Origin of the sequence: Pseudoalteromonas sp. S2721, assembly GCF_005887425.1 — a bacterium.
Lineage (GTDB): Bacteria > Pseudomonadota > Gammaproteobacteria > Enterobacterales > Alteromonadaceae > Pseudoalteromonas > Pseudoalteromonas simplex.
On the sequence record NZ_PNCZ01000030.1, the window covers coordinates 1 to 53078 of the forward strand.

Below are 53078 nucleotides of genomic sequence, written 5' to 3' on the forward strand. Positions count from 1 at the left end.
GAATTCAATGCCTTTTTTATTGCCAGTTGCTATTAAGGTTTTACAATGCCCCGGAGTGCTTCACATTTAAATAGGTGTTAAGCACATGCGGCAGTAACTGCTCTGGGTTACAGTCTATGGCTATCACCCCCTGCTTTTTTAGCTTCGCCATATTGGCTTTATGTGAATTTAGTAGTGCTAATGCTGCACAGTAACTGGTTGCATCTTCGTACTTTTCAATAGGCTCATCGAGCACTTCATTTACAGCACGGTTATTAATATTAATAAGTGCCACTAAGTGGTGTTTTTGTAATAGCTTAATTGCAGGCATTAACTCATCAATGCTTTGCTCATCAAGGGTGGTAACTAATAACACTAAAGAACGCTTACTGCGTTTAGCAATTAATTGGTTCACAGCCACTAAGTAGTCACTGCTGCTCTTATCTGGGTATAGATCATAAAAGTGATTCATTACCCGTGATACATTCTGTGCGCCTTTAACATCGGGTAACCAGCGCAGGTTTTGGTTAAAGCTTTGCATGCTAAACCAGTCACCTTGCTTTAAAACTGTATGCGACAGCAGTAACAATGCATTTAAAGCATGATCAAAGTGGCTACCTTCATTGGCTTCGATGGCCATTTTTTTAGAGGCATCGAGCATCACTATAACATGTTGGTTTTGCTCTTCTTGATACTCTCGAGAAATGAGTTTTCGACGCTTACTAGTCGCCTGCCAGTCTATTTGTCTAACACTATCACCTTGGCGGTATTCGCGTAACTGCTGAAACTCAATACCATCACCGCGCTTTTTAGTGAGTTTTAACCCTGAAATAGGCTTATTCACTACGCCATTTAAATGCTGCTTTGAAGTCACACGGCTAAAATCGGGATACACTTTTAGTTGAATCGCTTGCGCAGCTAGCCAGTTTGTTTGCCAAAGGCCAAATGGCGACCCAACCCTAAGTTCAATGGCACTGATCTGCGCATCGCCTCGCTTGTGAGCGCGTAATGTAAAGCTCTGCTTTGCTTGTTGCATTGCATCTATAAACACCGTTTGCTGTGGCTTTTGCAGCTCAATTGCATTGCTCAAATGAACACTGACATCTAGCATGGTCGCATGCTTCGCTTTGTTTTTAATCACTATCTGCAAGGGTTGGCGTCGATACAAAGCCATGTTGAGGTTCGTTTGTGCGCTTACTTCAAGTAAAGGCTCTGACTTTGCCGCCATATAATCGAAAAATGCGACCAATAAAGGCACTAGGAGCAAGGCCGTTAACACTAAGCTGTCAACCGATGCAATGGCACAGACAAACAACAATAACAGCAACAAAGCTGTTAATTGTACTAAGCGTTTTGCAGGTCTATGCTTGATGCGATTCATGAGCGCGGCGCTTCAACACTGGCTAAAATGGCATTGATCACTTCATCAAATGACACCCCTTCCAGCTCCAGATCAGCCGATAAAATTAATCGGTGCCTTAAAATATTCACTGACACTGACTTCACGTCATCTGGGGTTACAAAGTCACGACCATTCATTAATGCCATTACTTTTGCGGCTTTAATAATATTAATTGAGGCACGTAACCCTGCACCGTGCAACACGCCCTGCCAAGTTCGTGAACTACGCACGATATCAACGGCATAATTAAGTATTTGTTCGTCGACTAAGATATCAGCACAAAGCTGTTTAATTTCCGCAATACGCTTAGCATCTAATACTGCTGGCAGCTGCTCTACTTTGGTTTCATTAGACACAATTTGTGTATTCAGTTTTAAAAGCTCAACTTCCGATTCATGAGAAGGAAAACCAAGCTCAACTTTCATCATAAAGCGGTCTAATTCAGCCTCTGGCAGCGGATACGTCCCCTCTTGATCTAATGGGTTTTGAGTCGCTAATACCATAAACGGTGAATCAATAGATAATGACTCCCCATCAATGGTGATTTGTTGCTCTTGCATCACCTCAAGAAGGGCTGATTGCGTTTTTGCTGGTGCACGGTTGATTTCATCAGCCAGTAAAATATTAGTAAATGCTGGGCCTTTTTTGATATTAAATTCACCTGATTTCATATCATACAAACTATGACCAACAACATCTGAAGGCATTAAATCCGGTGTAAACTGCACTCGCGAAAAGTCTACATTTAAGCTTTTTGCTAAGGCTCTAACCAGTAGCGTTTTACCAAGCCCTGGAACCCCTTCAAGTAACACATGACCGCCTGCAAAGAGTACCGTAAGCACATCTTCAACAATGGCATCTTGACCGACTAACACACGCGAAATGTTATGCTTTACTTGTTTTACTGCATCAGCTGCCTCAACTAAGCTCATGCGATTAGTGTCTAATTCCGTGCTCATAAGGCATTCCTTAATTGTTTAAATCGTTTTATATATTCTGTTCGTTGTTCTTTTGACTCAGGCAACTTGCTAGCAAGCAACTCTGCCACCTGTTGTTTTTCAAAATGAGTTAAATTAGCGATGATCTGCGCCTGCTTTTCAGCACTAAGCATCTTAAAGTTAGGCACTCGCGACTCTACTTTGGCGTAAAAATCTTTTTCTAGAGCAGTAAATAACACGGCTTCGTGACCATGCTCAGAATAAAAGTTTGCTACTGCTCGAATATGCTGATTAAAGCTGGTTTTTACATCGAAGTCAGGAGCATAAGAGCGGCCGATGCGACTACTGATATGCCATACTGCAAGCACAATTAATAACAGCAACGTCACCACACATTGCCAGCTCCAGTGCCATAATTTGGCAAACCAATTTGGGTAAGTCAGGTAAGGGACATAGGTTACTTTTTTAGCCCCTTTACTTAACCAAAGTAATAAGCTGCCATGATCAAGGTGGCGAAGTCGGTAATTAGTAAAAGGTAACAGCGATGGCATCACAATGACCCGACCTTGACCAAACGCAAAGTCACACATCAAGGTGTCGCCGTTATCATTATTGGTATTCACACCGGGGCAGTTTTCAATAAAAAAGGCACGGCTTAGCTCAAGGTCAAGCTCAGTGTTTTCATCAATTGAGAGCGTACTATTTTTATGCCCCTCTTTGAGCATTGCAAAATCATATTCAAACACATCTTCTTGGCTTTCTACATTAATACTAAGCTGACTAAAAAATACGGTGCTATCAATTGCCAGCTCATCACGTTGCCTGTTTAATACATAAATCAAGCGTCCGCCTTCAGCGACCCAATCAGCCAGCTGTACATCTAACAGGTAAGAATCAGCAAGCACTGCCTCATCTAAAATTAAGATACTTTGTGGGTCTATGTTTAACTCATCACTTTGAGCTTGCTCTGCCAAGCGCTTGTTTTTATTCCAATCGATACCATTGGCTTTAAGTAGCCGTTGAGCCATCGTAAAGTTATCTTTTGCGACATCACTATGAAAGCCAATCTCTATTTCTTTTTTCTGCCAATCTAAAGAGGCAATACCCGCAATAACAAATAAGCTAAACAATACGAGCGCCGCAATAAGCACAACCTTAAGCTTCATGGGCTTGCTCCTTAGTCTCTGCTGTCATAGCTGTAATTTGCTCAATCAGCTCGATAAAGTCGATATCAGGGGTTTTATGGCCCCAAGCGACCGTGACCCACGCAGAAAATAAGCGAGCAAAAATTGCTTGCCCTTGATTTGGCACCCTAGCATCAATTGCACGTTTACATTCGCGCTCAGTCATCGAGCGGTGTAAGCGCACTTCATGTCGTTGCTGCGCCCAACTCAGCGCATGATGAAGCAAATACGCCAGCGCCAAGCGGTGCTGCCCTTGCTCAAAACACTGCTTTGCAGCAGCAATTAAATCAGTAGGTAAATCCTTACTTTTAATTTCTGCAAATAAGGTTGGGATCACTGGCTGTTCATTCACTTTACTGCGCTCAGGCAAGCTTAAGTTGGCAAAAAAGCCACGTTTTTGCATCAGGTAATACACTAGCCAAATAACTAATAAGCCGACCAATACCCAAACTAACACGCCAAACACTTCACCAATGGCAGTAAATACATCGATAAGCCAAGACCAGTCACTATCTGATGAACTCGCTTTTGCTTCGATATTTGGCACCCACGTAGTCTCGGTTTCGATAACATTAGGCTCATTATAAAGAGCAGTAACTTGCTCTTTTACCGCTTGCTTATCGATTTGCTCTGCATAGCTTGTTGATGGTTGCAGCGTAAATGTTGTCAGCAGAAGAAGTGCTACAGCACTGACTACGCCTGCAAGACGGGTGCGAATATTTTTAAATGCCAGCTCGATATCCCAGCCCTCTAGTTCAACACGACGGTGTAAATAAGCAAGGAAACCGCCAGTAACAAAAAGCGGCGCCACTAATGAAATACTGAAGATATAAATAAAGTTAAATGCTATCTCAACCCAGATTGGCGCTTCAAAAATTTGGTACATGGCTTCTTGTGCAGAGAATGAATGGGGCACAAGTGCAATTGTCAGTGCCGATATTCCCATCAATAAGATAAACTCAAAATGTACACAAAACAGCATCCACAATGTCTGCTTAGGCTTATTTGAAGCAAACAACACCTGCTTACGTTTGGTTTTGCGCTCACCTGATAGTCGCTCAAGTTGCTCTACGGGGGCTAAAAATGCTCTGTTTGGGCTGAGCCTAAAAACGGTTAAATGCGCAAGCATATCAGCGATTTTTAACTGCTTGAGTAACTTTAAGCTACTCATTATGCTGACTGGCTGATTGAAAACCGCTTTTGACATGTAATCAAGTAATGGTCGCTCAAATACAGGTTTAAGCCACCAAACAACAAAGCCGCCTATGCCCCAGTTTACTAGAAAGCCAACAATTAAAAATACGGGCACGGCCATCATCAAATACAAAGAGACCAATGCGACAGCATGCTGCTTAACTAGCAACACTGTTAAATCAAAGGTTTCGTAAGCACTGCGCTTGCGAGGATTGAAGCTAAGACGATTAAGCTCCATAGCGCATTCCCCTGTACAAGCGAAAAATGACATAAGCCCAACAACCGCTGCCAACTAAATATTTAACTTCGTTAGCAATATCACGGGGTGACCAAAATGCTTCGATAAAAGCGGCAATGACTAACATCAAAAATGCGCCAACAATCAGTGGAAGTGCTTTTTGTGCAGCCTGTTTCATCGCGTATGCACGGGTATACTGCCCTGGATTTAACAAGCCGTAACCTATTTGACACCCGGCCGCTGAGGCAATGATGATAGCGGTTAACTCAAACGAGCCATGGGTTATTACAAACGAAAAAAACGGCCCTTCAAATCCAACATTGACAATGTGAGCCGCAACGGCACCAAAATAAAAACTATTGAACAACAAGAAAAAAGCAGCACCAACACAGAACAGAACACCACCTGCAAACATCTGAAATGCAATGCCAATATTATTGTAGATATAGACCCCGAACATCATCAGATCTTGTGATGCGCCGCGCTCTACCGATTGAACGCTACCACTTGGGTTATACATTTGTTCGATATTAAGCACTGTACCTTGCCCTAAAAATGTATAAGCGGCATCAGGGTCAATTGTCACCCAAATAAAAGCAACTAAGGCCAATCCCCAAAATGCCAATAAGTTAATGCCAAGCATTAAACGATTTTCATACAGTGCACGTGGAAATGCCGTGCGGGCCACATGCCATATTTCAGAAAATTGATTGCTTCGAGATAAATAAAGGCGCTTTTGTCCTAATTGCACCAGCCTGTTTATTTGCTCAATCAACACTGGGCTGTATTGACGACTTTGCGCAATGGCTAAATCATTACAGACTTTGCGATACAAGTTAGGGAAATTAACAGGTAAAGACTTTGCACTATTTTGCTCGCAAAGCGCTTCAAACTCATCCCAACTGACACTATTTGATTTTACAAATTGAGTTTGCTTCATTGCTTACCCTCCTGCTGCGGGTAATCGTTATCGTGTTGAACTTGACCTGCAAAGTGGCGTGCGTAACTAACAAGCTGCGCCTCAATCTCATGCTCTGCAGCAGAAAAGGGAGTAGCTAAAATAGCTGCCAACTCACGACGCCTTGCATCCGATAATTCATCATGACGCTCTGCAAAAGCAAGCACCGCTAATTGCTCTTCGGTGGTTAAGCTAATGGTAGGAATATGCACTTCTCCTTGTGATAATTCTGGGCGCATAGCTAACTCATCGTCGTAAATAACCATAGTGCCTGCAGCCCAATCACCAATGCGTTTAAAACGGTTGTTAAACAACATAACCACAAGGCCTAAGAAATAGCCTATAGGTAGCATATCGGCTGGACGTAGTAAGTTACGCACTACAATTTGCGAAAAGCTCGCTGGTAAGCCATTGTCTTGCACAACACGGATTTTAAGGCGTTTTTTACCCGGCGTTTGGCCATTTTCCATTTCAAACAGGATGTTATATCCCCATGAAATTAAAAAGTAAGCAATTAAGATAAGCCCCTGCCCTGCATCACCAAAGAAGGCCAATACAGTACCAACAGCAAGTAGAACCAAACTACGGATAATAAAATCGATAATGTAGGCATAGCTTCTGGCAACAACGCCAGCGGGAGTAATGGCGATATCAACGCCTTCAGGGAGTTTGATGTATTCTCTGTTTTCCAATCCGTGGTTCAACATTAATCTACTACTGATAATTATTATTGTTTTCGTAAGCCGATAATAATGCGCGTTTTTCGTTCCTTTTTCAATGAATTTTGTAATGAGCGAGTTACTAATAAAGCAAAAAACCGGCAAAAAGCCGGTTCTCTAATGGACCACAGAGTTATTTTTCTGCGCGTCCCATAAATTTTTGTTCAACGGTGTTGATACGAATACGGTCACCTGTTGAAATATGCTCAGGAACTTGAATCGTTAAACCCGTTGTTAAACGTGCAGGCTTTGAACGTGCACTTGCTGAAGCGCCTTTGATTGAAGGGTCTGTTTCTTCAACAACAAGCTCAACACTTGATGGTAAATCTAAGCCAACTGGTGAGCCATCAATCACAATCACGTGAAGGCCTTGAGTTTCTTCATTAACGAATAAAATCTCTTCGCTGATCGCTTCTTTATTAAGGTTATATGGCGTGTAGTCTTCATTATCCATGAAAACATACTCTTCACCATCAATGTAAGAGAACATTGCTTCGCGACGAATGAGATCAGCAAGCTTTAACATATCGCTGTCTTTAAATGTTTCATCAACTTTACCGCCTGTTACCACATCGTATAAACGCATGCGGTATAAACTGCCACCAGCACGACCTTGTGGTACAGAACGTTGAATATCTTTAACTACTAAAACACGGCCGTTATGCTCGATAGCGGCGCCTTTTTTAACTTCACTTGCCTTAGGCATGGGTGTATTCCTATCGTTTTTTGATGACAGAAATTTACCACGTAATAGCTTTTGTTCAATAAAAATTTACAGTTTAATCTCAGAGCCTTTATTTATATTATTTTTCAGCAAATTATAACGATAGTTGTCTCCAAACTACGAAAAAGCTGCTATGTTTATAACTACGAAAAATGACTTCAAGGATTGGATCATGAATCAACACACAGTACACGAGTATTTAATGAAAAAGCCATTGGTGATGATCACCCAACCATTTGGCCAAGATGTCGACGTTTACAAGGTGAATCATAAAATGTTTGCTACCCTTGCCGAGGGCAAAGAAGGTCAAACTGACGATGAGGGAAACCTTGTATGGTGGCTAAATCTGAAATGCGATCCAGATGAAGCCCAAGCACTGCGTGATATTTTCCCGTCGGTGATCCCGGGTTATCACATGAACAAACGTTTATGGAATACGGTTATTTTAGATGGCACCGTACCACAGGGAGAGATTGAACGAATGATTGATAATTCGTTTGATTTAGTGGTTGCGAATATGCCAGAAAAAGACAGAAAAGCAATTGAGCTTCATCTGTAAAATTGCGCACTGATCACGCTCTGTGATCAGTGCAACTTAAATGAAAATGATGATCGGTATACAAAACACCGCCAATAGCATACGCATCTAGTTGCTTATCGACTAACTGAAAACCACATTTCTCAAGTACTTTTTCTGAACCGATATTACCCTCGGTGACAACCGCTTTAAATTCACGCACAGCATGCTCTGATTTGGCGTAATCAAGCACCGCTTGCAAAGACTCTGTGGCATAGCCACGACCATGAAAGTTAGGCAGTAGCAAATAACCAACTTCTTGACTATCTGGCACTGTTGATGAAGTAAACCCCGTCACACCCACCTCTTTACCCGTACTGGTTTCAACAATAACTAAACAAAGTGGTGAATTCGAATTTGGCTGCCAAGGCTTTAAACGCTCATTAAACTTTGCTCGTAGTTGCGCCTCTGAGGGCTTATCGAAGCACTTCTCTATCACTTGAGCATCATTATGCAAAGTATAAAACAGCGGCCAGTCATCGGCATTTAACAGCCTTAATGTTAATCGCGCAGTGGTGAGAGTCATGGTGATTAATCGCTTTGTAAATAAACCTAGTTATAACAAACTGATTTCGTGAGTTAAATACCACTTATGGCCAATATAGAAGAAAAGCCCACATTTTTTAGACTTAACTTAGTTATACTTCAAAGCCAAAATGACTCCCGTCCGGGAGCTCAACATCAAGTCTTAAGGTACCCCCAGCAGCTTCAACATAGCGCTTTAATGATGATAATCTAACGTCACGACCTGGTTTCTCCATGTCAGATATCGTTGGCTGCTTGACGCCAAGCTCTTTCGCCATCTCACCTTGTGTTAGTTTCATATGTTCACGAAGCTCTGCTAAATGAATATTAAGAAGCATATCTGACGCCGCTTTCTTAGCTTTGGCTACCACTTCTGGTTTTTCATTCGCCAATAACTTTTCCAGTGTTCTAGCCATTATATTTACCTCTTTTCTAACTTATCTAGGTGAGCCGAATATTCACTATCAGCTATCGGGATCATTTGCTCATAAAACCTTTTTTCATTTGAGTTTTTATTACCCGCACAGAGAACAATCGCTTTTCGGTTTGGATCAAAAGCAAAAAAAGCACGTATCGGAATCCCTTTACTTTGAATCCTTAACTCCTTCATATTACTAAAACAAGAACCATACACTGTATCTGCATAAGGTCTTGCTAGCATAGGACCTCGCTCCTGAAGAACCATATACACACGCAAGTACATTAGTTCGGTCTGTGTCATCTAAGGCGTCAAACCAATTATCGAACCTGTCGGTTGTTTCAACTAACCACATATGAGTCCTCCTTGACCATAGATTTAAATCTATATAGATAATAACCTATAGTCAAGATTTAATCCGCTCAACTTCTAACCTAGTTCGAACCAATAAAAAAGCCCCGCTCAATGAGCAGGGCTTTTAAAATTAACTAATTTAAAGAATTAGCTTTTAGTCGTTTCTTTATCAGCTTCTTCTGACGCTTGCTCGTCTTCAACCACTTCTTTGGTTACTTCAACCGGATCGACAGGCTTAGCTTCAGCTACAGCCGGCTCTTCGCTTTCTGCTTGGTAAAAACGACCACCCTTTTCAGCCATTGCTTTTAACGTATCGCAAGGTGTGAAAATTGGGTTGTAGTTAGCAAAAGTCGCCATTTCTGAGCTCACTTGTGCTGCACCCAGTTTATCCATATAGCTAAATGGGCCGCCTAAGAATGGTGGGAAACCGATACCAAAAATAGCACCAATATCACCGTCACGCGGGCTTGCAATAATGCCATCATCTAAACAGCGCACCGCTTCGTTAAGCATTTGCGCAACACAACGTTTAGCAATTTCGCTCTTGTTTAAACGAGGTGATGGCGTAACACCAAGTAGCTCATAAACTGACTCATCCACTTTTTTATCTTTCTTGTCGTAAAGATAAAAACCACGGCCAGTCTTACGACCTAAACGCTTAGAGTCGATTAAGCGATTAAAGGCGTCAGGTGCTTTAAAGCGCTCGCCCAATTCTTTTTCAAGGATTGGCGCAATTTTAGAACCGATATCAATCCCGACTTCATCAAGTAACGCTAAAGGCCCAACAGGGAAACCAAACTCAACCAATGCTTGATCAATCTTTTCAATTGGCTCACCTGCAAGCAGTAAATTAGCCGCTTCATTGACATAAGGCGCTAAGATACGGTTTACATAGAAACCAGCCATATCTTTAACCACAATTGGTGTTTTACCTTGTTTACGGGCAAAGTTAACGACACGAGCGATGGTTTCTTCAGAGGTACCAGCGTGTGGAATGATCTCAACAAGTGGCATTTTCTCAACAGGTGAGAAGTAATGCAGACCAATTACATTTTCTGGGCGTGCTGCATCAGCAGCAATTTGTGCAATTGGTAATGATGAGGTATTACTTGCAAAAATCGTGTTGTCTTGGCATTCACGTTCTACATCAGCCACCATACCTTGCTTTAAAGCAAGATCTTCAAACACCGCTTCGATAACTATATCAATGTGTTTAAAACCGCTGTAATCGGTGGTACCGGTAATGCGGTTCATGGTTTGTTGTAGATCAGCCTTAGATAAAATACGACGTTTTTGCTTTTTATCCAAAATCTTGTAGCTGTAGTTCATGGCATTGCTGATGCCCTTTTCAGCCACATCTTTAATGCGCACTGGAACACCCGCTTTTACAGCACTAACATGGGCAATACCCGCGCCCATGAGGCCGCCACCTAATACTGCCGCTTTAGCGATCGCTGGTGCATCATCATTACGCCACTCTTTTTTCATTTCAGTGGTTGCAAAGAAAATACCGCGTAATGCTTTTGACTCATCACTCATTACCAGCGTGGCAAAACCTTCAGCTTCAGTTTTGTATGCTTTTAACTGATCAAGTTCAACACTTGCACGAACCGCTTTAATTATGGCTAAAGGTGCTGGGTAATGACCACCTGTTTTCTTCAGCACGTTTTCTTGTGCTTTTTTGAAAATAATATTGCGGCCAAATGGGTTCGACTCAAGTAATTGGCTTAAACGATCTAACTTAGGTTTAGTAACCTTCGCCTTACCTTTAAGAGCAAACTCTTTAGCAACGTCAAGTAATACACTGTGTGGTACACAGTCATTTACTAAGCCTGTTTTCTTCGCTTGCTTAGCACGCACTTGCTTACCTGTAAGCATCCACTCAAGTGCTTTTTGCAAGCCAACTAATTTAGGTAAACGTTGAGTACCGCCACCACCAGGTAATAAGCCTAACTGTACTTCTGGCAAACCAAGCTTAGTGATATCGCTGTCTGAACACACGCGATAATCACACGCTAAAGCAAACTCTAAACCGCCACCCAATGCAGCACCATGAATAGCACTTACTGTTGGGAAAGGCAGCTTTTTCATATCAAAAAATGCTTGCTGACACATTTCGCTTAACGCTAATGCATCTTCACGGCTATTGGCGCTATCAAGCATTTTAATATCAGCACCGGCGATAAAGTTATCGCTTTTACCACTGATAAATACCATGCCTTTTACTGCTTGCGCTTGTGCGTCTTTGAGTAAGGTTTTTAAATCTTCTGCAAAACTGCTGCGCAGGGTGTTCATTTTCTCACCCGGCACATCAATGGTTACAACGGCTACGCCGTCATCTGCCACTGATAAACTAAATACTGAATCTGTCATTACGCACTCTCCAATACAAAGGCTGCGCCTAAGCCACCCGCTGCACACGCAGTCGTAAGCGCTAAGCCGCCACCGCGACGATTAAGTTCATGTAAGCTTTGCGTGATCAGGCGCGCACCTGTTGCCGCAAATGGGTGACCATATGCAAGTGAGCCACCTAATACATTGAACTTGTCCATGTTAATTTCGCCGATCGCTTTGCTGCGACCTAGCTTTTCTTGTGCAAATTTATCTGACGCAAACATCTTCATATTAGCCAGTGTTTGCGCTGCAAATGCTTCGTGCATTTCGATTAAATCTAAATCAGCTAATGTGATACCTGCTCTATCTAGGGCAATTGGCGTTGAGTGCGCCGGACCCATTAGCATATCTTCATGTACACCAATTGCTGAGAAAGCAAAGCTACGTACATAACCTAGAATGTCGTAACCCAATGCTTTAGCTTTACTCTCGCTCATCATTAATACCGCAGCAGCACCATCTGTTAATGGCGTTGCGTTAGCTGCTGTCACTGAGCCATGTTGGCGGTCAAACACTGGTTTTAACTTCGCGTAGCCTTCAACGGTTGAGTTATGACGAATGTTATTGTCTTGCTCAATAAAGCTCTTATAAGGTGCTACATGGGCAGTCATTACTTCGTCTTTCAGTTTACCATCTGCCCACGCTTGGCTTGCAAGGGTGTGCGAACGATGCGCTAAGGCATCTTGATCTTCACGGCTGATGCTGTGCGTTTTCGCCATTTGCTCTGCTGTTTGACCCATAGATAAACCAGTAGAGTACTCAGCGACCGCTGGCGGTACAGGAAGTAAATCTTTTAAACGTAGTTTAGAGAAAATCTTTAATCGCTGGCCAAGCGTACGTGCTTTGTTTAAATCAACAAGGCTACCGGCTAATTTTTTACTAACACCAATAGGTAATACAGACGATGAGTCAGCACCACCGGCGATACCTACTTGCACTGAGCCTGCCATAATTGACTCGGCTACGTTAGCAATGGCTTGGAAACTTGTCGCACACGCACGCGAAACAGAATAAGCATCAACAGAAACAGGCATACCCGTACCTAATACGATTTCACGGGCAATATTCGGCGCTTCTGGCATTTGTACTACTTGTCCAAATACAAGTTGGTCAATTTCAGATTTATCAAAGTTAAGTCGCTCAAGCATTTCGTTGACAACTAACTTACCCATATCAAGGGCTGGTACGTGATGGAATGCTGTGGCTTGCTTTGCGAATGGCGTTCGCAGGCCGCTAACGATAGCGATACGATCGCCTTTTGCTGTTTTAAGTATATTTTGCTCAGACATTTATGCTCTCCCGCTGACAGGTCTGACCTGTTTGTTTTTCCTGATTCTAAAACAACCCGTGTACGAATGCCAATAGTAAGTTTTCAACCATAGGCTTTTTTCAGCCTATTTACAAAAAAACACCGTATTTATATGGTAGGCTAAAAATCCTTAAAAAATAACGAACTATTTGAGGATTTTGTGTCTAACACTTGTGTTATAACTTTTGAATCCTTATAACTTGTTAATAGCGCCCCACCACGGTACCGCGCAAATAATTTATCGGTACTGAATATAACGCATTGGCGCATAACAAAAACAATTTTTGACTCACGCTTTTAGGACAGTCTTTTTATTATGGCAGTTAACGCATTTTCACAATTAAAATCATACCTAGACACGCAAATTATCGGCCAACCACAATTAACTCAAGCACTGTTAATCGCAATTTTGGCAGATGGCCACTTATTAGTTGAAGGCCCTCCGGGTCTTGCGAAAACGCGTGCAGTCAATGCATTAGCGAAAGGCGTTGAAGGCAGTTTCCAACGTGTACAATTTACCCCAGACTTATTACCTGCAGATGTAACTGGTACCGATATTTATCGCCAGCAAACCAGTGAGTTCGTATTTGAAAAAGGCCCTTTATTTCATAACCTAATCTTGGCAGATGAAATAAACCGTGCTCCTGCTAAAGTGCAATCAGCCCTACTAGAAGCCATGGCTGAACGCCAAGTAACAGTAGGTAAAAACACCTATCCACTGTCTGATCTATTTATGGTTATGGCAACCCAAAACCCGCTAGAACAAGAAGGCACTTACCCACTACCAGAAGCTCAGCTTGACCGCTTCTTATTGCATTTGAGCATTGATTACCCGGGTGCTGAACACGAATTAGATATCCTACGCCTAACCCGTGGCGAGGCTATTTCTGACAAGCAAGCAACGACACAGCAAATTAGTCAAAGTGAGCTATTTGCTGCCCGTAAAGCGATATTAGGTTTGTATTTAGCTGAGCCGCTTGAGAAATACCTAGTACAGTTAATTGTTGCCACTCGTGAAGCAGCAGAGCTTGATGAACAACTTGGCCGCTGGATTGAATATGGCGCAAGCCCACGTGCAACGATTGCCCTTGATAAGTGTGCCCGCGCGCATGCTTGGCTAGAAGGCCGTGACTTTGTTGCCCCAGATGATATTCAAGCAGTGCTGCATAATGTATTGCGTCACCGTATTATCTTAAGTTACGAAGCACAGGCCGATGGCATCAGTAAAGACGATGTGATCAGCCGTATTTTAGAATTGGTGGCAGTGCCATAAGCTATGTCGAGCCAATTTGATACAGCGGCGTGGTTAGCAGCGAGTCATAGTCAAGGCGTCAATTTATCACTTAAAGAGTTGATGTATTACAAAGCCAAAGCTCGTTTGCTAGAACTTGCGCCCAAAGTAAAAATCAAAAACAGCTTAGCTGGGCAATACCTTGCGCCCCATAAAGGCCGCGGTATGGAGTTTGCCGAGGTGCGTCATTACCAAGCCGGTGATGACATACGCTCTATCGACTGGCGTGTTACTGCACGGACTGGCGAAACCCACACTAAGTTGTTTCAAGAAGAAAAAGAACGCCCTGTTTTCGTCTTTACCGACTTTTCTAACTCGATGCTGTTTGGCTCAAAGTTATTATTAAAGTCAGTGCAAGCAGCGCACATTAGCGCATTGGTTGCTTGGTCGGCGTGTCAACGAGGTGATCGCATTGGTGGCTTGGTGTTTAATCAGCAAGGTCATCACGAATTAAAACCGACCTCTCGAGAAAAAGCAGTGTTAAAGCTGTGTCACAACTTATGTGATATTCACAGCCAGGCTCTGACTAATATCGACCAAACAGCCACCAGCTTATTTAGCGAAAACCTTAAACGCCTTAATCATTTAGCAAAACCAGGGAGCTTGGTTTATATCGTCTCTGATTTTAGTGCCCTTGATGAAGCCAGCTTCAAACAACTTGAAATGCTGAGCAGGCACTGTGAATTGATTGGCTGTCATATAAGCGATCCGTTCGAGCACCAGCTACCTGCTTTTAAACAAACGGTGACCGTGTCGGCGAATGGCCAAGAGCTTGCTTTACCTCTAATGGATAAGCAATTTCGCGAGCGCTTTGCTAAGTCAGCCGAAGAGTCGTTTTCTAACAGATTAAAACGCTTACAAAAATCTGGGCTTAGTTTAATTTCATTCAGTGCAGCCACGCCTCTTGAGCTGCAATTAGTGAGAAAGTAACAATGCAAAAAAATCCGCTAGATGGCTTACATGATGTCATTGCACCGACCGAGGTTGCATGGTGGCCACTTGCTCCAATTTGGTGGCTGATCATCGCCTTAGTTGGTTCGTTATTAATTATCGGCTTAGTGCTTTTATATAAAAACCAGCAATTTAAAAAAGCCAAAAAACAAGCCATTAAGTTAAGTAAAACCCTTAGTGATGATGACGCGCAAGAGCTACACATTATTTTAAAACGCTTAACTCGTCATTATTACAGCAATCAGCTTGCTTCTCAGCCTTTGGCAAAGTGGTCTGAAAGTTTATCGAAACTGAGTGGCGATAAATTTAGTTACGACGAATTGATGCCGCTTTATCAACAACAAAGTAATAATGCTGAACTTGCAGCTAAATTACGCAATGCTATTAGCAACTTTAAACTCAAGGAGCCAATTAATGTTTGAGTTTAGTTGGCCATGGTGTTTTGTGCTTTTACCTCTGCCTTGGATATTAAGCCGCTTTATGCCGTTAAAGCAACAAGGGCAGTTACGTTTACGTATTCCTGGCTTTGCTAAGCTTGGCTTAAATAATCAAGCAGTACAGCAAAACAGCCGCAAAGTTTCATTGCTTGAATGGGCTGTTTGGATCTCTTTAGTTGTCGCTATTGCAAACCCAACTTGGCTTGATGAACCTATTACACTGCCTAATGAAGGCCGCGATATTATGCTGGCGGTGGACTTATCTGGCTCTATGACAGAGCAAGATATGGAGTATCGAAATAATCAATATGTAGATAGGCTCACTATGGTAAAAGCTGTACTCAGTGATTTTATCGAGCAGCGTCAAGGTGACCGCCTTGGTCTTATCTTATTTGGGGATACCGCATTTTTACAAACCCCCCTTACCCGTGATGTTAAAACGGTGAGCCAAATGCTCAGCGAAGCGCAAATTGGCCTAGTAGGTAGAGCAACAGCCATCGGTGATGCGTTAGGTTTATCCGTAAAACGTTTTGCTAATAAAGATGAAAGTAACCGTATCGTAGTGCTATTAACCGATGGTCAAAACACTGCCGGTAACCTTGATCCTGAAGATGCGCTACTGTTAGCCCGCGAAGAAGGCATTAAAGTGTATACCATAGGTGTTGGCTCAGATAGTAAACGTGGCTTTAGCCTGTTTAATATGGGTGGTATGAGTGGTGGTAACTTGGATGAAACTTTACTAAAACGCATTGCTGAGCAAACTGGCGGCTTATACTTTAGAGCAAAAGATGTGGCTGGTTTACAGCAAATTTACCAAGAGCTCGATAAACTTGAGCCTATCAGTAACGATGAGCAAACGTTCCGCCCACAAATTTCATTGTTTTATATTCCACTGCTTGTGGCGCTGGGCTTAATAAGCATAGCAATGCTCGTCAGTTTTATTCACCAATTTAAGCAGGAGAGCTAGTATGGATTTTGAATTTATTCGCCCTGCCCTACTTTGGTTATTAATTCCCGCGCTGATTATTTTTAGTGTGCTGTTGGTACGCAACAAAAAAAGCGCCCCTGCTGATTTAATTGCGCCCCATTTGGCGCAGTTTGTAATGAGCGACAATCATAAAAAACAAAGCCAACCGCTTTGGCTAGTTGCTGTATTTACTCTTTTAGCCATCGTTTTTGCAGCAGGTCCAAGCTTTGAAAAGAAACAAGTTCCGGTGTTTCAAGCAAAGAATGCGCGGGTCATTGTGATGGATATGTCGTACTCCATGTTCAGTACCGACATCGCACCAAGCCGATTAGTGCAGGCTAGATTTAAAGCACTTGATATGATTGAGCTTTTCAAAGAAGGTGATACGGCATTAGTGGCTTATGCAGGCTCTGCATTTACTATTTCACCGCTAACTAATGACGCTAGCACGTTGGCTAACCTTATCCCAAGCCTAAGCCCTGATATCATGCCTAGCAAAGGTTCGAATGTTATTGAAGGCCTAGAAAAAGCAGACGATTTACTTAAACAAGCTGGCTATTTAGATGGTGATATTATTTTAGTCACCGATGGGGTTGATAGCCTAGATCAAGAAGATATTAGCCGCTTTACCGCTCAGTCTAGTTATCGTTTAAATGTCTATGGCGTCGGCACAGAGCAAGGTGCGCCGATTAAGCTACCAGAAGGTGGCTTTTTAAAAGATATGCAAGGACAGATTGTTATTCCGACGCTTAATGTTAGCCGCTTAAGTTCGCTTGCGCGCAACAGCGGTGGCAAATTCGCACTGTATCAAACCAGTAATCAGGATATTCAAACATTTGCCCCCACTGCCAATGCAGAAGTACTCAAAGATGAGAAACAAAGCCAAGCATTATGGCGAGTTGATGCCGGTATTTACGGCCTGATTATTTTATTGCCGTTAGCGCTCTTTTTAATTCGCCGTAGCAGCCTAGTGCTTGGCTTTTTGTTTGTTATGCTCCTACCTCAGCAACAGGTTTACGCCGCTGAATTACCAGACGTATTTAAAAACCAAGACCAACGTGCTCTTAATGCCTATCAGCAAAATCAATTTGAACAAGCCGCCCAAGCACAAAACACACAACTTAAAGGCGCCGCTCTTTATCAGCAAGGTAATTACCAAGCTGCTATGGATGCGTTTAGTGAAGATAAATCTGCTACGGGTTTGTATAACTACGGAAATGCCCTTGCTAAGGCCGGTGAGCTAGAGCAAGCCATAGAAGCATATAAGCAAGCCCAACAGCTTAAAAATGACTTCACTGAGGCAAAAGAAAACCAAGCCCTCGTTGAACAGTTATTGCAGCAGCAAGAGCAACAACAGCAGCAACAAGATCAACAAAACTCTGATGGTCAGCAAGATAACCAACAAAAGCAACAGGGTGAAAATTCACAGCAAGGTGAAAACTCTGAGCAGAGTGAGCAGCAAGATGGCCAACAACCGTCAGAGCAAGGTGAGCAATCAGATCAAAAAGGTGAGCAAAGCGAGTCTAATAGTGACCAGCAAAACAAACCTGAAATGGAATCTGAAAAAGACACGTCGTCACAATCTGGAGAACAACAGCCAGAGCAAGCTCCTGAGCAACAAGAGGCCCAGCCACAGCCATCGCAAAGCGATGAACAAGCGAAACAGCAAGCAGAGCAACAGGCTATGCAAGCACAAGCTGCTGAACTGACCAATGAAGAGAAAGAAAAAGCTCAGCAACTTAACCAACTGCTGCGTAAAGTTCCCGATGATCCAGCGATCTTATTAAGAAATAAAATGCAATTAGAAGCACAAAAACGAAACTACCAACGTCGTCCACGAGGAGCCGAAAAATCATGGTAATGCGATTATTATGTTGTTTATTGCTAATCGCGGCAGCGCCGCTTTGGGCTGCCACCCAGCTACAGGCAAGTGTTGATAAAAACCCTGTCCTTGCTGGTGAGTTTTTTGTTTTAACCATCTCAGCAGACGACTCTATTAACAGCGAACAACCAGACACTTCGGTGTTATTAAAAGACTTTGTTGTAGGGCCAACCAGTGTCAGCTCACGTACTAATATTATTAATGGTGAAATCAGTAAGCAAACTAACTGGTCTGTAAAGCTGATGACCCGCAAAGAAGGCACTTATACCATCCCTGCCTTTACTGTTGCCGGTGTCAGTTCAAAACCCATTGAGCTAACGGTAGCTAAGCGCAGTCAAACCTCAGAGCAAAATAAAGAAGCCTTCATTAAAACAAGCATCAAGCCAACTAGCTTATACGTGCAAGAAGCCGGTGTTTATACGGTTAAATTGTATTTAGACAACAACAAAGAATTGCTGGATGGCAACTTAACTACGCCAGAAATGGAAAACGCTGAGCTAACCCCAATTAACAAACAATCTGAAGACTATGAGTTAATTGATGGCAAACGCTATTTAGTGATCACCCGTGAGTACTTAGTGCAGCCACAAAAAAGTGGCGTAAATACTATTACGGCACCTGTGTTCAATGGCCGTATTCGTCAAAACTATCGCCAAATGGCTGTCTCAGCGATGGGCGAAGATGTTGATGTTGAAATCAAGCCAATCCCAGATAACTACACAGGTGCATGGCTACCAAGCGAACTGGTTAACCTTGATGAGCAATGGCAACCAAAAGACGACACCGTTGAAGTTGGCACCCCTATCACTCGCACCATTACTTTAACTGCATTGGGGGTTACTAAAGAGCAACTTCCTGATATCGATATGCCACAGGTGCAAGGCTTTAGAAGCTACCCTGATGAAAAAGAGAGTAACCATCTGGTACGTGATGGCCGTGTTATTTCTCAGCAAACAGCTTCTTATGCTTTATTACCGCAAACACCGGGCACTTACACATTGCCTGAAATAAAGCTGCCTTGGTTTAATACTAAAATCAATCGTATTAGCTACGCAACCATACCTGCTCGTACATTAACAGTTGTGCCAAGTACAAACCCACTCACACCAACAGCTCCTGCTATCGCAGAGCCGCAAACCGCAAGCTCTAATGAGCTGGGTGATACGCCAACTAATATGCAAACGGTCACAAAAGTAACGACCCCTATGTGGCTTATTATCGTGGCAGTGGTCGGCTATGGACTTTGGCTAATCACCTTAGTGCTTTACTTTAAAAAGCGTCCTCAGCAACCGACAGCTGAGCCATTACCTACCAGTGGTTCATCAGCATCGTTAAATGAGCTTAAGCAGTTTGCAAAACAAAACAATAACTCTGGGTTTTATAACGCATTAAACCACTACGCAAAACAACAGACTGGTAAAAATGCTGCGGCCATCGAATGTTTACTAGCATCACTGAAAAACACACAACTTAATGATGAAATTGCTAAATTACGCACTAAACTTTATAGTTCAGCCGATGAACAGGTTGATTTAAGTTTAATCGTCAGCTTGCTAAGCCAAGCCGCAAAGCAAACTAAATCAACAAGTAATGACACTGAATTAAAGAATCTTTATGATTAACTATTAACCTAAATAGTTGAAAGTAAACGGCTAATCTTGAGTTAGCCGTTTTTTTAAGAAAAAAATAATAATCTCAGAAAGTTTTTTTCTGATAGGCAGGTCTTAGTTACTATGACAGAAAAACAAAAGCGATATGAAGCGCTGGTTCATGTCTACCACAGTGAGCTTTTTCGCTTTGCGTATTGGTTGTGTCGTGATCAGAACATTGCTGAAGACTTAGTGCAGGAAACCTTCCTGAGGGCTTGGCGTGCCTTGGATTCACTGCAAGACCAACAAGCAGTTAAACCTTGGCTGTTGACTATTTTGCGCCGCGAGAATGCACGCCGTTTTGAACGTAAACAATTTGATTACGCCGATGTTGAAAACGACACCCTTGTAGATGAACAAAGTTCAACCCTTGATGCTGAAATGGAACAAACAGTGATTCAACGACAAATAGGAAAGTTATCACAAGAATATCGAGAACCATTGCTGCTGCAAGTGGTAATGGGTTGCTCTGGCGATGAAATCGCCGAGATCCTCGATTTAAATAAAAATACTGTCATGACACGACTTTTTCGTGCCAGAAACCAGCTTAAAGAGGCTTTAAGCAGTGATGATGACCAACTTAGAGGAGCATCAAATTAATGGATGAACTCGAGTTTCGCCGCCGCATCCTCGCCGAGCCAAGCACTATTGATAAGGAACTTGAAGCGTTTGCCGAGCAGGACACAGATAAACAGGCGTTTATTGATGATGTACGTGCCTTTGACGATGAACTAAGCAAAGCACTTAACATCCCCGTGCCTGAAAATTTAGCACAGCGAATTATTGATAATACATATAGTTCTGAAGCAGAAAGCGCTGAGCAACCGCTAGACACCATTGTTGAGGCTAAGTCACGCTTTGCCTTTAATCGACTGTATTTAGCCGCTGCAGCGTCGTTTTTAGTTGCTATTAGTGTGTTCTTTGTCAGTAACAAACAACATACGTTATACAGTGTGGGTGAGCATGCCTTTGCGCACCTTTACCATGAAATTGGCTCGCTAGATAAACATGAAGCAATAGATCTTGCTTCGGTAAACGAAAAGTTTGCCACCATTGGCGGTCACTTAGATGAGCTACCAGGTAAAGTAACCTATTTAATGTTTTGTGATTTTCAGGGTAAAAAAGGCCTACACTTGGTATTTGAGTCAGATTTTGGCCCAATGACGGTATTCATTGTGCCTTCTGACGAGCAACCATTTGGCACCGGCTCTGATGATTTCAATGATGAGCGTTTCGCAGGCCACATCAACCGAGGCGATCGGGCTGATACCATCTTAATCGCGAGTATTGGTGCGCCACTTGATAGCTACAATAACATGATCAATGACGCCATTCGCTGGCTGCACTAATACCTGCTCGTAGTAACACATATTACAGGCATAAAAAAACCGCAGTCACTGCGGTTTTTTTATCGCTATAAAGCAAGTTACTTACAAACGTCTGCTACTGCATTTGCAAAGTAATCAATGTTTGCATCACTGATACCAGCAACGTTTACACGGCTAGAACCAACAATGTAGATTGAGTACTCTTTTTGTAAGCGCTCGATTTGCTCTTTATTAATACCTAGAAATGAGAACATACCATTTTGACGGTCAATAAATGAGAAGTCTTGCTCAATGCCTTTCGCAGCTAAGCTTTCTTTGATTAATGTACGCAAGCCATTAATGCGATTACGCATTTCATCAAGCTCGTCATGCCACATTTGCGTCAGCTCAGTGCTACCTAAAATCGTGCTAACAATATCAGCACCATGCGCAGGCGGCATTGAATAGATGCTACGTACAACACTTAATAATACAGAGTTAGAGATATCAGCAGTCGCTGCATCTTTAGCGATGATTGAACATGCACCGATACGCTCGCGGTATAGACCGAAGTTTTTCGAACAAGAAGAACAGATGATTAGCTCATCTACCGCTGCTGCTAATTTACGAAGACCCGCTGCGTCTTCTTCAAGGCTTGAACCAAAACCTTGGTAAGCAATATCAACCAGTGGCGTGAAACCAACTTCAACAGCAAGATCAGCAACTGTGCTCCATTGCTCAGCATTTAAATCCATACCGCTTGGGTTGTGACAACATGCGTGGAATAACACCACATCACCTTTAGGCACTTGCTTAAGGGTATTAATCATGTCATCAAATAAAAGGTCTTTATTTTCGTAATCGTAGTAAGGGTATTCTTTTACTGTTAAGCCCGCCGCTTCAAATAAGCTGATGTGGTTTGCCCACGTTGGCGTAGTTACCCATACTGTCGCATCTTTGTTGCAACGTTTGATAAATTCTGCTGCAACACGTAATGCACCTGTACCACCTGGTGCTTGTGCCGTGCGAACACGATTAGCTAAAAGTGCTGGATGCTCACCCAGTAATAAGTTTTCCATTTTTTGGCAGTAATCTAGGTTACCTGCCAAGCCAATGTACGATTTACTGGTTTCGTTTTCTAAACGAAACGCTTCCGCTTTTTTAACCGCTTTTAATACCGGCGTATTGCCTTGCTCATCCTTATAAACACCTACACCCAAATCGATTTTCTTTGGGTTTGTATCTTGTTTAAAGGCCGCCATTAGGCCAAGAATAGGATCTGTTGGTAATGGTTTTAATTCTGAGAACATTGACTATCTCTTTTTATAGGGGTTAGCGTTGCCACTAGCTTAACATAAAAACCCAGCCTGATTACTAGTTAAATTAGACCAAGAGTTGAGGAATTTTAATACAACAAGCCACAAGTAATGCAAGGGTTTGCTGATCAAAGAAATCATTATTAAATGCTTCCGCATCTATAATACCTAAGCATTCATTTTTGTCTGATAACAGCGGTAGACAGGTCTCTGCTTTCACTTTAGGGTCGCAAGTATAATACTCTCCACCTTGGGCAAGATAATCAGCAACGTTATTGATCACACGACCTTGCTTAGAAAGTGCCACTTGAACATTGTTACTGCCTTTAGCAAATGCTTCAGTTAGCGGGAATAATGGACGGCTCGGTGCACCATGATAAACCAGCTTTAATAACTGAGAACCTTCTTCAGTATTGGTTGCTTGATAAATACCAAACCAATCAACGTGAGTCTGGGCAACAACAAAATCGATAATTTGTTGAAGCTTAGCCAGCTTTTCAGTATTGGTAGCATCTTCTGCAACATAGTCGTTTAATTTGAATGGTTCATCTTGTAAGTAACCAAATAAACTACACGCACCACCCTCGCCTAGCTCAGGAATTTGGTATTCCCAGCGCACTGCAGGTAAAGCTGACTGCGCAAGGTAATGTTTAAGGTTTGATAATTGCTCAACAACCAAGCTTTCTGGTAAATCAAGTTGAGCAGTCGATAAGTAGTTAGAAATCATTTAGCCATCCAAACATCTATAATGCCGAGATGATAACATGCGATTTTACTGTGAGCTAGTACTGCTTGCTGTTAATTGATAATAAATTTCGACCTGATTGCCAGCACTATTAAATGTGACGCCAGTCGCAATTTCGCTCAGCAAACATAAACCTCTGCCATGCTCTCGCACTAAGTTTTGTTGCTCAGAATCTTGTTTGTTAAATCCATGTCCCGAGTCACAAATTGTAAAATACAAAGCATACTCTTCAGGGCTATAGCGGATATCAATGATAATTAATGCATCGGTTAAATTAGCTAATGCTTTTTCTCGTTGTTGATAATAAATTAAAAAACCATCGTCATGATTTTTCACATCAGAGTCGAGTCCTAAAACACCGTGATCAAGCGCATTATTATAAGCCTCAGATAAGATAAGAAAAATATTGGCTCGGTGAGCGTTTAAACCTGGTACCCGACTGATCACATTAACAACCTCTAAAACAGGATCAGTGCTTTTAATCTGCTTTGAATTTAAGCTTAAAGAGAAGTTAAATGGCAATTCAGAATAAGGTTCTACCATTTGTTCAGGTTCAGGCACCGGCAAACAATTTAACAACACTAAACTTAAATCGTCTTGCTGCTCGTTACCTTGTGCAAAACGCTTAACTCTTTCGAGCACTTGATGACAGGAAATGTTATCTCTAGAAGCAAGCACATCTTTAAACCGTTTTTCTCCAAAATAAACTTCTCTTGGATTAATCGTTTCAATAATTCCGTCAGTCGCCATAACGATTCGTGATGTAGTTTCAACCTCTGTATGGATCAAAGCGCGTTCAAATTCATCATCCTCTAAAATTCCCAACGCCATATGTTGAGATTCTAATGTACGAATTATATTTCCCTGCTGATCGATGATATAGGTGTCTGGCAGACCACCTAACCATGCAGAAACACTTTTACCTGTATTGCTAAGCTCTAGAATAGTTGCCGCACAAAACATATGCCCAGGTAATAACTTCGCCAATACTGAGTTAATCTCAGCTGCAATGTCACTTACCGACATGCCCTTACTTACCATCGTATAAAAGACTCTAGATGCCGGTAATGCACCAACAGCAGCAGCTAAGCCATGACCAGTAAAGTCTCCTAGCATACAATACAAGCTGCCAATTGGACTTTGCCCAACCAAAAACATGTCGCCATTAAACATAGCGGCAGGCGATAAATGAAAATCTAAATGGGTAGGGAATGACTGTTGGTTTTCAAGCGCGTTATTAAAAATGTGCTCGACAATTTCATGCTCACGTTCAACTTGATTTTGATGGTACTCAAGTTGTAAATTCTGCTCTCTTGCTTTTTGACTTAGGTTGCGAATGCGGCTGTGTGCTTTAATTTTCGCATTTAAGATTACCTCTTGGAATGGCTTGTGTAAAAAGTCATCCCCACCGACCGCTAAGCAGCGTTCAAAACTTGCTTCGTCTTCTAAAGAGGTTATAAAAATAATAGGTAAGTAAACTTGGCTGTAGCGCTCTTTTATAATTGCAGCTGTTTCAAAGCCGTCCATTACTGGCATAATGACATCAAGCAGTACGATGTCTATCTTTTGTTCGTCAAGAAGACTTAAAGCAACAAGTCCATTTTCGGCAGTGAAAACTCGGTAGCCTTGTTGCTCTAACATCACAGTTAATAAACGACGATTTAGCTCTAAATCATCGACTACCAATATATTAAGCATCAATCGATATCAAATTTTTTATCAAAACGAGATATTTGTAAGATTTTCTTTAATTGAGGCTGACAGTTACTTATTTGTATTGTATCAACTTTGCCCGTTAGGTTTTTTTTCATATTCAGCAACATACCTAATGCTGAACTGTCCATATAATCAGTTTCTCTAAGGTCAATAACGACTTTATTGATATTGCTGTTTAAGTCGGCGTATGCCTGACGAAAAGATTGCACCAAATTAAAATCAAACTTTCCTTTTATCTGTACGGTTAAAATAGCGCCATCAGCAGATGTACTGCGCGTCAAACTCATAATAAACTCCTATTTAACAAATCTTTCCGAAGACTTATCTAAATATAACTGCTTAGAACAAATAAGCCAAAAAATAAAACACTTAGGATTAAATTTGTTATCATTTATCTAAGCTTCTACAACGAGATCCACTATGAGCGAAAATAATCTAGTTTACTCAACTTCTACAGGGCGCATTGAACAACCCAAAGAAAGTAAACCTGCACAAAGTAAAATGTTTAAAGATGGTTTTTTACGAATCGAACGCCAAACAAAAGGTCGAAAAGGTAAAGGTGTGATGTTAGTGGTTGGTATTGATAGCCAACAACATGACTTAAAAAAATTAGCCAAAACCATTAAAAGTAAGATGGGTCAAGGCGGTGCAGTAAAAGAGGGTATCATCGAAGTTCAAGGTGATGACAGAGATAAGCTAAAAGCGATTCTCGAAGCGCTGAAATTCAAAGTAAAAATAGCAGGGGGTTAACTTCCCCCCTACTTTATTAATCATTCTTGATTAAATCTAGTGACTGTAAATGCTCATATAACTTAGGTAATTCAGCCTCACTCACAGGCGGACTGAAGTAATACCCTTGCACAACAAAGCAGTTATTATTTTGTAAAAACTCAATTTGCTCTTTAGTTTCGACCCCTTCAGCAACAACGTTAAGCTTAAGTTTTTGTGCCATTGCGATAATCGCAGCAGTGATCTCCATATCATTACTGTCTTCAGGGATATCTTTCACAAAAGAGCGGTCAACTTTTAAAATATCGACTGGAAAGCGTTTCAAATAACTCAGTGACGAGTATCCGGTACCAAAATCATCAATTGAAATTGAAACGCCAAGTGCTTTTAGTTGATGCAGTTGTAAGATCGCCGCCTCAACATGTCCCATTAACATACTTTCAGTCAATTCTAAGTGAATGCGTTTTGGTTCAACTCCTGTTTGCTTGATGATTTTATCAAGCGTCGACACCAAATTAGCATCTTTAAATTGACGTGCTGATAAGTTGATTGAAATATTATTTTTTAAGTCTTGGCTTGCTAAACGTGCAGCAAACTCACACGCTTCTTGCAATATCCACGCTCCAAGCTCAACAATCAAACCTGTAGCTTCAGCAATAGGAATGAATTTAGTTGGCGGTATCATGCCTTCATTTGGATGGAACCACCGTATGAGTGCTTCATAGCCAACAACTTGATTCTTGCGACAATCTACTTGTGGCTGATAGTAAACCTGGAACTGCCCCTCACGAATACCTGTACGTAACTCATTTTCAATAAACAAGCGTTCATTGGCAGCAGCATTAAGCTCTTGGCTATAAAAGTGGTAAGTATTACGCCCTTTCGCTTTTGCTTCATACATAGCAAGGTCAGCATGCTTCAGTAGCTGATCTTCCTCTTGGCTATCAAATGGTGCCATCGTGATACCAATACTGGCACTAATTATCACTTCATTGTTACCTAGTTTGATAGGCTCATTAAGAGTACGTTGAATGGTATTCGCCACTTCCATGGCGTGAGTTTGATGCTCAATACCACTTAACAGGACTGCGAACTCATCACCACCTAAACGTGCAATGGTATCTTCGGTGCGTAAACGCTTTTTCAAACGATTAGCAACTTCAACCAATAACTGATCGCCCGCATCGTGACCTAGCGTATCGTTGATACGTTTAAATTCATCTAAGTCAAAGTAAAATAAAGCAAATGCATAATGACCACGTTCAGCAAGTGCCATAGACTTGCGTAGCTGCATTCTAAAGAAAGTACGGTTTGCAAGCCCTGTTAATGTATCAAAATAGGCAAGCTGTTCCATTTTTCGCTGACTTTCTTTCACAAACGAAATATCTTGAGCTGAAGCCACGTAACTGGTGATTTCCCCCCCTTCTTCGCGGATTGGAGAAATACTCAATGAAACCCATACAGATTGACGCTCATTACCCTGTAATAAAGTATCTCCTCGCCAATAGTTACGGCTACGTAGGTCGATATCAATATCGTCAACTAAAATCGCCATTTCTTGAGAGATAATATTCATCAATGGTGAGCCAATAAAGTGGCGTTCCTCGAAACCCGTCATCTCAACCATTTTCGGGTTCACGTATTTGATTTCAAAGTCTTGATTAGTGATCACAACGCCTGTGCCTGAGAAGGCAACCGCTTTGGATAATCGGTTCGCTGCTTTTTCAGCTATTTCTTTTTCGCTAATGCGCTGATTTAGACCATCGATTAATTTACGAATTTCTATTGCCATGTCTCTAAAAGAGCCATTAAGCGTGCCTATTTCGTCTTTGTTCACTTTAGGAAATTCAGTTTGAAATTGCCCTTTGCCAAAACTAACAACCGCATTTACCAAAGAGTGAATACGACGCAGTACTAATTGATAAAGTGCTTGATGCAATAACAAAGCAACTAAAATAGCGTACAGGATAAACAAGCCAAAGAACTTTACTTTTAGCTCTTCAAGCGCAGAAAGTGCCGACGAGCGCTTTTTATAAATACCAATATACCAATTAAGGTTCTCGACTTTGCGGATATTGATAATATGGGTTTCACCATCTTGTACAAATGAATTTGCAGACTCTGGTAATTTTAAGCGAATGGTTTCAGACACTAATTTTTGTAGATCAGGATTAACAAAATCTTCAGTCAGTAACTTTTTACCTTCACGGCCATATTGCTCAAGCGTTGTTTTATCTAAATCAGGATGAGCTAAGAGCTGACCTTTCGCATCAAACACTAATAAATGTTGCTCACGATCGCCAATAGGCAGCTGTGCCAATAAGGTTTCAAGCGCAATATCACTACCAGTGACACCAAAAAATTCGTTATCAAGATAGATTGGCACAAGCACGCTTACTACCCACTTATGCCAAATAGTATCGTAATACACCTTTGACCATACAGCTTCTCGGCTCGGGTTTGTTGCAGCTTGTGCGTAATTAAATGTCTCGCCTTTGGTAAAGTCAAAATCGCCCGGTACATTGAGCGCCCAATTAGGTGGAGCAATACGTATAAAGTTATCTTTAGTGATTAAATAAAAATTAAAAAAGTCTTGGATAAGCGTTGGTGAGACAATTTTCCATAGCGACTCAGAATCGTTAATCAGCTGCTTATAAAAATTAGAGTACTGGTCTTGTGGAATAAATGAAGCTGATAAACCATCCTCAGAAGTGCTGCGAATACTGCCATCAACTGCAAACTTTATATCTGCGCTGCGGTTATTTTGTAGATGTGACTCATTATGCAGTAGCTGACTACTAACGACATTGTTAGCTTGCTCTGCAATATTTATTTTGGTGTTAATTAAGCGATTGAATTGACGACTCAAGCGTTCACTCGAATGCTTTAAAAGTTCGTGCTCTTCAAAAACAAGCTGTTTTTCTTCTGATTTAAGCATTAAAGCTGCAGCGCAAATACCTGCAATTAAACAAATAGCAGAGATTAACAGCGACAATTTCATACTTAATGAATTCACCCCAAACCGGGATGGCGGTCGTCGATACACCACAGGACTACCTTATTAATAATTGTTATTATTTATTATGCAAAAACAAATATACCAGATTCATTTTTAGATTTATAAATTTTTTATGAAGATTAATGAAATTTCTGAGGAATCTTTCGCTTTGTCCAAAATAGCATGTTTATGCAGTTGACTTTACATAGAAGTATTTTTACATTAGACCAATGAAACAAAATATCTCTCGCACTTATTTTTCTTTTTTTAGCTTCTTTAGATAGAGGAGGCTTAACTGTTTGCGAGATAATTTCACCGAATAGCTAAAGCCTCCCTCTTGGGAGGCTTTTTTGTTTGTGCACTGTTTTGGAATGAGGAAACCAACATGAGCATTGATACATTAAATGCGTTACGACACGATATAAATGAAATCGACTCCGACTTACTTGTGTTACTGGCTAAAAGACGCCGTATAAGCCACAGCGTAGTCGAATATAAAATAGCCAATAACAAACCAATTCGTGATGAAGCTCGCGAACAAGCACTACTGGAAAAACTAATCAGTTATGGTAAGTCATTAGGTCTTGACGCTTACTACATAAATAATGTGTTTCAAACTATTCTTGAAGACTCAGTTTTAAACCAGCAAGCCATGCTGCAAAAGAACCTCAACCCAGAAGCTATGAGCGAAAGCCATCGTGTTGCGTATTTGGGTGGGCAAGGCTCATATAGCCAACTAGCCTGCCATAAATATTTTAGCCGCCGCCCTGGCAAAGTGATTGAAATGGGTTGCTCTAGCTTTGAACAGATCACTGGTAAAGTTGAAAGTGGACAGGCTGATTTTGGCTTACTGCCAATTGAAAACACCAGCTCAGGAAGCATCAATGAAGTATTCGACTTATTACAACACGCACAAGTATCAATTGTAGGTGAAGTAACCCATAGCGTTGAGCACTGTTTATTAGCAATGCCAGGTACTGAGCTATCTCATATCAATAAAATTTTTGCTCATCCACAACCTTTTGCTCAATGTAGCCGTTTCATTCAAGGCCTAGGTGACATTCAACATGAAACCTGTGATTCAACCTTCCACGCATTGCAATCTGCGGTTGAAACAGCAAATAGCGCCGCTATCGGCTCAGCTCAAGCTGGCAAAAATGTTGGTTTAGAAGTAATTAAGTCAGGCCTTGCAAACCAAAGCGAAAACCACAGCCGCTTTATTGTTGTCGCCCGTAAGCCGCTACAAGTATCGAAACAAATTCCGACCAAAACCAGTTTAATCATGGCGACTAAACAACAAGCAGGTTCATTGGCTGATGCTTTAATGATTTTTAAACATCACCAAATTAACCTAGTAAAACTAGAATCTCGCCCCGTACCAGGAAATCCGTGGGAAGAAGTGTTTTATGTTGACCTCGAAGCAAACCTTGATGACTTACATGTTAAGCAAGCGCTTGAAGAGCTGAAAGAACACACTCAGTACACACGTGTATTAGGCTGTTACCAAAGTGAGTCTTTGCAGGCTGTTAGTGTGTAATAGCCTGCCTAGATATGACTAATGAAAAGGAGTCTGTCGACTCCTTTTTCGTATAATTTCATCTTAGATACTTGCACCCATAGCCCTGTCTAAGCATAATCTTGAAAACAATTTGAAATTGGATCTTTCATGAATTGGTTAGCAGAATTAGCAACTAAAAGAACACCTTGGTTATTACTAGCGTTTATTTCACTCGCATTTGAAGTCACAGCATTGTTTTTTCAATACAACATGGGACTTGAGCCATGCATCATGTGTATTTATCAGCGCACCGCTGTTTTAGGCTTACTTGCAGCGGGTGTGATTGGTGCGATTAACCCAAAAAGTATGGTTGTTCGCTTAGTCGCATTTGCCACTTGGGGTATCTCAGCAATTTGGGGTTACTTTATTGCTAAAGAACACATTGCAATGCAAAACAATACCGACCCGTTTGCATTTAGCTGTGCATTTGAACCTAACTTCCCAAGTTTTATGCCTTTGCATGAATGGATCCCTAGCTTCTTTGCTGCCACTGGTGATTGTGGCAATATCGATTGGCAGTTTGCTTCAATGAGCATGCCGGCATGGATGGAAGTGATTTTTGCAGCATTTTCAGTGGTATTTGTGGCTGTTTTAGTTAGCCGATTAGTGAGCAAAAAGTCGCTATAATGATTTATTTTTTTACTAGCCAAATCCCTACTTTAAAAAACTTTAAAGTAAGGCAACGCCAGCAGATTATTGCTCTTGCTTTAGCTCATTTAAGCCCGAGCAAAAAGATCATTTTATCGGTATGTAAGCTTGCCTTTTTAGCGCCATTATTTTTAGGTTTAGCTTACTTTGAAGGGTGGATGCTTATTCCTTGGTTGTTGTTAGCAGGTTTAAGTTACCCTCTTATCACAACACCTATCGAAAACATGTTCGCGTTAGCGCATTTAGACAAGGCTATCAATGAATTTAAACAGGGCGAATAACGCCCTGTATAGGTGATAACCTGCTATTTATAGTGTAATTTTCCCCTCAAGTTTAGCGAATAGCTTATCACCAATTCCTTTTACTTCTTTTAATTGTTCTAGCGACTTAAACGAGCCTTGCTTGGTGCGATGCTCGACAATCGCTTTCGCTTTTGATTCACCAATACCCGGTAATTGAGTTAGCTGCTCAATGCTGGCTTTATTAATACTCAGCTTTTGCATTTTAACTTGTGTTGCTTTGGTTGGTGTTTCGGCTGATACCTGTGTAGCAGGTAGTAATGCAAGAGTAGCGGCAAGTAAAATACTTGATAGTAATTTCATAATTTCCTCCATGACGCCCTTGTTTGGACTGATAGTTAGCGATTACCCAACACTCACTCCATCGCTTGTGTTTAACTTTGGGTAACATTTTAAATAAAGCTAATACACAAAGTATTGTCAAATTTACTAAATAAAAATTTTCTCAAGTTACTTGCAAAGTAAGGCTCGAAGCATTACTGTATATAAAAACAGTAATCTTAGCAGCGATTTTACGCTGCAATGCCAGGCTTAAATGCAGGAGAAATCATGGCTGTTGTTGTTAAATATGTTGTAGAAAGAAACGGAGTCGAGCGCATGACGTTTACTACTAAGAAAGAAGCTGATGCGTATGACAAAATGCTCGACATTGCTGAGTCATTAGAACTTATGCTTGAAAAAGTTGATGTACCATTAAGCGAGCAACAAATTGAGTCACTGGCGCTTGAAATGGCAAAAGAAAAAGACCAATTTATGGCGGTACTTAAAGGTGCAAAAGACGCTCCAGCTAAACCTAAAAAAGCAAAGTCAGACGATAACGTTGCTGATATAAAAGAAAAAGCGGCAAGCTAAACGCAAATTTAGATCATAAAAAAAGGGCAACATCCGTTGCCCTTTTTTGTGTTTAATTAAAAACTACAGTGACGATTCAACATCATCAAATAAGTCTGTAATTTCTTTTTTCGGCTCAGCCGTCATAAGGCTAACAACAACAATGGCTATTGTTGATAAAATAAAGCCAGGGACAATCTCATAAATGATTGCACTTAATGCTTGGCCATCAATAGTAATTGGCGCGTATATCCAAAACAGCACTGTTGCTGCACCAACAACCATGCCACTAATAGCCCCTTGTAAGTTCATGCGTTTCCAGTAAAGGCTCAGTAACACCAGTGGACCAAATGCTGCACCGAAACCAGCCCATGCATTACTTACTAAGTCTAAAATAGAGCTATTACGGTCATAAGCTAGGTAAATAGCAAATAAGGCAACTAAGATAACACTAATACGACCAACTAAAACCAGTTCTTTTTGAGATGCACTACGGTTTAAGTAAATTTTGTAGAAATCTTCAGTTAGAGAGCTTGAACACACTAATAACTGTGATGAGATAGTACTCATAATCGCCGCTAAAATAGCTGCCAATAAGAAGCCGGCAATTAAAGGATGGAAGATAAGCTCAGACAACACTAAGAAAATAGTTTCTTTATCATCAATAGGCATTTGGTTTTCAAGCATATAAGCAGCACCAAATAGACCAGTTAGCACAGCACCAATTGCTGATAGCGTCATCCACGACATACCCACACGACGCATGGTTGGCATATCTTTCACTGAACGTACAGACATAAAACGCACAATAATATGTGGCTGACCAAAATAACCAAGGCCCCATGCCATTGCTGAAATAATCGCTATAGTCGAACCACCTGCAAACCAATCCATCATATTAAGTGCATGAATTTCTGATTCTTTTGGTGAGCTTAATAATAAGTCATAGCGTGCATTGGCAAGTGTATCCATAACTGGCTGATCAAGCATGGTAAACGTCGCAATTGGCACAGCCAGCAGCGAGATAAACATGATACAACCTTGCACAAAGTCAGTCAGGCTCACGGCTAAGAAGCCACCAAACAAGGTATATAACACGACGACACCTGTTGTGATGTATAGACCCATTTCGTAGCTCATATTAAATGAGTTTTCGAACAACTTACCACCTGCAACAACACCTGATGAGGTATATAAAGTAAAGAAAACAATGATTACAATCGCAGAGATAACACGCAGAATATTCTTATTATCATCAAAGCGGTTTGCGAAGTAATCAGGAATGGTGATTGAGTCATTCGCCTTTTCTGTGTAAACACGCAAGCGAGGCGCGACTAAGAAGTAGTTAGCCCAAGCACCGAGTACTAGACCAATGGCAATCCAAACCTTACTTAAACCAAACAAGTACATTGCACCTGGTAGGCCCATTAGCAGCCAACCACTCATGTCAGATGCGCCAGCTGAAAGCGCAGCAACACTTGGTGATAAATTACGACCACCTAGCATATAGCCTGATACATCGTCGGTAGATTGCTTATAAGCATATAGCCCAATCCCCAACATGACGATGAAGTACAATGCTAACGAAATTATCATTCCTGTTTCCAAATTAGCCTCCAAAAGTTGTTTAATGTTGGCTTTTAATCCGAATAATGACTCGCAAGTTATTTAATTTAAAGACATTATTGGGGTAAAAACCTATATCATCCACGACTATATCATGCTTACCCCCCTTAACTCCAATCAAGCAGATAAATGACAAAGCTCAATTTTTCAACTTTTATCTAACATTTTTCTTATATTTAATCGCAAGTTATAGAATTTATCTGCAAATTATCCTAGTCTTTAATTCTTAATAAAATAATAACTTTTCCTCGCAAATGAACATTTAGCTAATGCTATTTCAGGCACAATGCAATATATTGCGAGAAGTAAATGAATTAACAGATGTGGACATGTTTGGACTATGTATTTTTACGCTGCACGCCAACCTATTTTAGACAGGGATAAAAAACTAATTGGCTACGAGCTTTTATTTCGAGATGGCGTAGACAACGTTTTTCCTGATATTGATGGCGATGAAGCAACGTCACGACTTATTGAAGGCAGCCAATTTAATTTTGGTTTAGAGGATTTAACGGATAACAAACCTGCTTATATCAACTTTACTCTAGAAACCTTGCAAAAGGGTTATCCACTTTTACTTGGTAAAGAGCAGGTGGTAGTAGAGATATTAGAAACAATCCAACCAGGTAAACGCCTACTGGCATTAGTTAAAGATCTAAAAGAAAAAGGCTATATACTTGCACTTGATGATTACATTCACCAACCTGTATGGCGACACTTTTATCCTTACATCGATATTATTAAGATTGACTTTCTAACTTGTGATGTAGACTCAATAAAAGCGATCATCGAGGCTATTAAGCCGTATCCACACATAAAGTTGCTTGCTGAGAAAGTTGAAACATACGAAAAGTATCAGCTTGCCCTAGAAATGGGCTTTAGCTACTTCCAAGGATTTTTCTTTTCAAAACCTGAGGTGGTACAAAGCAAAACTTTGCCGCCATCAGAGATGGCTCTTGCCGAGCTTCTATATGAAACATCGAGTATTGATCTAAACCTCAGAAAAATCACTGAGGTGTTTGAACGTGACGTTAACTTATCTTATAAGTTGCTACGCTACTCAAACTCAGCGGCCTTTAAACGTCGCGCTGAAATCAGCACAATTAAACAAGCGCTTATTGTATTAGGAAGTGAAGAAATTAAACGTTTCTTATCACTTTTATTTGCAGCGCAAGTCGCAGCAGATAAGCCAGCCGAACTAATTCGTCTTTCATTGACCCGTGCTCGGTTTGCTGAATTATTGGCAATCAGCCACGGCAAAATGCGAGATACTGGTATGGCATTTTTAACGGGTATGATGTCGTTAATGGATGCAATCCTCGACGAAGATATGCCAAGTGTAATGAACAAGTTACCGCTGACTATTGAAATTAAAGATGCGCTACTCAAAGATGAAGGCTTATTAGCAACGTATTTAAAGCTGGTAAAATTTTATGAGCAAGCAAATTGGGAAAAAGCGAAAGAAATCCAACAACAACTTGGACTTAAACCTGAAGAAGTACCGGACGCTTACCATGATGCATTAAGTTGGTCTAATGACCAAATGAGTGTGTTTGGGGACTGATGAATACCCATCCCTTAACGATATAAAAATGCCAGCAATTGCTGGCATTTTTATTTAACACTTTTAAAGATTCTCTAAGAAGTCTTCGTCAAAGTCATCTGGTTCTTTTTCTAGTGGCGGATTACCATCATGTAGCTCATATAGTTGACGCTGGAAGTAGATATCCTTCATGAAGATATAAGGGTCTAGCGACTCATTTAATAGGCTCTCTTGTGGCATTAATGAAGCACGGGCTTCAACCGCTTTAAGTGCAAACACTAATATTGTTTGAGGTGTTGTTAGTGTTATTTCAGGTAAAACGAAATTATCAACAACATCACCAGTTAGGTTTCGTGCGGTACTTGGTCCCATACCAGGGATCATCAAGTAAGCACCATCACCCACTCCCCATACACCAAGAGTTTGGCCAAAATCTTCATCGACAATTTCTAAGCCCAGCGATGAAGCAACATCAAAAAAACCGAGTAGACCTACTGTAGAGTTCACTAAAAAGCGCGCTAAGCTAATGCCCATATTACCAGGCTTACCCTGCAGACCAGCATTGACCATATCCGTTGGTGCGGTGATGTTATCGGTAAAATTAACAATGCTACGTCTTACCGGTGTTGGCGTTACTGTAACGTAGCCAACAGCTGCTGGTCGAAGAATATAGGCGTCAAGCACGTCCATATTAAAATCATACATAGGACGGTTAAACGACTGTAACGGATCTCGCTCATCCGCTTTTTCTTCGGGTATTTGTGCGCATCCTGCAAGCACTACAAAAAAGATAAAAAATATACTGTGCCTAAACATCGGCTATCCTTACGGTATTAACTCATTAATTAGCAACGCGTACTCTTTAACGTTCGCACGTTCTAAAATACCCGACTTGCCTTCCAACTCGCCGCTAGAAGTTACCACAGTTGCATCTTTTGATAAACGCGCAGTTAAAATAATTTTATCGACACTTGATAAATTCAGACCTTCAACCATTGCATTCGAATCACTCAATGTCACTGTTAGCGGAAAGCTGTATTCCGTCATTTTTACCACAGCTAATGGCATCTGTGGGCCACTGGCTGCTTTTGCAAAAACAAACAAGGTGCCGTTTTGTGGCTGCGAATCTGCTAGAGCTGAGTCTAAATCAACTGTGATGCTAATTTCACTGTGTGAAGCTTTTGCAATTTCTGTATTTGTAACTTGCTGCTGATTATTTAAGTGAGCATCAATTTCAGCAATACGCTCTGCAATCATGCTATAACGCGGATCATTTTGCTGCATACTTGCAAGCAGTACTTCAAACGCAGTTTTAGCTTGCAGCCAATCCTTGCGCTCATAAGCAATCAGAGCTAACAATGAGATTGCATCAATATTAGTCGGCTCTGCTTTTAACACTCTCGATAACATCGTTGCTGCACGTGACATATTCGCATCACTGCCTTCCATTAGCAGAACTTGCGAGTAGCTGATCAGCACTTGCTTGTTATCCGGGTTCATTTTTAGCACTTTATCAAATGACTGCATCGCCATATCAAATTCATTTAATGACATCGCAACACGACCTAGCAGCATCCACGCCACTTCATCATCACCACTTTGATCAAGCTTGGTACGCAATGCTAAAGCAAATGCTTGCAACTCATTCGGTGTCAATGGCTCACCATCTTGCATTACGGCACGTTCACCATACGACTTAAGGTTTGCCATCGCGTCATGCCAGCCTTTTATTTGCTGCTGACTACCCGTGTAACCGTAAAAGATAGCCGTTAAAACAATTAAAAAGCCAGCGCCAGTAAGGGCAAAAATACGGTTGTTACCTTTACTATTTAGCGCTTTTTCTGGAGACAGCTCATTGAGCAAACGACGTTTTTGTTCGATAACTGATTCGTCGTGCATTTGTGCATCAATACGTTGGTTATCTAAGTCTGTTTTAAGCTCATCTAAACGTTGATGATAAATTCGGATTAACTCCGAGTTTGCATTGTGATCAAGGCGTTGAATACGTTCGCGTTTAAAAAAAGGAACGACAACAAATAGCAATGCAACCAGCGTGAGTAAAACAAAAGAAGCCCACATTAATGCCATCTAGCTTTGCTCCTGACGTTGATTTTGTTCAATTAACTTTGCAAGTAGTGCCTCGTCTTGCTCTGTCCATGTTTGTTTTACCGATGCCTTACGTTGGCGTAAAACAATAAACCCAAAGCCAAGTACCACAATCAATACTGGCAATACCCATAATACTAAGGTTGCGGGTGTTACGGGTGGATCGTAATGTACGAAGTAGCCATAACGGTCAATCATATAATCGATGACTTCATCTTTAGTTTTGCCATCTTTTACCAGCGCTAACACTTTGTCGCGTAAGTCTTTGGCTACAACCGCGTCTGAGTCGGCAATGTTTTGGTTTTGACATTTAGGGCAACGCAGCTCTTTGGTAAGCTCACTGAAGCGTACAGCTTGCTCTTTGTCATCAAATTGATATTTGTCTTGCTCTGCAAATGCACTAAACGTGATAAGCAAACTTGCTAAAAAAATCACGAGTCTCATTACTGTAACTCCTGCATTAACGGTGCGAATTTGGCTCGCCACACACGCGGATTAATATCGCCGGTATGGTGCAGCAAAATGGTGCCTTGCTTATCAACTAAGAAGGTCTCTGGCGCGCCAGACACCCCTAAATCAAGGGCTAATGTGCGCTTTAAATCTAAGATATTGAATTGATATGGGTCGCCAGCACGATTAAGCATACTGGTAACGTCTTCGCGTAGTGCGTTAATATCAAACTGGCCATCAAAGTCAGGGTCGTAGCCTTGCTCGTAGTATAAGCCAACAATCTTAACGCCCTGCTCTCTAAGCTCAGTTAAATAGCCCAACTCAGCTAAACAGGTCGGGCACCATGTGCCCCACACATTGAGTAAGTAAACTTCACCTTTTAAATCACTATCTGTCCAACGCGTTGACTCATCCATCAAGTCTGGCAAGTTGAAAGCTGGCATAGCCTGCCCAATACGCCCAGTTTGCAGCTCACGCGGGTTAGCAAACAAGCCTTGATATAAAAACACACACAGTAAAACGAAAACCAGTAAAGGTGCTAGTGCGAGTAGTTTACGGTTCATGCTGATGCCTCCTGCTTAGTCGATTTTTGGCGATAGCGTTTATCACCAAGCACTAAAAAGCCTGCCAGTGAAATCAAGATACCACCGAGCCACATCCAACGAACATAAGGCTTATGGTAAATACGTAACGACCACGCACCTTGGCTTAATTGCTCACCCAGTGCTAGGTATAAGTCACGCGTAAAGCCAGCATCAACAGCTGCTTCTGTCATAAACTGCATGCCAATGTCATAACGGCGTTTTTCAGCATGTAAAACGGTTACTTGTTTATCATTTTTCAGCACAGTGACAACCCCAGCATGGCCGCTATAGTTAGCGCCGCGAATAGACTTAACACCATCAAAACGGTACTGGTATTCATTTAAAGCCACAGTGTCACCCGGCTTCATTGATACATCACGCTCTACTGAATAAGCAGAGGTTAACGTTACACCTGCAATCACGAACGCTAAACCAACGTGACCTAATACCATCGCCCAATAGCTTAGTCCTAAACGTTTAAAGCCTTCGCCTAAGGTTTTGTGAATAGTTACTTTTGCCGTTAAATCAACCAGAGTAGTAACAACAATCCATACCGCTAGCGCAGTTGCAATAAAGGTAATTGGCGCAATTACATCGTAACTTGAATATAACCACGCTGCCGTAGCCACGAGACTGACAACAGCCGATAGTGCAAATTTGTTTTGCAACATTGACCATTTATTTTGTTTCCAGCGTAACAGCGGACCCATACCCATTAAAATGGCAAACGGTACCAGTAAAATAGCAAACATCTTATTGAAGAACGGCTCACCAATCGAAATGCTACCTAAGCCAAGTTCTTTGTGGATCATTGGCAGTAATGTACCTAGCAATACAATCAGTGTTGCCACAACTAAGAAAATATTATTTAACCAAAGCGCAACTTCACGTGAGGCAAACTTATAACGGCCTTCACTTTTCACCTGCGAAACACGCAGTGCATAAAGCGATAAACCACCACCAACTACAATGGCTAAGAATGCTAAAATAAACATACCGCGGTTAGGATCTGAGGCAAAAGCATGCACAGATACAATGATACCCGAGCGAACAATAAAGGTACCCAGTAAGCTTAACGAGAATGCTGCAATAGCCAGTAATACGGTCCACGACTTAAATACACCACGCTTTTCGGTGGTTGATAATGAGTGCAGCAATGCGGTTGCCACAAGCCATGGCATTAATGATGCGTTTTCAACGGGATCCCAGAACCACCAGCCGCCCCAGCCAAGTTCTGAGTATGCCCACCAACTACCAATGGTAATACCAAGTGTTAAAAAGCCCCATGCTGTCATAGTCCAAGGACGAGACCACTTAGCCCAAGTATTATCAAGCTTACCAGTAAGTAACGCTGCAATAGCGAATGAGAATGACACAGATAAACCTACATAGCCCATATAAAGCAATGGCGGGTGAATAATCATACCTGGGTCTTGCAATAACGGATTTAAATCGCGACCTTCAACAGGGAAATACGGTAATAAGCGCTCAAATGGGCTCGACATTAACAAGGTGTATAACATAAAGCCAACACCTAAAAAGCCTAGTACACCAAGTACACGAGCACGTAATACCCAAGGTAATGATTGCGAGCGCATAGCTACTACGGCTGTCCAACCCGCTTGCATCACTAACCAAAGTAATATCGCCCCTTCATGACCACCCCATGTCGAGGTTATTTTGTAGTACCAAGGTAAGGTGCTACTTGAATGATAAGCAACATACGAAACAGTAAAGTCGTCGGTTAAACTAGCATAAACAAGTGCCGCAAAAGACAAAAGCACAAATACGAACTGTCCAATTGCCAGTGATGGGGCGGCACGCATTAAACGTAAATTGCCGGTATGCGCCCCCCACATAGGAAAAATACACAATAGAACACTGAGCACCATGGCCAGTGTTAAAGAAAAATAACCGAGTTCTGGGATCATATTAATTGCCGTTATCTAAGTTATACGTCGGTTTTTCGTGCTTGATACCCTTCACTGCTTCAGCAACTTCTGCAGGCATGTATTCTTCATCATGCTTTGCAAGTACTTCAAAGGCATCAATTTCATTGGCTTTAACTAACACGCCCTGCGCCACAATCCCTTGGCCTTCACGGAATAAGTCCGGTAAGATCCCTTGATAATTAATTGTCACCATAGGGCCTTTATCAATCAGTTTGAAGCTTACCTTTAAGCTTGATTCGTCACGAACAACTGAGCCTGGTACAACCATGCCACCAATACGTAACTTTTGACCAATATGCGGTTTTTCTTTATTTGGTCCTTTACCATCAACAAGTTCACTTGGGGTATAGAATAAATTGATGTTTTCTTGCAGTGCATACAGCACTAAACCAATCGTTGCACCCACACCAAAAATAATGGCTACAACTGCTAATAAACGTTTTTTACGTCTTGGATTCATTGCCCTGCCTCTTGCTTCGCTTTCTTAATGCGCTCTTCACGTTGTGCTTGCTGCTTTACTGAAGAGAAAATACGTTTTGTATCGTTTAACGAACTAAATAAAATACCGAGTAAAATTAATGCACAGCTACCAAAAGACAACCATACATAAAAGCCATAGCCACCCATGGCAATAAAATCTGCAAAAGAATCAAACTGCATGATTAACCTCGCTCAACCATATCACGCACCCAAGGGCGATGCTTTTCACGTTGTAGAATTTCGTTTTTAAGGCGGATTAACGTCACCACACCAACAAAACCTGCAAACGCAACAATGTTAACCATTAATGGCCAAAACATGCTTGGATCAATAGCTTTAGTATCAAACTTTGTAATGGTTGCACCTTGATGCAAGGTATTCCACCATTCCACCGAGAAGTGAATAATCGGTAAGTTGATAACCCCAACAATGGCTAAGATACAAGCAGCACGCCCCGCTGCTTTTTTATCTTCAAAAGCATGATAAAGCGATAACACACCAAGGTATAAAAATAACAGAATTAACTCAGAGGTAAGACGTGCATCCCACACCCACCATGCGCCCCACATAGGTTTACCCCATGCTGCACCGGTAATTAATGCTATCGCTGTCACACATGCCCCGACAGGTGCAATTGCAATCACTGCAAGTTCTGCATTACGTAATTGCCATACTAGTGCGATCACTGCTGCAATCGCCATAGAAGAGTAAGCGCCCATAGATAAAATAGCTGAAGGCACATGGATAAAAATAATTCGGTAGCTGTCTTTTTGTTGGTAATCGGCTGGGGCATAAGCAAGCCCCCAGACCCATCCAACAATCATACAAACCACCGTAACGACGGCGAAATAAGGCAGTAAGGTGTTACACAATTGGTAAGCACGATCTGCTTTTGCGTAGGGATGTAACCACTTCCACATATTAACTTACACTCACTTTCAATGCTGACGATATGGCAATTGGCGCCGCTATAATCGCTACGATTAGCATGGCACCAAGGATTGCAAGCTGTCCGCTATAGGCAAGCTCCATAGAGCTGGTATCAATAGCCGAGGTTGCAAAAATTAGTACAGGGATATACAAAGGCAAAACAAGCAAACTCATTAAAATGCCGCCTTTTTGTAGTCCCACAGTAAGTCCAGCGCCAATTGCGCCAATGAAGCTAAGCAATGGCGTACCTAACAATAAGGTCAGAACGGTTGCTAAAAGCGCTGAACTTTCTAAATTCAATAACAAAGCAAATACCGGAGTCATTAACACTAAAGGCAACCCCGTTATCACCCAATGCGCTGCCACTTTTGCAAGGACAGTTAACGGTAAAGGGTATGATGAAGCAATTAATTGCTCTAGTGTTCCGTCGTGATAATCATCACGAAATAGCTTATCTAGGCCTAACATGGTCGAGAGTAACGCAGCGACCCAAATAATGCCCGGCGCCATACGAGCAAGTAGACCGGGTTCAGGGCCAATTGCTAACGGAAAAAGTGTAATAACAATAAGAAAAAACAAGATAGGGTTAACGATTTCAGCACGCTGACGAAACGCTAATTTAAGATCTTTAGAAAAAACTGCAGAGAATAATTGCCAATACGAATGCTGTTTTACCATCAGTGGCGATACTCCAAAGTCACTGTTTGAAGGTCACTAAAATGTGTCGTTAAATCTTGGTGGGTGGTTAATAGAATCGCGCCGCCAGCATTTAGGTGCTCAACAAAGCGTTCTTGTAAAAATGCAACACCGCTTTTATCAAGGGCTGTAAATGGCTCATCAAGGATCCATAGTTTGGCACTGTTTAACCACAGTCTTACTAGAGCGACACGGCGTTGTTGCCCTGCTGACAACATACGAACAGGTACATCTTCAAGACCTACCAAGCCTATTTTTGCTAAGATCGGATACAAGTCTTGTTTGCTATCGTAGCCATTTATTTTTAGCCAAAATGCGACATTCTCAAGGGCGGTAAGCTGTGTATTTACCCCAGTTTTATGGCCGATGAATAATAACTCTTGTGCATATTCATCATAGTATTTTGTAATTGAGCGATCTTGGAACAAAACATCGCCTTCATCCGCCATAGCGAAACCCGCGATAATACGCAATAATGATGTTTTACCAGCCCCATTCGGACCAGCTAACTGCATAATTTGTCCCGATTTCAAGCTGAAATTAAGATCCGCAAACAAACAACGATCTTGCTTGATGCAGGTGACGGCCTTAATGTGTAACAAGATGACGATTCTCTATACCCAAAATTAGGCGTTAGTCTACCATAATGATAGGGTAATACGAATATTGCTTTAAAACGATTAACTTATATTTGATCTAAAATAATGAATAAACAAAGCCAGTTGACTCTCAGCACTCAGCTTAATCTAGACCCAAAAGCAACCAGCAGTGCACTACAGCAATCACCTAATGATGCCTTGAAAATGCTGGCTGAGCAGAGCCTAACTGCTCGTAATATTGTGGTTGGTAAGCACAGTGTGCAAATGGACGTGCTAATCAATAACTCATGGCAAACACTGCGCTTATCAACAGAGCAAGAAAACCTCAAAACTGAGCGCTTTTTAGCGGCCAATATTCAATTAAGTAGTGATGGTAAACAGCTGACTATCACACCAGCACCGCTGACGATTACTCTTGGCAAAAGCCAGCAATTACAAGCACTACTGAACTTGCTAACGCAAGGGAGTGCAAATACAAATATGCCGCACCCAGCTCAGATTGCGCCAAGTAAACCTTTACTACAACTACCGGCATTAAAAGCTGAGTTTGCTCTTAATAATAGCCTGGTTGCTCTTTTAAAAGCTGAAGCACCGCTTAAAGCCATTTTGCTGCCTGCTACCAACCAACAAAATAGCTTTAATTTAAACATTATTAATCGCTTTGGGGATTCACTCCATCAGCAAAGTGTTAGCCAACAAAAAGTAGCTGAGTTGGTGGCTAAGCTAACCCCTGAAATGAATTTGAAATTAGCAGGGCAACAAGTACAGTTAAGCGTTGCAAACAAGCAAAGTAATGAATTAACTTTACCGCTACCTACAATATCGCCAAAACAAGCTAAGCAAATTCAAGCCCAGTGGCAATTTCATCCTCATGCATTAAAACTAACCCCCCAGCAAGTTAAAAATACTGTTGAACTTATAAATAAAGCGCCTGTGCAACAAATACTGTTAAAGAACTCGCTGTCAGAGACATTCAATCAAGCATTAAAAAGCCAAGCAGTTGAACCTAAGAAAACGTTGTTAGCACCATCGAGCAGCTCACATTCACCCATTAGCTCTTGGCTAAAAGACAGTTTTGCTGATTTAAAAACGCGTATTAGTGATGCAGTGCGCTATTTTGAAAAGCTTCCTGCTACCACTAAAGCGGCTGTTAACCAGTCAACCCATCAGCTGATTGAAAGCAAAAATACGATTAGCCAATTAGGTTTTAATGCTAATAAAATCAATATAGTAAAGTTTGCCGCTGCTCAACAAAGCACGCCAAAACTTGCTTCGTCTCAAGTGCTGCAAAAAGAAAGTAGGCCAGTTTCAGCAAATACGCCATTACCTGCGACTAAACACACAGAGCCATTAACCGAAAGTCAGCCTGCAAAGCAAGTTAGCTTACCCGTGAGTTATAACAAGGCTCCACCTTTAATACAGTTACTACAACGGATAAAAGTCAGTTTAGAGCCGCTTGTTAGCGCACAAAATCAAGCGACTCAGTTGGCTACAAACCATAGCAAAGCACAACACCCTGTATTGAGCATAGACAATGCTATGCAAAAAGCACCTGCAGACAACAAGTCAATTAACAGTTCTGTTAATACACTAAACTCTGACAAAGCAGCATCTGAACAGCTTGCCCCAGTTAAAAGTAGCCTCGCTAATTCAGAACTGAAAAAGATGAGTGAGCAAACTAAACAGCATAACTTCGTGACTCGAGCACCCAATGGGCAAACCGTAGGGTTACAAAAAGTTGTTCAACAGCAAACTCAATTACACGCCCCCTTCTTAGCAACAAAAGAGCCGAACTTGAGTCAGCCATTATTGCCGATAAGGCCAATCGAAGCCACGCTGATTGCTAAGCTATTACCGCTCCCTGAAAGTAAACCGTTAGCAAGTATGCCTCTGCCAGTGCAATTAACAGAGAAACTTGTAGCCCTGAGTGAGCAAAACACATCGCCTTCGGTAGATTTAAACAGGCTCGTTAATCAAGCATTTAATCGCATGATCTCGAGTCAAAACATGCACCCTACAACGATTGAACGAGAGCTTTTAAGTATCCTCAGGCCAACAGCACTGCCTAGTCAAACTCAGCAGGCAAGCTTCAGCCAAGGGTTAGAACAATTAGCAGTGGCTTCACTTGCCGCGCCAATTATTAATCAAGCACCAACCAACCTTAGTTTTAATAATCAAACTGGTCTTGATGCCTTACTGCAAGTGTTAGTGCCCAACTTTAAAGCCGTTAACGGCAATAAATTACTCGAGCAACTACAGCAGCCTGCGATGCAAGCCATGGCGGCTGAAGCCTCGCAACTGAAAAACACTCTAGCTCAGGTGCAAACAACGCCTATCAATCAGCAACAAGATAACAGTGCTTTAGCGCAGTTTTTCTTACCGATGAAGTTACCTCCTGAAACAGGGCAAACAGAAATCAGCTTAGGACAATATAAAAAGCCAAGTAAAAATAAACTCGAAGGTAAGAATGTCTGGTTTGTGCGCTTGAACTTTGATTATGCACAGCTTGGCAAGTTACAAATTACCGCAGAGGTGATGGATAAAGCAGTTGATTGCCAGTTGCTAGCGTCCTCACAAGAAGTGACAGCGCTTGCTCATCCGCATTTAGAAACACTACGCCATAAATTAGCAGGCCATGGTTTAAATGTAGGTGAGTTAAACTTGCAACAAGGGACATCAAACCACCAAGCTTTTTATAAATCCCATGCGATTATTAACATTAAGGTGTAATTTTTATGAGTGAACAAGCGGTGCATAAATCAGCAATTGGCTTACTCTACGAAGCGGGTAGCTCGCCACGAGTAACCAGTAAAGGCTTTGGTGAATTGGCTGAAGAAATCGTCAAACTTGCTGAGCAAAAAGGCATTTTGATACATCAAGATGCGGACTTAGCTCAAACCTTATCGCATCTTGAGTTAGGTGAAGAAATCCCGAAAGAGCTCTATTATGTTATTGCCGAATTAATTGCTTTTTCGTACGTATTACGTGGTAAGTTTCCACCGGGATGGCAAGACTTTCAAGGTAAGCTCAACATCAAAGCTTAGCTCAAATAAAAAAGCGCCTATTCGGCGCCTTTTTGTTTATGAAGTGACATGAGTAGCTCAGCTTCAGCTCTGGGTAATTCGCATTCACGAATTATTTCTTCTAAATCAGCGCCTAGCTCAACCATTTTAACCGCTCGCGAATAAATTTTCGCATTCGGATCATCATATTTTTGTGCATCTTGTAGCTGTTCAAGCTCTTTACTTTTTTCTTCAACAGCAACAACACGTTTGCCAATACTTAGCATGCCAGCTCGCATTTCAGCCACTTCGCTACGTAAAATACTCAATTGCTGTTGAGCTTCTTGTAACTGTTTTTGCTTAGCTTGAATCGCCGCCGCTTGCTTATTGTTATTGACAAAAATAAGCCCCAAACACACTAATACAAGTAAGATTGAGGCACCAAACAAAGAGTATAACAGCATATAATTTCCAAACGCTTATAGTGCGCTTAGCTCGTCCCACTCATCGTCATTTAATAATTTATTAAGATCAACCAAGATCAGTAACTCACCATCACGGTTAGATACACCTTGGATAAACTTAGCACTTTCTTCTGTGCCAATATTTGGCGCACTGTCAATTTCAGAGCTACGTAGGTAAACCACTTCAGCAACACTGTCGACTAAAATACCAATCACTTGCTTTTCAGCTTCAATGATAACGATACGAGAGTTATCAGTAACCTCAGCACCCATTAAACCAAAACGTGCACGCGTGTCGATAACAGTAACAACATTACCACGTAAGTTAATAATACCTAACACATAAGAAGGCGCACCTGGCACAGGAGCAATTTCGGTATAGCGAAGTACTTCTTGTACTTGCATTACGTTAATGCCGTACGTTTCTTCTTCAAGTTTAAAGGTTACCCACTGTAACACTTCATCGTTGCTATCAGCGTTTTTATTTGCTGACAGTAGTCTTTCTTCACTCATGCTATTACTCCGTAAAAATAGTTACTGCTCACGGCTGTCTAAGCCCTGCTCTAGCAATTGATTTAAATTTTCAACGTCAATCAAGGCGCACATTTTCTCTTTGATAACACCTGCAAGCCAAGGCCGCTTACCTGATTTTGCTCGCCATTTTACATCTTCTTTACGAAGCGTAATATTATTTACGAGCTTTTCAGCCAATAATCCCCATTGACTGTCACCTAAGGTGATTAAATACTGATAATCTAATGATTGTTCTAATTTTTCATCATACTTTTCTGGCATAACCCAACGTGCAGTATCAACAACATTTAGTTTTTCTTCACGGTTTAGCATGACACCTTTAAACCATTTTGGTTTACCAAATAATTGGTTAACCTCTGCCAGCTGATGAATTCCCCCTAATGCTTTTAACGGTACAGCAAGGGTTAACCCTGCAACCTCAAAGAATAATGCCTGAAATTCACCATCAAAATAGTCTTCTTGACGATCAGACGAGGTTTTTGCAACCAGTTCAGCTTTAGGTTCTGCGACTATATCTTTGATATTAGCTTGGTTCTCGGTTTTCTCAAGCTCTTTAGTCGGTTCTGGGGGTGGTAAAACAGGTTCTGGAGTAGGCTGAACGTCTGTCAGCTTTTCTTCTGTCTTAGTTTCAGGCTCTTTAACCTGCTCCAGCAGCTTTGCGACTGGCTCAAGATTTTGGTCTGTAGGCTCATCTTCACACAACAAAGCGCCCAAATATTGGGTCATCACTTTTTCATTGGCAAATAAATGCTTACTCATCTTTAACCTTGTGCAACTAAGTAATCAAGCAGGGCACGATAGGCAAAAACGCCACGCGAACGCGGGCAAAATTGAATCGGCACTTGCTGTGCTAAACTAGCATCTCTAAACTTTGTATCGACAGGAACCACGCCTGACCATACTTTATCTTTGTAATTATCCTGCAGAGTCTTGTAAGCTTCAAGTGATGCTTTAGTACGTTTATCGTACATTGTAGGAATAATTGTATATTGGTACTGTTTTGCTTGCGATGTTTGCATCAGCTCCATCGTACGCATCATACGATCAAGCCCTTTTAAGGCCAAAAATTCTGTTTGTACTGGTACTAAAATTCGCTCACTAGCTGCAAGAGCATTGACCATCAAAACACCTAAAACAGGCGGGCAATCAATAATTGCATAGTCATAATGGTCGCTAATTTTGGCAAGCGCTTTTTTTAGTATTAAGCCCATGCCATTTTTATTGCCCATGCTTCTATCAAGCGTCGCGATTGCCATCGTCGCAGGTAAGATATCTAGGTTTTCAAGTGTTGATGGACATAGAGCCTGCAAAATTTCTTCACTGGCCATGCTGTTACCACGCGCGAAAATATCATACACGCTGACTTCTAAGTCTTCTGAATCTATACCAAAATAATAAGTCAATGATGCATGCGGATCGGTGTCAATAAGTAACACGCGTTTTCCTTGTAAAGCGAGAATACCAGCAAGGCTAACGGCTGTTGTTGTTTTCCCTACCCCACCTTTTTGATTCGCTACGGTCCAAACTTTCACATCACACCTTATTATTGTTCATTGCGCGTGGTAATCCTAATTCCACCATGTGGTAATTGAATCACTTTAATGCTGTTATCATCGCTTGGCAACTCAATTTCTGTCGTCTGTTGCGGTTGGTTTTGTGACTCTTGTTCTGCGTTTTCTGGCTCTTGTGGTGGTAAACCATATTTAGACAACGCAACAACCACTTTGCGGTTTTCTGCGCGTCCTTGCTCAGTGTCATTACTTGCGAAAGGTGAATATTGCCCGTAACCTTCAATAGCCATACGCGCAGGGTTAATACCTAAACTCTCAAGCTCAACTAGGACAGATGTCGCCCTCGCTACAGATAGCTCCCAGTTAGAGCGAAACATCTCATTACGAATACCTTCGTTATCGGTATAACCACGCACACGAATGTAATTATCAACTGGTGCAATAATATCTTTCACTAAACTAACAACTTGTTTTGCACGCTGCTGTGCAACAGCACTGCCCGATGAAAACAACATACCAGAGCTTAATTCAATGATGAGCCAATCTTGATGAAGCTCTAAACTTGCTTCGCCATCACGAATTTCATCAATGAGCGCAGACTGTAATTTAGTAAGTAAGCTGTCGAGAGGCTTGCCGAGATGTTTTTTCTCAATATTGCTGGTTTCGCTTTGCCCATCGAGTAATTCAGGGCCTTGCTCATCTTTACGAATGCTCTCACCGTATAGAATATCGTTCTCAGGGCTGACTCTGTCAGTTAGTATGCCTGTGCCGTTAACCCCAGTGCCAACCTGTTGTTGCTGACGAGCAGACTTTTCAAACACCTGCTCTAGTGAATCTGAGAGAATTTGAAAATCTTCATTTTTACTAATTGCGATAGCATACATGACCACAAAAAAAGCAAACATGATGGTCATATAATCGGCATAAGAGACAAGCCAGCGTTCAGTATGTTGGTTTTTTGACGTGTTATGACGCAGACGACGGCGCATCATAATAAATTACTCGTCAACTAAGCTTGGGCGCTCTACTCGGTACGCCTCAAGTTTTAGTTCGATATTTAGTGGGCTTTCACCTTGCGAAATAGCAATAATGCCTTCAGCGAGTAGTTCATGATACAGCATTTTTTGTTCCACTTGCTGCTTAAGTTTATTCGCCATTGGCAAGAATAATAGATTCGCTAAACCAACACCGTAAATAGTAGCGATAAACGCAGTAGCAACACCGGCACCCAGTTTTTCAGGATCCGTTATAAATTGCATGGCCTGAATCAAACCGAGTACTGCACCTAAAATACCGATTGTAGGGCTATAACCGCCCATAGCTTCATAAACTCGACTTACCTCGAGTAAGCGTTCGCGTTCAAGCATTAAATCAATTTCAAGCGTATCTCTAAGCTTTTGCTCATCAATACCATCAACAAGTAGACTCAAGCCCTTTGCCGCATACGGGTCTGAGTGCGACAGCGCTTCCGACTCAAGGGCTAAGTAACCTTCTTGACGTGCTTTATGTGACCAACGCTTTACTTGCTCGATGGCTGCATCAATATCGTGATACGGCGGAAAAAACACCCAATGACTGATCTTAAGTGTTTTAGTAAAAACACTAGCAGGAGTCTGAAGCATGACAGCCCCAAGCGTACCGCCAAGCACGATGATAAGCGCAGGACCATTAAACAGTGCAGAAACAACCCCGCCCTCTAATGCATAACCAAAGGCGATGGCACTTACTGCGACAATTAAGCCAAGGAAAGACAGTTTATCCACAACCAGTCTCACGCGTTAAACGATTTGCAACATCTGCGAGCGCTAAGCTCTCGCTCGCCAGCCCCGCATTTGCAACAGCTTGTGGCATACCATACACCACACTGGTTTTTTCATCTTGCGCCCAAATAGTCGCACCGACTTGCTTAAGCATACGCGCACCATCACGGCCATCTGCGCCCATGCCCGTTAATACTACAGCTAGCACATCACCGCCGAAGGTTTTTGCAGCACTTGCAAAAGTCACATCAACACTCGGCTTGTAAGTAATACGCGGACTATCGTCTTCAAATACTCGCAGAGTGCGAGAACCACCACGCCCCTCTATTAGCATTTGTTGGCCACCTGGCGCTAAGTAAGCGGTGCCAGGCACTAAACGGTCACCATTTTGCGCTTCTTTAACATTGATTTTGCATAAGCCATTTAGCCTTGCAGCAAAAGCTGGCGTAAACGCAGCTGGCATATGCTGAATAAGCAAAATAGGATGTGGGAAATTAGCTGGCAGCTGAGTCAAAATTGTTTGAAGCGCCACAGGTCCACCGGTTGATGTACCGATAGCAACCAATTGATATTTCTTGCCCGAAGCGCGAATATTACTCGTATTCGATGACGATGCAGCCGGCGAACTTGCAGCAGCAGGACGACTAAAACTGCGATCAGGCTGGACAATACCGCTACTGCTTGTAGCGCCACTACTTCTTAGTGTAGGAGTCGGAGTTGATCTCGAAATAGGTGCTGGTCGCGAAAAACGAGAAATGCGACGGCGACCAATTTCTTTTACTTTATTTTGTAAAAGCGCGATTGCATCTTCATTATTGCGTGCAATGTCTTCGAACTTTTTCGGTAAAAAATCAAGGGCCCCAGCATCCAATGCATCGAGGGTTGCTGTTGCGCCATCACGGGTGAGTGATGAGAACATTAAAATAGGAGTCGGTGTTGCTGCCATTATTTCTTTCACGGCACTAATGCCATCAAGAACCGGCATTTCAACATCCATAGTAATTACATCAGGTTTTAATTCACGGGCTTTATCGACCGCTTCACGACCGTTTACGGCAAAACCAATTACTTGAATATTGCTGTCTTGCTCTAAAATTTCGCTGACTCTGCGGCGAAAAAAGCTTGAATCATCAACAACTAATACTTTGACTGCCATTGGCACTCTCTTGTTTTATATCACTTAAAGTGCAGTTAAACGCTGCACTTTATTATTTATTATTAGCCAACGTAGTGTTTAAGCATGCTAGGTACGTCGAGGATCAATGCAATCCCACCATCAGAAGTAATTGTCGCACCAGCCATGCCTGGCGTACCTTGCAATAAGGCATCTAAAGGTTTGATAACAACTTCTTCCTGGCCAATTAACGAGTCAACCACAAAGCCCACTTGTTTAGTACCGATTTGCACAATAACTACGTGACCTTCAGCTTTACGCTCTTGGCGGTTGGCACCTTTTACTAACCAATGTTGTAAATAGAAAAGCGGGATCGCTTTTTCACGCACAATTATTGTCAGTTGACCATCAACGACATTAGTTTTAGTTAAATCAAGATGGAAAATTTCACTCACACCAGCAAGTGGTAAAGCAAATGTTTGCTCGCCAACAATAACCATAAGAGTCGGTAAAATAGCCAGTGTTAATGGCACCTTGATTTCTAATACAGTACCTACACCCAGCTCTGACTGAATATTGACAGAGCCATTTAACTGGGTGATTTTTGTTTTTACTACATCCATGCCGACGCCGCGGCCTGAAATATCAGATATCTCTTCTTTGGTTGAGAAACCAGGCGCAAAAATTAAGTTGTAAGCTTCGGTATCCGACAAGCGGCTTGCTTGGTCGTGATCAATCACACCTTTGCTGATAGCAATTTTTTTCAACTTCTCAGCATCCATACCTGCACCATCATCACGAATGGTCAATAAGATATGATCGCCTTCTTGCGAAGCAGAAAGAGTGACTGTACCGGTACGTGGTTTACCCGCGGCTTCACGCACATCTGGCATTTCAATACCATGGTCAACCGAGTTACGAACTAAATGCACGAGCGGATCGGCAAGCGCTTCTACTAAGTTTTTATCTAAATCGGTTTCTTCACCAACCAGCTGCAGGTTAATGTCTTTTTTCAAGCTGCGAGCTAAGTCACGCACAACGCGTGGGAAGCGGCCAAATACTTTCTTAATTGGCTGCATGCGGGTTTTCATCACCGCACCTTGCAGGTCTGCAGTTACCACATCTAAATTAGAGATGGCTTTACCCATTGATTCGCTGTTACTGTTATTTGCAAGGCTAACCAAACGGTTGCGTACTAATACCAGCTCACCCACCATGTTCATGATTTCGTCCAAGCGCTTGGTATCAACACGAACCGTTGTTTCAGCTTGTGGTGGTGGCGCTTTTTTCGGTGCAGCAGAAGCAGCTGGTGCTTTTGCAGGAGCTGGAGCCGGTTTAGGTGCAGCTGCGGCAGGCTTAGGAGTAGGTGCCGGTTTTGATGCTGCAGGCTGTGCCGGTTTTGCAGGTTCAGCTTTAGGTGGTTCAGGCGCTTTTTCTGGCGCAGCCGTTTCTAAAGACTGTGGAGCTGTACCTTTACCATGTAATTCATC

At 41.8% G+C, this 53078-nt stretch carries 53 protein-coding genes and 1 pseudogene; 17 read left to right on the forward strand and 37 right to left on the reverse strand.

Features of this window, described 5'->3' with window-relative positions:
* Positions 1 to 40: 40 nt before the first annotated feature.
* The 7 genes from CWC02_RS12575 to efpL all read right to left on the reverse strand — a co-directional run bounded on the left by CWC02_RS12575 (position 41) and on the right by efpL (position 7318).
* Positions 41 to 1360: a DUF58 domain-containing protein gene (locus CWC02_RS12575; protein WP_138618569.1), complete on the reverse strand. Its 1320-nt coding sequence runs from the start codon at positions 1358 to 1360 to the stop codon at positions 41 to 43.
* Complete coding sequence (locus CWC02_RS12580; protein WP_054553208.1) at positions 1357 to 2340, reverse strand: AAA family ATPase; 984 nt, start codon at positions 2338 to 2340, stop codon at positions 1357 to 1359. The genes CWC02_RS12575 and CWC02_RS12580 overlap by 4 nt, the downstream gene beginning before the upstream one ends.
* Positions 2337 to 3485, reverse strand: coding sequence for a DUF4350 domain-containing protein (locus tag CWC02_RS12585; RefSeq protein WP_138618571.1), 1149 nt, complete (start codon positions 3483 to 3485; stop codon positions 2337 to 2339). Before CWC02_RS12585 ends, CWC02_RS12580 begins: the two co-directional genes overlap by 4 nt.
* Entirely contained in the window at positions 3475 to 4935 is a 1461-nt protein-coding gene (locus CWC02_RS12590) for a hypothetical protein (RefSeq protein WP_138599014.1), read from the reverse strand. Before CWC02_RS12590 ends, CWC02_RS12585 begins: the two co-directional genes overlap by 11 nt.
* The gene (locus CWC02_RS12595; protein ID WP_138618573.1) at positions 4925 to 5875 is read right to left on the reverse strand and encodes a stage II sporulation protein M; all 951 of its coding nucleotides are present in this window, start codon (positions 5873 to 5875) and stop codon (positions 4925 to 4927) included. The genes CWC02_RS12590 and CWC02_RS12595 overlap by 11 nt, the downstream gene beginning before the upstream one ends.
* Positions 5872 to 6600, reverse strand: a complete 729-nt coding sequence (locus CWC02_RS12600) for an RDD family protein (protein WP_054553212.1) — start codon at positions 6598 to 6600, stop codon at positions 5872 to 5874. The genes CWC02_RS12595 and CWC02_RS12600 overlap by 4 nt, the downstream gene beginning before the upstream one ends.
* A gap of 145 nt (positions 6601 to 6745) precedes the next feature.
* On the reverse strand, positions 6746 to 7318 hold the full coding sequence (gene efpL / locus CWC02_RS12605; protein ID WP_054553213.1) for an elongation factor P-like protein EfpL: 573 nt from the start codon (positions 7316 to 7318) through the stop codon (positions 6746 to 6748).
* Positions 7319 to 7508: 190 nt separating this feature from the next.
* Here efpL and CWC02_RS12610 point away from each other — a divergent pair, with 190 nt between their 5' ends.
* The gene (locus tag CWC02_RS12610) at positions 7509 to 7895 is read left to right on the forward strand and encodes an MmcQ/YjbR family DNA-binding protein (protein ID WP_054553214.1); all 387 of its coding nucleotides are present in this window, start codon (positions 7509 to 7511) and stop codon (positions 7893 to 7895) included.
* 13 nt (positions 7896 to 7908) lie between these two features.
* Here the strand turns inward: CWC02_RS12610 and CWC02_RS12615 are convergent, their stop codons facing one another.
* The 5 genes from CWC02_RS12615 to fadI form a co-directional block, all read right to left on the reverse strand.
* Positions 7909 to 8439: a GNAT family N-acetyltransferase gene (locus tag CWC02_RS12615; protein ID WP_054553215.1), complete on the reverse strand. Its 531-nt coding sequence runs from the start codon at positions 8437 to 8439 to the stop codon at positions 7909 to 7911.
* A 112-nt stretch (positions 8440 to 8551) separates the two neighbouring features.
* Positions 8552 to 8854 (reverse strand): transcriptional regulator ProR, encoded by a 303-nt coding sequence (gene proR, locus CWC02_RS12620; RefSeq protein WP_054553216.1) that lies wholly within the window; start codon positions 8852 to 8854, stop codon positions 8552 to 8554.
* A 5-nt stretch (positions 8855 to 8859) separates the two neighbouring features.
* Positions 8860 to 9159 (reverse strand): type II toxin-antitoxin system RelE/ParE family toxin, encoded by a 300-nt coding sequence (locus CWC02_RS12625; RefSeq protein ID WP_502705407.1) that lies wholly within the window; start codon positions 9157 to 9159, stop codon positions 8860 to 8862.
* A 198-nt stretch (positions 9160 to 9357) separates the two neighbouring features.
* Entirely contained in the window at positions 9358 to 11583 is a 2226-nt protein-coding gene (gene fadJ, locus CWC02_RS12630) for a fatty acid oxidation complex subunit alpha FadJ (protein WP_054553217.1), read from the reverse strand.
* Positions 11583 to 12893, reverse strand: a complete 1311-nt coding sequence (gene fadI / locus CWC02_RS12635) for an acetyl-CoA C-acyltransferase FadI (protein ID WP_054553218.1) — start codon at positions 12891 to 12893, stop codon at positions 11583 to 11585. The genes fadJ and fadI overlap by 1 nt, the downstream gene beginning before the upstream one ends.
* A gap of 336 nt (positions 12894 to 13229) precedes the next feature.
* Here fadI and CWC02_RS12640 point away from each other — a divergent pair, with 336 nt between their 5' ends.
* The 8 genes and pseudogenes from CWC02_RS12640 to CWC02_RS12675 all read left to right on the forward strand — a co-directional run bounded on the left by CWC02_RS12640 (position 13230) and on the right by CWC02_RS12675 (position 21439).
* A complete protein-coding gene (locus tag CWC02_RS12640) occupies positions 13230 to 14186 on the forward strand; it encodes an AAA family ATPase (RefSeq protein ID WP_054553219.1) in 957 nt (318 codons plus the stop codon).
* A gap of 3 nt (positions 14187 to 14189) precedes the next feature.
* A complete protein-coding gene (locus tag CWC02_RS12645) occupies positions 14190 to 15134 on the forward strand; it encodes a DUF58 domain-containing protein (RefSeq protein ID WP_055020719.1) in 945 nt (314 codons plus the stop codon).
* 2 nt (positions 15135 to 15136) lie between these two features.
* A complete protein-coding gene (locus CWC02_RS12650) occupies positions 15137 to 15577 on the forward strand; it encodes a DUF4381 domain-containing protein (protein ID WP_063529706.1) in 441 nt (146 codons plus the stop codon).
* Entirely contained in the window at positions 15570 to 16559 is a 990-nt protein-coding gene (locus CWC02_RS12655) for a vWA domain-containing protein (protein WP_138618575.1), read from the forward strand. The genes CWC02_RS12650 and CWC02_RS12655 overlap by 8 nt, the downstream gene beginning before the upstream one ends.
* A gap of 1 nt (position 16560) precedes the next feature.
* Positions 16561 to 18420: a vWA domain-containing protein gene (locus tag CWC02_RS12660; RefSeq protein WP_138618577.1), complete on the forward strand. Its 1860-nt coding sequence runs from the start codon at positions 16561 to 16563 to the stop codon at positions 18418 to 18420.
* Positions 18414 to 20063, forward strand: coding sequence for a BatD family protein (locus CWC02_RS12665; protein ID WP_054553224.1), 1650 nt, complete (start codon positions 18414 to 18416; stop codon positions 20061 to 20063). Before CWC02_RS12660 ends, CWC02_RS12665 begins: the two co-directional genes overlap by 7 nt.
* A gap of 78 nt (positions 20064 to 20141) precedes the next feature.
* Positions 20142 to 20690 (forward strand): annotated as a pseudogene (locus tag CWC02_RS12670) (sigma-70 family RNA polymerase sigma factor); the annotation flags it as partial.
* Entirely contained in the window at positions 20690 to 21439 is a 750-nt protein-coding gene (locus tag CWC02_RS12675) for a DUF3379 family protein (protein WP_138599020.1), read from the forward strand. The pseudogene CWC02_RS12670 and the gene CWC02_RS12675, both read left to right, overlap by 1 nt.
* Before the next feature lie 77 nt (positions 21440 to 21516).
* Here the strand turns inward: CWC02_RS12675 and CWC02_RS12680 are convergent, their stop codons facing one another.
* The 4 genes from CWC02_RS12680 to CWC02_RS12695 form a co-directional block, all read right to left on the reverse strand.
* Positions 21517 to 22707, reverse strand: coding sequence for an amino acid aminotransferase (locus CWC02_RS12680; protein WP_054553227.1), 1191 nt, complete (start codon positions 22705 to 22707; stop codon positions 21517 to 21519).
* Positions 22708 to 22780: 73 nt separating this feature from the next.
* The gene (locus CWC02_RS12685) at positions 22781 to 23440 is read right to left on the reverse strand and encodes a GAF domain-containing protein (RefSeq protein WP_138618579.1); all 660 of its coding nucleotides are present in this window, start codon (positions 23438 to 23440) and stop codon (positions 22781 to 22783) included.
* A 45-nt stretch (positions 23441 to 23485) separates the two neighbouring features.
* A complete protein-coding gene (locus CWC02_RS12690) occupies positions 23486 to 25156 on the reverse strand; it encodes an ATP-binding SpoIIE family protein phosphatase (protein WP_054553229.1) in 1671 nt (556 codons plus the stop codon).
* Positions 25156 to 25461, reverse strand: coding sequence for an STAS domain-containing protein (locus CWC02_RS12695; RefSeq protein ID WP_054553230.1), 306 nt, complete (start codon positions 25459 to 25461; stop codon positions 25156 to 25158). The genes CWC02_RS12690 and CWC02_RS12695 overlap by 1 nt, the downstream gene beginning before the upstream one ends.
* A 133-nt stretch (positions 25462 to 25594) precedes the next feature.
* On the opposite strand from CWC02_RS12695, the gene CWC02_RS12700 reads away from it, so the two are divergent.
* Complete coding sequence (locus CWC02_RS12700) at positions 25595 to 25924, forward strand: SUI1 family translation initiation factor (RefSeq protein ID WP_054553231.1); 330 nt, start codon at positions 25595 to 25597, stop codon at positions 25922 to 25924.
* Between the two features lie 16 nt (positions 25925 to 25940).
* Here the strand turns inward: CWC02_RS12700 and CWC02_RS12705 are convergent, their stop codons facing one another.
* Complete coding sequence (locus CWC02_RS12705; RefSeq protein ID WP_138618581.1) at positions 25941 to 28952, reverse strand: bifunctional diguanylate cyclase/phosphodiesterase; 3012 nt, start codon at positions 28950 to 28952, stop codon at positions 25941 to 25943.
* Positions 28953 to 29286: 334 nt separating this feature from the next.
* Here CWC02_RS12705 and CWC02_RS12710 point away from each other — a divergent pair, with 334 nt between their 5' ends.
* From CWC02_RS12710 to CWC02_RS12720, 3 genes are all read left to right on the forward strand, one after another.
* The gene (locus CWC02_RS12710) at positions 29287 to 30438 is read left to right on the forward strand and encodes a chorismate mutase (protein WP_054553232.1); all 1152 of its coding nucleotides are present in this window, start codon (positions 29287 to 29289) and stop codon (positions 30436 to 30438) included.
* Between the two features lie 129 nt (positions 30439 to 30567).
* Entirely contained in the window at positions 30568 to 31086 is a 519-nt protein-coding gene (gene dsbB, locus CWC02_RS12715; RefSeq protein ID WP_138618583.1) for a disulfide bond formation protein DsbB, read from the forward strand.
* Positions 31086 to 31388 (forward strand): DUF6170 family protein, encoded by a 303-nt coding sequence (locus tag CWC02_RS12720; RefSeq protein WP_054553234.1) that lies wholly within the window; start codon positions 31086 to 31088, stop codon positions 31386 to 31388. Before dsbB ends, CWC02_RS12720 begins: the two co-directional genes overlap by 1 nt.
* A 27-nt stretch (positions 31389 to 31415) precedes the next feature.
* On the opposite strand, the gene CWC02_RS12725 is transcribed toward CWC02_RS12720, so the two are convergent.
* The gene (locus CWC02_RS12725) at positions 31416 to 31709 is read right to left on the reverse strand and encodes a ComEA family DNA-binding protein (protein WP_054553235.1); all 294 of its coding nucleotides are present in this window, start codon (positions 31707 to 31709) and stop codon (positions 31416 to 31418) included.
* A gap of 246 nt (positions 31710 to 31955) precedes the next feature.
* On the opposite strand from CWC02_RS12725, the gene CWC02_RS12730 reads away from it, so the two are divergent.
* Positions 31956 to 32258, forward strand: a complete 303-nt coding sequence (locus tag CWC02_RS12730) for a YebG family protein (RefSeq protein ID WP_054553324.1) — start codon at positions 31956 to 31958, stop codon at positions 32256 to 32258.
* A 63-nt stretch (positions 32259 to 32321) separates the two neighbouring features.
* Here the strand turns inward: CWC02_RS12730 and putP are convergent, their stop codons facing one another.
* Positions 32322 to 33833 (reverse strand): sodium/proline symporter PutP, encoded by a 1512-nt coding sequence (gene putP, locus CWC02_RS12735; protein ID WP_138618585.1) that lies wholly within the window; start codon positions 33831 to 33833, stop codon positions 32322 to 32324.
* 370 nt (positions 33834 to 34203) lie between these two features.
* Here putP and CWC02_RS12740 point away from each other — a divergent pair, with 370 nt between their 5' ends.
* The gene (locus tag CWC02_RS12740; protein WP_138618587.1) at positions 34204 to 35427 is read left to right on the forward strand and encodes an EAL and HDOD domain-containing protein; all 1224 of its coding nucleotides are present in this window, start codon (positions 34204 to 34206) and stop codon (positions 35425 to 35427) included.
* Between the two features lie 63 nt (positions 35428 to 35490).
* On the opposite strand, the gene CWC02_RS12745 is transcribed toward CWC02_RS12740, so the two are convergent.
* Genes CWC02_RS12745 through ccmA form a run of 10 tightly spaced genes read right to left on the reverse strand, consistent with a single transcriptional unit; the run spans position 35491 to position 43206 of the window.
* The gene (locus tag CWC02_RS12745; protein WP_138599025.1) at positions 35491 to 36222 is read right to left on the reverse strand and encodes an MlaA family lipoprotein; all 732 of its coding nucleotides are present in this window, start codon (positions 36220 to 36222) and stop codon (positions 35491 to 35493) included.
* A gap of 9 nt (positions 36223 to 36231) precedes the next feature.
* Positions 36232 to 37494, reverse strand: a complete 1263-nt coding sequence (ccmI, locus tag CWC02_RS12750; RefSeq protein WP_138618589.1) for a c-type cytochrome biogenesis protein CcmI — start codon at positions 37492 to 37494, stop codon at positions 36232 to 36234.
* Positions 37495 to 37956 carry a cytochrome c-type biogenesis protein gene (locus tag CWC02_RS12755; RefSeq protein ID WP_138599027.1) on the reverse strand — a complete coding sequence of 154 codons (462 nt, stop codon included), beginning with the start codon at positions 37954 to 37956 and terminating at the stop codon, positions 37495 to 37497.
* On the reverse strand, positions 37956 to 38525 hold the full coding sequence (locus CWC02_RS12760; protein ID WP_138599028.1) for a DsbE family thiol:disulfide interchange protein: 570 nt from the start codon (positions 38523 to 38525) through the stop codon (positions 37956 to 37958). Before CWC02_RS12760 ends, CWC02_RS12755 begins: the two co-directional genes overlap by 1 nt.
* A complete protein-coding gene (locus CWC02_RS12765; RefSeq protein ID WP_138599029.1) occupies positions 38522 to 40477 on the reverse strand; it encodes a heme lyase CcmF/NrfE family subunit in 1956 nt (651 codons plus the stop codon). The genes CWC02_RS12760 and CWC02_RS12765 overlap by 4 nt, the downstream gene beginning before the upstream one ends.
* A gap of 1 nt (position 40478) precedes the next feature.
* Positions 40479 to 40958 (reverse strand): cytochrome c maturation protein CcmE, encoded by a 480-nt coding sequence (gene ccmE, locus CWC02_RS12770; RefSeq protein WP_054553243.1) that lies wholly within the window; start codon positions 40956 to 40958, stop codon positions 40479 to 40481.
* Positions 40955 to 41158 (reverse strand): heme exporter protein CcmD, encoded by a 204-nt coding sequence (gene ccmD, locus CWC02_RS12775; RefSeq protein ID WP_054553244.1) that lies wholly within the window; start codon positions 41156 to 41158, stop codon positions 40955 to 40957. Before ccmD ends, ccmE begins: the two co-directional genes overlap by 4 nt.
* Positions 41159 to 41160: 2 nt before the next feature.
* Positions 41161 to 41898, reverse strand: a complete 738-nt coding sequence (locus CWC02_RS12780) for a heme ABC transporter permease (RefSeq protein WP_054553245.1) — start codon at positions 41896 to 41898, stop codon at positions 41161 to 41163.
* A 1-nt stretch (position 41899) separates the two neighbouring features.
* Positions 41900 to 42586: a heme exporter protein CcmB gene (gene ccmB / locus CWC02_RS12785; RefSeq protein ID WP_054553246.1), complete on the reverse strand. Its 687-nt coding sequence runs from the start codon at positions 42584 to 42586 to the stop codon at positions 41900 to 41902.
* Positions 42586 to 43206, reverse strand: a complete 621-nt coding sequence (gene ccmA / locus CWC02_RS12790) for a cytochrome c biogenesis heme-transporting ATPase CcmA (protein ID WP_138599030.1) — start codon at positions 43204 to 43206, stop codon at positions 42586 to 42588. The genes ccmB and ccmA overlap by 1 nt, the downstream gene beginning before the upstream one ends.
* 102 nt (positions 43207 to 43308) lie before the next feature.
* Between ccmA and fliK the strand changes: the two genes are divergently transcribed.
* Together fliK and CWC02_RS12800 are read left to right on the forward strand one after the other, a co-directional pair.
* A complete protein-coding gene (gene fliK, locus CWC02_RS12795; protein WP_249364105.1) occupies positions 43309 to 45933 on the forward strand; it encodes a flagellar hook-length control protein FliK in 2625 nt (874 codons plus the stop codon).
* Positions 45934 to 45938: 5 nt separating this feature from the next.
* Positions 45939 to 46247 carry an EscU/YscU/HrcU family type III secretion system export apparatus switch protein gene (locus tag CWC02_RS12800; protein WP_054553249.1) on the forward strand — a complete coding sequence of 103 codons (309 nt, stop codon included), beginning with the start codon at positions 45939 to 45941 and terminating at the stop codon, positions 46245 to 46247.
* A 17-nt stretch (positions 46248 to 46264) separates the two neighbouring features.
* On the opposite strand, the gene CWC02_RS12805 is transcribed toward CWC02_RS12800, so the two are convergent.
* The 8 genes from CWC02_RS12805 to CWC02_RS12840 form a co-directional block, all read right to left on the reverse strand.
* Positions 46265 to 46669 (reverse strand): DUF2802 domain-containing protein, encoded by a 405-nt coding sequence (locus tag CWC02_RS12805; RefSeq protein WP_054553250.1) that lies wholly within the window; start codon positions 46667 to 46669, stop codon positions 46265 to 46267.
* A 15-nt stretch (positions 46670 to 46684) separates the two neighbouring features.
* The gene (locus CWC02_RS12810; RefSeq protein ID WP_054553251.1) at positions 46685 to 47182 is read right to left on the reverse strand and encodes a chemotaxis protein CheW; all 498 of its coding nucleotides are present in this window, start codon (positions 47180 to 47182) and stop codon (positions 46685 to 46687) included.
* A gap of 21 nt (positions 47183 to 47203) precedes the next feature.
* Entirely contained in the window at positions 47204 to 47962 is a 759-nt protein-coding gene (locus CWC02_RS12815) for a chemotaxis protein CheW (RefSeq protein WP_055020708.1), read from the reverse strand.
* Positions 47963 to 47964: 2 nt separating this feature from the next.
* Positions 47965 to 48735 carry a ParA family protein gene (locus CWC02_RS12820; protein ID WP_054553253.1) on the reverse strand — a complete coding sequence of 257 codons (771 nt, stop codon included), beginning with the start codon at positions 48733 to 48735 and terminating at the stop codon, positions 47965 to 47967.
* Between the two features lie 11 nt (positions 48736 to 48746).
* Positions 48747 to 49706 (reverse strand): flagellar motor protein MotB, encoded by a 960-nt coding sequence (locus tag CWC02_RS12825; RefSeq protein ID WP_138599031.1) that lies wholly within the window; start codon positions 49704 to 49706, stop codon positions 48747 to 48749.
* A 6-nt stretch (positions 49707 to 49712) separates the two neighbouring features.
* Positions 49713 to 50477: a flagellar motor protein gene (locus CWC02_RS12830; protein ID WP_054553255.1), complete on the reverse strand. Its 765-nt coding sequence runs from the start codon at positions 50475 to 50477 to the stop codon at positions 49713 to 49715.
* Positions 50470 to 51630, reverse strand: coding sequence for a protein-glutamate methylesterase/protein-glutamine glutaminase (locus CWC02_RS12835; RefSeq protein WP_138618591.1), 1161 nt, complete (start codon positions 51628 to 51630; stop codon positions 50470 to 50472). The genes CWC02_RS12830 and CWC02_RS12835 overlap by 8 nt, the downstream gene beginning before the upstream one ends.
* Positions 51631 to 51692: 62 nt before the next feature.
* Positions 51693 to 53078: chemotaxis protein CheA (locus CWC02_RS12840; RefSeq protein WP_138618593.1), on the reverse strand; the 1386-nt coding region annotated here is incomplete at its 5' end.

Bases quoted from the DNA above. Each gene is read 5' to 3' on its own strand.
- CWC02_RS12610 (WP_054553214.1), top strand. From the start codon at position 7,509: ATGAATCAACACACAGTACACGAGTATTTAATGAAAAAGCCATTGGTG.
- CWC02_RS12805 (WP_054553250.1), bottom strand. From the start codon at position 46,669: ATGCTGTTATACTCTTTGTTTGGTGCCTCAATCTTACTTGTATTAGTG.
- CWC02_RS12675 (WP_138599020.1), top strand. From the start codon at position 20,690: ATGGATGAACTCGAGTTTCGCCGCCGCATCCTCGCCGAGCCAAGCACT.
- CWC02_RS12575 (WP_138618569.1), bottom strand. From the start codon at position 1,360: ATGAATCGCATCAAGCATAGACCTGCAAAACGCTTAGTACAATTAACA.
- CWC02_RS12740 (WP_138618587.1), top strand. From the start codon at position 34,204: ATGTATTTTTACGCTGCACGCCAACCTATTTTAGACAGGGATAAAAAA.
- CWC02_RS12825 (WP_138599031.1), bottom strand. From the start codon at position 49,706: ATGATGCGCCGTCGTCTGCGTCATAACACGTCAAAAAACCAACATACT.
- CWC02_RS12810 (WP_054553251.1), bottom strand. From the start codon at position 47,182: ATGAGTGAAGAAAGACTACTGTCAGCAAATAAAAACGCTGATAGCAAC.
- CWC02_RS12690 (WP_054553229.1), bottom strand. From the start codon at position 25,156: ATGCTTAATATATTGGTAGTCGATGATTTAGAGCTAAATCGTCGTTTA.
- CWC02_RS12615 (WP_054553215.1), bottom strand. From the start codon at position 8,439: ATGACTCTCACCACTGCGCGATTAACATTAAGGCTGTTAAATGCCGAT.
- CWC02_RS12595 (WP_138618573.1), bottom strand. From the start codon at position 5,875: ATGAAGCAAACTCAATTTGTAAAATCAAATAGTGTCAGTTGGGATGAG.
- CWC02_RS12695 (WP_054553230.1), bottom strand. From the start codon at position 25,461: ATGAGTTTGACGCGCAGTACATCTGCTGATGGCGCTATTTTAACCGTA.
- ccmE (WP_054553243.1), bottom strand. From the start codon at position 40,958: ATGAATCCAAGACGTAAAAAACGTTTATTAGCAGTTGTAGCCATTATT.
- CWC02_RS12720 (WP_054553234.1), top strand. From the start codon at position 31,086: ATGATTTATTTTTTTACTAGCCAAATCCCTACTTTAAAAAACTTTAAA.
- CWC02_RS12680 (WP_054553227.1), bottom strand. From the start codon at position 22,707: ATGTTCTCAGAATTAAAACCATTACCAACAGATCCTATTCTTGGCCTA.
- CWC02_RS12625 (WP_502705407.1), bottom strand. From the start codon at position 9,159: ATGACACAGACCGAACTAATGTACTTGCGTGTGTATATGGTTCTTCAG.
- dsbB (WP_138618583.1), top strand. From the start codon at position 30,568: ATGAATTGGTTAGCAGAATTAGCAACTAAAAGAACACCTTGGTTATTA.
- CWC02_RS12660 (WP_138618577.1), top strand. From the start codon at position 16,561: ATGGATTTTGAATTTATTCGCCCTGCCCTACTTTGGTTATTAATTCCC.
- CWC02_RS12710 (WP_054553232.1), top strand. From the start codon at position 29,287: ATGAGCATTGATACATTAAATGCGTTACGACACGATATAAATGAAATC.
- CWC02_RS12600 (WP_054553212.1), bottom strand. From the start codon at position 6,600: ATGTTGAACCACGGATTGGAAAACAGAGAATACATCAAACTCCCTGAA.
- CWC02_RS12800 (WP_054553249.1), top strand. From the start codon at position 45,939: ATGAGTGAACAAGCGGTGCATAAATCAGCAATTGGCTTACTCTACGAA.
- CWC02_RS12725 (WP_054553235.1), bottom strand. From the start codon at position 31,709: ATGAAATTACTATCAAGTATTTTACTTGCCGCTACTCTTGCATTACTA.
- CWC02_RS12590 (WP_138599014.1), bottom strand. From the start codon at position 4,935: ATGGAGCTTAATCGTCTTAGCTTCAATCCTCGCAAGCGCAGTGCTTAC.
- efpL (WP_054553213.1), bottom strand. From the start codon at position 7,318: ATGCCTAAGGCAAGTGAAGTTAAAAAAGGCGCCGCTATCGAGCATAAC.
- CWC02_RS12815 (WP_055020708.1), bottom strand. From the start codon at position 47,962: ATGAGTAAGCATTTATTTGCCAATGAAAAAGTGATGACCCAATATTTG.
- CWC02_RS12580 (WP_054553208.1), bottom strand. From the start codon at position 2,340: ATGAGCACGGAATTAGACACTAATCGCATGAGCTTAGTTGAGGCAGCT.
- ccmI (WP_138618589.1), bottom strand. From the start codon at position 37,494: ATGGCATTAATGTGGGCTTCTTTTGTTTTACTCACGCTGGTTGCATTG.
- CWC02_RS12700 (WP_054553231.1), top strand. From the start codon at position 25,595: ATGAGCGAAAATAATCTAGTTTACTCAACTTCTACAGGGCGCATTGAA.
- CWC02_RS12665 (WP_054553224.1), top strand. From the start codon at position 18,414: ATGGTAATGCGATTATTATGTTGTTTATTGCTAATCGCGGCAGCGCCG.
- CWC02_RS12640 (WP_054553219.1), top strand. From the start codon at position 13,230: ATGGCAGTTAACGCATTTTCACAATTAAAATCATACCTAGACACGCAA.
- CWC02_RS12685 (WP_138618579.1), bottom strand. From the start codon at position 23,440: ATGATTTCTAACTACTTATCGACTGCTCAACTTGATTTACCAGAAAGC.
- CWC02_RS12745 (WP_138599025.1), bottom strand. From the start codon at position 36,222: ATGTTTAGGCACAGTATATTTTTTATCTTTTTTGTAGTGCTTGCAGGA.
- CWC02_RS12755 (WP_138599027.1), bottom strand. From the start codon at position 37,956: ATGAGACTCGTGATTTTTTTAGCAAGTTTGCTTATCACGTTTAGTGCA.
- ccmB (WP_054553246.1), bottom strand. From the start codon at position 42,586: ATGGTAAAACAGCATTCGTATTGGCAATTATTCTCTGCAGTTTTTTCT.
- putP (WP_138618585.1), bottom strand. From the start codon at position 33,833: ATGATAATTTCGTTAGCATTGTACTTCATCGTCATGTTGGGGATTGGG.
- ccmD (WP_054553244.1), bottom strand. From the start codon at position 41,158: ATGCAGTTTGATTCTTTTGCAGATTTTATTGCCATGGGTGGCTATGGC.
- CWC02_RS12645 (WP_055020719.1), top strand. From the start codon at position 14,190: ATGTCGAGCCAATTTGATACAGCGGCGTGGTTAGCAGCGAGTCATAGT.
- CWC02_RS12780 (WP_054553245.1), bottom strand. From the start codon at position 41,898: ATGTGGAAGTGGTTACATCCCTACGCAAAAGCAGATCGTGCTTACCAA.
- CWC02_RS12835 (WP_138618591.1), bottom strand. From the start codon at position 51,630: ATGGCAGTCAAAGTATTAGTTGTTGATGATTCAAGCTTTTTTCGCCGC.
- CWC02_RS12730 (WP_054553324.1), top strand. From the start codon at position 31,956: ATGGCTGTTGTTGTTAAATATGTTGTAGAAAGAAACGGAGTCGAGCGC.
- proR (WP_054553216.1), bottom strand. From the start codon at position 8,854: ATGGCTAGAACACTGGAAAAGTTATTGGCGAATGAAAAACCAGAAGTG.
- fadI (WP_054553218.1), bottom strand. From the start codon at position 12,893: ATGTCTGAGCAAAATATACTTAAAACAGCAAAAGGCGATCGTATCGCT.
- fadJ (WP_054553217.1), bottom strand. From the start codon at position 11,583: ATGACAGATTCAGTATTTAGTTTATCAGTGGCAGATGACGGCGTAGCC.
- CWC02_RS12760 (WP_138599028.1), bottom strand. From the start codon at position 38,525: ATGAACCGTAAACTACTCGCACTAGCACCTTTACTGGTTTTCGTTTTA.
- CWC02_RS12655 (WP_138618575.1), top strand. From the start codon at position 15,570: ATGTTTGAGTTTAGTTGGCCATGGTGTTTTGTGCTTTTACCTCTGCCT.
- CWC02_RS12765 (WP_138599029.1), bottom strand. From the start codon at position 40,477: ATGATCCCAGAACTCGGTTATTTTTCTTTAACACTGGCCATGGTGCTC.
- CWC02_RS12650 (WP_063529706.1), top strand. From the start codon at position 15,137: ATGCAAAAAAATCCGCTAGATGGCTTACATGATGTCATTGCACCGACC.
- fliK (WP_249364105.1), top strand. From the start codon at position 43,309: ATGAATAAACAAAGCCAGTTGACTCTCAGCACTCAGCTTAATCTAGAC.
- CWC02_RS12585 (WP_138618571.1), bottom strand. From the start codon at position 3,485: ATGAAGCTTAAGGTTGTGCTTATTGCGGCGCTCGTATTGTTTAGCTTA.